Source organism: Streptomyces sp. NPDC057287, from assembly GCF_042667905.1.
GTDB lineage: Bacteria > Actinomycetota > Actinomycetes > Streptomycetales > Streptomycetaceae > Streptomyces.
Genome location: NZ_JBHUYV010000006.1, coordinates 55,527 through 111,029 on the forward strand (window position 1 = coordinate 55,527; position 55,503 = coordinate 111,029).

Here is a 55,503-nt window from a genome sequence, read left to right on the forward strand (position 1 = left end):
GCACCGTCAAGTGGTTCAACGCGGAGAAGGGGTACGGCTTCATCGCGGTCGACGGTGGTGCGGATGTTTTCGTCCACTACAGCGCGATCCAGATGGACGGGTACCGCACCCTCGAAGAGGGTCAGCGAGTTGAATTCGAGATCTCGCAGGGCCAGAAGGGGCCGCAGGCGGACATGGTCAAGCTCGCCGTCGGCTGAGCTCGGCGCGGTCGGCCAACGACACTACTCACGCACGTGAGGCCCGTACCTCCACCAGGGGTGCGGGCCTCACGTGCGTCTCCGTGACCCGGCGGTCGTACGCATGTCGGAGCGGGTGCCCGCACCTGCCCGCGAGCCTTCCGGTTGTCCACATCCCGAGGAGGACGCTTGCACTCGCAGGGGTCGAGTGCTAATCATTGGCGTTAGCACTCTCCAGGTGAGAGTGACAGAAACTTGGACCGGGCCGGTGAGGCCCGCAGGCCCAGTGGGGCAAGGAACCACTGAGCACGCTGGCCGTCCGTCGCGGGCGCCTCTCGGTCCGGAGAAATCCACCCCTGTCCGGGAGGACCACTTCACATGGCCAAGATCATCGCGTTCGACGAGGAGGCACGGCGCGGTCTCGAGCGCGGGATGAACCAGCTCGCCGACGCCGTCAAGGTCACCCTCGGCCCCAAGGGCCGTAACGTCGTCCTCGAGAAGAAGTGGGGCGCGCCCACGATCACCAACGATGGTGTTTCCATCGCCAAGGAGATCGAGCTCGAGGACCCGTACGAGAAGATCGGTGCGGAGCTGGTCAAGGAGGTCGCCAAGAAGACGGACGACGTCGCCGGCGACGGTACGACCACCGCCACCGTTCTCGCCCAGGCGCTCGTCCGCGAGGGCCTGCGCAACGTCGCCGCGGGTGCCAACCCGATGGCTCTCAAGCGTGGCATCGAGAAGGCCGTCGAGGCCGTCTCCGCCGCTCTGCTGGAGCAGGCGAAGGACGTGGAGACCAAGGAGCAGATCGCTTCGACGGCCTCCATCTCCGCTGCCGACACCGAGATCGGCGCCAAGATCGCCGAGGCGATGGACAAGGTCGGCAAGGAAGGCGTCATCACCGTCGAGGAGTCCCAGACCTTCGGTCTGGAGCTCGAGCTCACCGAGGGTATGCGCTTCGACAAGGGCTACATCTCGGCTTACTTCGCCACCGACATGGAGCGCATGGAGTCGTCCTTCGACGACCCGTACATCCTGATCGTCAACTCCAAGATCAGCAACGTGAAGGACCTCCTTCCGCTGCTCGAGAAGGTCATGCAGTCGGGCAAGCCCCTGCTGATCATCGCGGAGGACGTCGAGGGCGAGGCTCTGTCGACGCTGGTCGTCAACAAGATCCGTGGCACCTTCAAGTCCGTGGCCGTCAAGGCTCCGGGCTTCGGTGACCGCCGCAAGGCCATGCTCGGCGACATCGCCATCCTCACCGGTGGCACCGTCATCTCCGAGGAGGTCGGCCTCAAGCTGGAGAACGCCGGCGTCGACCTGCTCGGCACCGCCCGCAAGGTCGTCATCACCAAGGACGAGACGACCATCGTCGACGGTGGCGGCGACAGCGACCAGGTCCAGGGTCGCGTCAAGCAGATCCGTGCCGAGATCGAGAACAGCGACTCGGACTACGACCGCGAGAAGCTCCAGGAGCGCCTTGCGAAGCTGGCCGGCGGCGTGGCCGTCATCAAGGCCGGCGCCGCCACCGAGGTGGAGCTCAAGGAGCGCAAGCACCGCATCGAGGACGCGGTGCGCAACGCCAAGGCCGCTGTCGAGGAGGGCATCGTCGCCGGTGGTGGCGTGGCTCTGCTCCAGGCCTCGGCCGTCTTCGAGAAGCTCGACCTGACCGGTGACGAGGCCACGGGCGCCAACGCCGTGAAGCTCGCGCTGGAGGCCCCGCTCAAGCAGATCGCCGTCAACGGTGGTCTCGAGGGTGGCGTCATCGTCGAGAAGGTGCGCAACCTGCCGATCGGTCACGGCCTCAACGCCGCGACCGGCGAGTACGTCGACATGATCGCCGAGGGCATCATCGACCCGGCGAAGGTCACGCGCTCCGCCCTGCAGAACGCCGCGTCCATCGCCGCGCTCTTCCTCACCACCGAGGCCGTCATCGCCGACAAGCCGGAGAAGGCCTCTGCGGCCGCTCCGGGCGGCATGCCGGGCGGTGACATGGACTTCTGATCCTCGGATCAGCAGCTCCAGGCAGTACCCGCAGTATCCGTGCGACGCCGGCCCCCGGGATTCGTTCCCGGGGGCCGGCGTCGTGCGTGCCGCGTCCGGCTCACCCTGCGGGAGCGGCCAGGATGCAGAGCGGTTTGCCTTCGTCGGGGTCGCCCACGTAGGTCCAGAGTTTGAGCGTGCCGCCGTTCCGCAGTGCCTCGTACGAGGTGGTCTCGCCGGAGTCCTTGAACGACACCAGGACCGTGGTCCCGTCCGCACCGTCCTGATTCTCCCAGGTGCCCGATCCCGATCTGGGTTCGACGGTGCCGTCGATGATGTCGTAGTCGCTGCAGACGTGGGTGGCGGTGATCGTTCCGTCCGGCTTCAGCTCCAGGGACCCGCCCCACTTGTCCTTCCACGTCACGGCCGCCCGGGACAGGGGCAGTTCGACCGGCTCGCCCTCGGGGACCGGTGGGAAGGCGAGCCTCCCGCAGCCCGCGAGAGTGAACACGAGCGGGACGAGCACCAGCGACGACCAGCGGGAACGGGACATGCGGCACCTCTGCGCCTCGTGCGGTGCACGGGCGCGAACGGTCCGTACAGGGCAGGAGCGTAGAGCAGGGTGCGGAGCTCCGGCCGTACGGGGGTGCCCCCTCGGCCCGCCGAGGGGGAGCGGACACTGGACGCGTCCCGGCCCCGTCCTGAAGGAGCGCCACCATGACCACCGACCGCCGTACGGGACCCCCCGTCGCAGGTGGCGAGCGAGAGACCCTGCGGGCTTTCCTCGACTACCACCGGGCCACCCTCGCCATGAAGTGCGAAGGGCTCGACGACGAACAGTTGCGTCAGCAGTCGATGCCGCCCTCGACGTTGTCGCTGCTCGGCCTGGTGCGGCACATGGCGGAGGTGGAACGGGCCTGGTTCCGGCGGGTCTTCGAGGACAACGAGGCACCGATGGTCTGGTCGGACCGGATCGACTTCCAGGCCGCGTACGACGCGCGTACGTCGACCCGGTCCGAGGCGTTCGGTGCCTGGGAGGCCGAGGTGGAGCACTCGCGCCGGGTGGAGGAGCGGGCCGCGTCCCTCGACGTCACCGGGCTCCAGCCCCGCTGGGGGGACGAGGTGTCGCTGCGGATGGTCATGGTGCACGTGCTGCTCGAGTACGGCCGCCACAACGGCCACGCGGACTTCCTGCGGGAGGGCGTCGACGGGACCGTGGGCGCCTGAGCGCGGGGCCCGGTCCGCCTGCGGAACCCAGGTCCCGCAGGCGGAAGCGGCTGTTCCTCACGCGAGATCCACACGCAAAAGAGTGACGGTTTGCTGCATGTATTCGGCAGTCAGGAGAAATCTTCTCGCACGCCCCTTGTGGTGGTGATTCCGCGCGCCCTAACGTCGCCTCACCTTCCGAGAGAAACGGGCATGCGATGTCACGTCACATCACGGTCGCCGCGCTGACGGCCGCCGTTGTCGGACTGGGGGCGCTGACCGGCGCCCCTGTCGCCCAGGGCGCGGAGGGGAAACCGTCCGCGCCGGCGGTGACGCGTGCGGGCCTCGACCCCGCGCTGGTGGCGGGCCGCGGGGCCGACGTCCCCTTCGCCGAGCAGGAGGCGGAGAACGCCGCGACGAACGGCACGGTCATAGGCCCCGACCGCACCGCCTACACCCTCCCCGCCGAGGCGTCCGGCCGTAAGGCGGTGCGCCTGGTGCCCGGCGAGCACGTCGAGTTCACCCTGCCGGAGGCCGCGAACGCGATCACCGTGCGCTACAGCATCCCGGACGCGCCCGGGGGCGGCGGCATCACCGCCCCGCTCGATGTCTCCGTCAACGGTTCGAAGCGCTCGACGATGACGCTGACCTCGCAGTACTCCTGGCTGTACAACCAGTACCCGTTCACCAACGACCCCGGGGCCGATCTGCTCCAGCCGGGCTGGTGGATCACCGAGTGCGCGTGCGTCCCGAATGCGACGACGCCCGCCCCGGTGATCTCCAAGCCGTTCCGGCCGAACCACTTCTACGACGAGCAGCGCCTCCTGCTCGGCAAGAGGTACCGGGCGGGTGACACCGTCCGCCTGACCGTCCCCGCCGGGAGCCGTGCCGCGTGGACGGTCGTCGATGTGCTCGACTCGGAGCTCGTGGGCCTGCCCCACGTGGAGCTCCGGGCCGCGAACGCGCTGCTCTTCGGGGCCGATCCGTCGGGGCGCCGGGATTCCGCGGACGCGCTGGACCGGGCGATCGCCTTCGCCAAGCGCAAGAACCTGCCGGTGTACGTCCCGCCGGGCACCTACCAGGTCAACCGGCACGTCGTCGTCGACGACGTCACGATCAGGGGCGCCGGCAGCTGGTACACGAAGTTCAAGGGCCGCGAGGTCGCGCTCGGCGCCCCGGCGGCCGACGGCTCGGTCCACACGGGCGTCGGCTTCTACGGCAAGGACGCGGCCGACGGCGGCAGCCACAACGTCCATCTGTCGGGCTTCGCCATCGAGGGGGACGTCCGCGAGCGCGTCGACACCGACCAGGTGAACGGCATCGGCGGGGCCATGAGCGACTCCTCGATCGAGGGCCTGCACATCCGCCACACCAAGGTCGGCATGTGGTTCGACGGCCCGATGTCGAACCTGGGGATCAAGGGCAACGTCATCGTCGACCAGATCGCCGACGCCATCAACTTCCACGGCGGGGTCACGGATTCGGAGGTCTCGCACACCTTCGTCCGCAACTCCGGTGACGACGGCCTCGCGATGTGGTCCGAGAAGCGGGCCAACACGGGGAACACCTTCGCGCGCAACACGGTGCAGAGCCCGGTGCTCGCCAACGGCATCGCGGTCTACGGCGGTACGGACAACACCGTGTCCGGCAACCTCGTCGCCGACCCCGTGCGCGAGGGGAGCGCCCTGCACGTCGGCGCCCGCTTCGGCGCGGAGGCGTTCCGGGGGTGGCTCGACCTCACCGACAACACGACCGTCCGGGCGGGGACGTACGAACTGAACTGGAACATCGGGCTCGGAGCCATCTGGTTCTTCGCCCTGGACCGGGACATCGACGCCGACATACGGGTGACGGGGAACAACTTCCTCGACAACACCTACAACGCGATCATGCTGGTCACCGACTGGCCGGTGAAGGACACGTACAAGATCCAGGGCGTGCACTTCAAGGACATCAAGGTGGACGGGACGGGCACGTCCGTGGTGAGCGCGCGTGCGGAGGGTTCGGCGACCTTCGAGAACGTCGACGCGCGCAACGTGGGGGCCGTGGGGGTCAACAACTGCGGGTCCTTCCACTTCACCCCCGCCGGTTCGGAGTTCACCCTGGTCGATCGCGGCGGCAACGACGGCGGCGGTACGACGGGGGACTGGCTGGCGCCGTGGCTGCTGCCGAACACGATCACCTGTGACGACCGGCCGCCGGTGGTCGCGCCGCCCGCACCGGGAGCGTGGTGACGGCGCCGGACGCCCGGCATGCGTGAAGGGCCGGTACGGCGCGGGGGACGCGCCGTACCGGCCCTTCCTGTACGGGGTCACCCTCTGTGCCCGGAACCCCTCCCCGCGGTCTTTTCTCGTCAAGACTCGAATGCATGGCGACGATGCGTTACTCCCAACTCCCGTATGTGTCAGCTCTATTGACCCCGGGTTTCAAAAGTTTTACGTTCCTTGGCACCTGAGAGCGCTCTCAAAGCTCTCCACCCCCCTTGACGAGGTGCTGCCCCATGCAAGCCTCCCTCTCCAGACCCGCAGCCGCAGCGGTCCTGGCCATCGCCCTGGCCGCCGTAGGCCTGGGCCCTGCCGCGTCCCCGGCGGCAGCCGCCACCATCCCCGCGGGTTCCGGCAGCTATACCGACAGCCGCCCCGCCGGTACCTCCGGTCCCACCACCAACACCGGTGCTCCCGTCACGCCCAAGCTCACGGCGGCGGCCAAGGACAAGCCGGTCCCGACCAACGACTGGTGGTCCTCACTCGCCTACCAGCGTTACGGCGACAACCCGTACTCCACCCCGATGTACGGGCACCCGCTGACCTATCAGGCGACCTCCGGCGGACTGGAGGTCGGCTACCCGACCGCGCCCGCGATCGTCGGGGGCGGCCGCCAGTACGAGTACCCGCACAAGGCGGACCTCACCGTCGGCCTCAGCGGTCTGAACTCACCGGACACCAAGGCCGACGACTGGTCCGACTGGACGGTCACCCCCTACTGGTCGGACGGCACCCGCACCCTGCGCACGACCATCGGTCACGGCATGCCCTTCGTGTACGCCAAGGGCTCCGGCGGCGACGCCCGCATCACCACGGCCGGCACCCCCACCGTCTTCGCGGACAACGGCAACGTCCTCGGCATCACGGTCGCCGGTCACCACTACGCCCTCTTCGCTCCGACCGGCAGCGACTGGAACGTCTCCGGCACGGCGATCACCGCCGGGCTCGGCGGCAAGGACTACTTCTCGCTCGCCGTGCTGCCGTCCACGGACGCGCTCGCGACCTACCGGAAGTACGCCTTCAGCTTCGTCACCGGCTCCAAGGTGGCCTGGGAGTCCACCGGCGGCACGGTCAGGGCGACCTACAGCCTGACCACGGAGGCCAAGGAGGGCACCGAACGCGGCACGCTCCAGGCGCTGTACCGCCACCAGTGGCTGCACACCTCCGACGCGCTCACGCCGTACACGTACGTCTCCCCGCGCGGCACCATGAAGGTCCGGGAGTCCGCGTCCTTCACCACCAGCCAGAAGAACCAGGGCGTCCTGCCCGCCCTGCCCGCGTCCAGCGGGGTCGACAAGGCGCGGCTGACCGGCTATCTGAACGAGGTGGCGAACGCCTCCGACCCGTTCTCCGGGGCCGCCGACACCTACTGGACCGGCAAGGCGCTCGGCCGCCTCGCGCAGCTGGTGCCCGTCGCCGACCAGATCGGCCAGACGGCCATCCGGGACAAGCTCCTCGGCCTGATGAAGGGCCGGCTCCAGGAGTGGTTCACGGCGGGCGGCGCGTCCGAGTTCAGCTACGACAAGAGCTGGAAGACGCTCACCGGCTACCCCGCCTCCTACGGCAGTGACACCGAGCTCAACGACCACCACTTCCACTACAGCTACTACGTGTACGCGGCGGCGGTCGTCGCCCAGTACGACCAGGCGTGGGCGGCCGACTCCGCCTGGGGCACCATGGTCAAGACCCTGGTGCGGGACACCGCCAACCCCAGCCGCACGGACACCGCGTACCCCTTCCTGCGCGGGTTCGACGTGTACGCGGGCCACAGCTGGGCCTCCGGGCACCAGGGCTTCGCGGCGGGCAACAACCAGGAGTCCTCGTCGGAGTCCGTCAACCTCAGTGCGGGGCTCGTCCTGTGGGGTGCGGCGACGGGTGACACCGGGCTGCGCGACCTCGGCAGCTACCTGCTGACCACCGAGTCGGAGGCGATCACGCAGTACTGGTTCGACGCCGACCAGCAGGTCTTCCCGGGCTCCTTCGGGCACGACACGGTCGGCATGGTGTGGGGGAGCGGCGGCGCGTACTCCACCTGGTGGACCGCGAACCCGGAGGAGATCCACGGCATCAACGTCCTCCCGGTCACCGGTGGTTCCCTGCACCTGGCCCGTGAGAAGGCCGCCATCAAGCGGAACATCGCCGAGATGGAGCGGGAGAACGGCGGCCCGGCCGTCGAGTGGCGGGACCTCCTGTGGGAGTTCGAGTCGCTGGCCGATCCGGCGGCTGCCAAGGCCAAGTGGGACGCTGGCAACGGGGGTTACACCCCGGAGCAGGGTGAGTCGAAGGCGCACACGTACCACTGGGTCACCACGCTCGACAGTCTGGGCGCGCCCGACCTGACGGTCAGCGGGAACATCCCGACGTCCGCCGTCTTCGCCAAGAACGGCGTCCGCACCTACGCCGCCCACAACTACGACTCCACCGCCCGCACCGTCACCTTCTCCGACGGCAGGACGCTCTCCGTCCCGGCCCGTTCCACGGCCACCGGCACGGGCGCCGGTGGTGGCGAGGACCCCGATCCCGAGGAGCCCGGTCCGTCCACCGGCAACACCTTCCGGCTGAAGTCCGGCGGCACCCTCACGACCGCCACGGACGGCGCGGCGGGAGCGGACACGCTGGCCTCGGCGGACGGCGTCAACCGGGACGGCACGCCGTACAAGCCGACGGTCTACGAGGTCAAGAAGGTCGACGGGACACTCGCGGCGGGCGCGTCCACCGCGTTCCGCCTCAGGGTCGACGCGGGCACGAAGGTCGGGCTGGCCCCGCAGGTCAGGGTCAGTTACGACCTCACCGGTGACGGCACCTTCGACCGGACCGAGACCTACCGCTACTTCGCCACCGACCCGGTCACCGGGTGGGAGGAGTACACCCAGGCGGTGGGCACCTCGGCGGTGACCGGCAGCCTGGGCAACCTCAAGGGCGGAACGGTCCGCCTGGAGATCTGGAACGCGCTGGGCAACGGCACGTCCCAGGTGCAGACCGGCACGGACGCGGCGGTCGTGAAGATCCCGTTCGTCTAGATCCCGGTCTTCCGGGCCCTTCCGTCCGGGTCGGGCCGGATCGCGTGGTTCCCGCGATCCCGGTCCGGCCCGGACGGTTCTCACCACGGTCCCGCCGCCCCGATCTCTGTCATGACCCTGGCGGAACATGCGCTCCACCCTTCACACTGCTGATGGGAGCGCTCCCATCACGTGAGTCGCGCTGCCACCGCCTCCGTCGACGAAAGGCCTTCCCGGTGAAAGCCTCACCACCCCCCGCACGGCCCACGCGCGTCCGCCCCCGGCACGGGCGGCGCGCGTTCGGGATGTCAGCCGCCGCGTTACTCTTCGCGGCGGCCCTGGCCGCGCCCGGTACGGCGCTGGCCGACGACGCCGAACCCGGCCCCGAGCAGATCACCAACGGCGATTTCGCCGCCGGCACCGCGCCCTGGTGGTGGACGGCGAACCTGTCGCCGGCCGCCCCGGACGGCCGGCTGTGCGCGGAGGTGCCCGCCGGTACGGCCAACGCCTGGGACGCCATCGTCGGGCAGAACGACATCCCGATCGTCGCGGGCGAGAGCTACGAGCTGTCCTACACGGCCAGTTCGACCGTGCCCCTGACCGTCCAGACGCGGGTCCAGGAGGCGGACGCCCCCTACACGACGGTGCTCGCCACCGCGGACCCGGTGGGCACGGGAGCCACGCGGGTGACGCAGGCGTTCACGGCCTCGGTGGACCAGCCCGCCGCGTCGGTGCAGCTGCAGATCGGCGGCGGTGAGCGGGCGACGACCTTCTGTCTGGACGACGTGACGCTGCGCGGCGGGGCCGAACCGCCCGTCTACGTACCGGACACCGGGTCGCCCGTCCGCGTCAACCAGGTCGGGTACCTGCCCCGCGGCCCCAAGAGCGGCACGCTCGTCACCGACGCCGACGCGCCGTTGGCGTGGACGGTGAAGGCCGGGGACGGATCGACGGCCGCCACCGGCAGGACCGTCCCGAAGGGCGAGGACCCCACCTCGCGCCAGCGGGTCCACACCTTCGACTTCGGCGGCCTCACCACGGCGGGCGACGGCTACACCGTGGAGGTCGACGGCGAGGTCAGCGAGCCGTTCTCGATCCGCGGCGACCTGTACGACGGGCTGCGCTCCGACGCGCTGGCGTACTTCTACCACAACCGCAGCGGCACCCCGATCGAGGCGGACCTCGTCGGTGAGGAGTACGCGCGCCCGGCCGGGCACATCGGTGTGGCGCCCAACAAGGGCGACACGGACGTCCCCTGCCAGCCGGGTGTCTGCGACTACCGGCTGGACGTGTCGGGCGGGTGGTACGACGCGGGCGACCACGGCAAGTACGTGGTCAACGGCGGCATCTCGGTGGCCCAGCTGATGTCGACGTACGAGCGCACCCTGACCGCCCCGGACGCCGAGTCGGCAGAGCTCGGCGACGGTCAGCTGCGGGTGCCCGAGCGCGACAACGGGGTGCCGGACATCCTGGACGAGGCGCGCTGGGAGATGGACTTCCTCATCAAGATGCAGGTCCCGGCCGGCGAGCCGCTGGCGGGGATGGTGCATCACAAGATGCACGACGCCCAGTGGACCGGGCTGCCGATGAAGCCCCATCTGGACCCCGAGCAACGCGAGTTGCACCCGCCGTCGACCGCCGCCACGCTGAACCTGGCTGCCGCGGCCGCCCAGTGCGCCCGGCTCTACGCACCCTTCGACAAGGCCTTCGCGGACCACTGCCTGCGGGCCGGCGAGACCGCGTGGGCAGCGGCGAAGCAGCACCCGGACGTCCTCGCCGACCCGAACGACGGCACCGGCGGCGGCGCGTACAGCGACAACGACGTCTCGGACGAGTTCTACTGGGCCGCCGCCGAGCTGTTCACCACGACGGGCAAGGACGCCTACCTCCAGGCGGTGCTCTCCTCCGCCCTGCACGGTGACGTGGACAAGGTCTTCCCGGCGGGTGGCGGCATCTCCTGGGGCGCCACCGCAGGGCTCGGCGCGCTCACCCTGGCCACCGTGCCCTCCGGCCTGACCTCCGGCCAGCTGACCGAGGTGCGCTCCGTGGTGACCGAGGGCGCCGACCGCTATGCCGCGCAGTCCCGTGAGCAGGCGTACGGGCTGCCGTACGCGCCGAGCGGCGGGGACTACGTCTGGGGCTCCAACAGCCAGGTGCTCAACAACATGGTGGTCCTGGCCACGGCCCACGACCTGACCGGCGATGCCGCCTACCAGGACGCCGTGCTGCGGGGCGCCGACTACCTCCTCGGCCGCAACGCCCTCAACCAGTCCTACGTCACCGGCTACGGGGAGCGGGACTCCCACAACCAGCACCACCGCTTCTGGGCCCACCAGAACGATCCCGCGCTCCCCAACCCTGCGCCCGGCTCGATCGCGGGCGGGCCCAACCTCACCGCGATCGCCTCCGGCGACCCGGTGGCGGCGGCGAAGCTGAGCGGCTGCGCCCCGGCCATGTGCTACATCGACGACATCGGCTCCTGGTCGACGAACGAGATCACCGTCAACTGGAACGCGCCGCTCGCCTTCATCGCCTCCTACCTGGACGACGCGGGCGAGGGCGGGACGGCGGCACCGGCCCGCACCTGCCGGGTCGCGTACTCCTCGCACCCGTGGAACAGCGGCTCGACCGTGACGGTCCGCGTCGAGAACACCGGTTCGGAGCCGGTATCGCCGTGGTCGCTCACCTGGCTGCTCCACGGTGACCAGCGGCTGAGCCACACGTGGAGTGCGGAGTTCGACCAGGATGGCCGCACGGTCAGTGCGAAGCCGCTGTCGTGGAACCGGACCCTGGCACCGGGGAAGGCGGTCGACTTCGGCTTCAACCTCGCGGTCACGGGCCCGGCGCCCGACCCGGGGTCCTTCAAGCTGAACGGCAGGGCCTGCGCCTCGGGCTGATCCGGACGTACGTGTCGCACGAGCTCGCGCCCGGCGCCCCGCGAAGGGGTACCGGGCGCGAGCCCGTGGGTCACGCCGTACCGAAGGCCGCGTGCACGCACTTCCCGTCCGACAGTGCCTCGGTGAAGACCCGGGCGCCCAGGTCCTCGGCGATGTGCAGGCCCATGCCGCCGGTTCCGTCGCTCAGGTCCGGTGCGCGCGGAGCCGGCCGCACGCACGAGCAGTCGGTCACGGCGATGTCCAGGGCGCCTGCGGTGGTCGTCAGCGTCAGGGTGCTCGGCCCGGACGCGTGCCGGACGGCGTTCGTGACCAGTTCGGAGACGATCAGGAGGAAGTCGTCGCAGCGGTCCTGAGCGAGCGAGGGCCATGACCAGTGGAGGAATCCGGCCGTCGCACGGCGGGCGTGCGACGGCGCTTCCGGCCCGGACGGCAGGGGGATCGAGAGCTTTCCCGCCGTGAGGGGCGGCCTGGTGGGCGAGGGCGGCGGTGCGGTCATGGTGGTCATGGTGTCGTCCCGAGGAGGGCGCGGCGCCGCTGGTGGGCGCCGCAGGGTGGGGGGCCCGGGATCACCGGGTCTGCCGTCCGGGGTTCCGATGGTGGGAACGGCCTTGCACAAGGGATTCGGAGACACCGGGCGGAAGGTTTGGGGTGAATCACAAGAAATCGGAGAGGTGTGCACGGCGTTGTCGGGTCAGGCCGTCAGCGGGACCGCGCCGAGAGGGACGGTGGTGGGCTGCGGGGAGCCCCCGTCGGGTTCCACGGACAGGGCGACCGCCGTGGCGTTGTCCAGCGTCCCTTCCAGCAGTGTCACCCGGCGCCCCGGGTCCCCGCTGAGCAGTCCGGCCGGCACGGGCGTCCCGTCCTCCATGAACCACGCCGCGTACGTCCGCCCGGCGGGGAGTGCGGGAAGGCCGGAGACGGCGAGCGTCGCCGAGCCCTCGCTCCGGGAGAAGGTGACGGACGCCGTGGCGCCGTCACTGAGCACCTGGGTCTGGAGACGGACGTCGGACGCGGTGAGCACCTTCGTCACGTTCTTCTGCTCCGCCTCGGTCTGACGGGCCTGTGCCTCCACCTCGTGGGCCCGCGCCTCCACCCGGTCGGCGTGGTCCTTGGCGTCCGAGGCCTCCTGGTGCTGCCATCCGGCGAGGCCCAGGCAGACGAGAGCGGCGGCCACCGAAGCGGCGAGGGCCAGGATCAGGGACCGGGCGGGTCCGCGCCGCGTGGGTGCCTTCGCGGTCGCGTGCGGACCGGACTCCCGGGCGTGCGGAGGGGGTTCCTGGGCATGCGGACGGGGTTCCTGCGGTGTGTCGGCCACCTTGCGCAGGACCTGGTCCCGCAGGGACTCCGGCGGGTGCTCGGCCGTCATCTGTCCCAGGAGCGCCGTGGTGGCCCGCAGCTCGGCCACTTCCTCCTGGCACTGTCCGCACTCCGCGAGGTGCGCCTCGAAGGCCCGGCGCTCCTCCTCGGGCAGGGCGTGCAGGACGTAGGCGCCCGAGGACTCGTGCGGGTCCGTGGCGCTCACGCTTTCGCTCCCAGGCAGCGGCGGAGCCGGATGAGGCCGTCCCGAAGGCGCGTCTTGACGGTCCCCAGCGGCAGGGACAGGGAGTGGGCGATCTCCTTGTAGGTGTGTCCCCCGTAGTAGGCGAGGACGACGGCCTCGCGCTGGATGTCGGTGAGCCCGCGCACGCAGCTGCGCACCCGCTGCCACTCCATGTGGGTCTCCACCTGCTCGGTCACGTCGTCGAAGGGGGTGTCCTCGCTGAGTCTGGCCGCCCTCTGCTCGCGGTCCTGGCTCGCCTGCGCCGCCCGCACCCGGTCGACGGCGCGACGGTGGGCCAGGGTCATGATCCACGTCATCGCGCTGCCGCGGTCGGGCCTGAACCGCCCGGACGTGCGCCACACCTCCAGCAGAACCTCCTGGGTGACCTCCTCCGACTGGGCGGAGTCCCGCAGGATCCGGCGCACCAGCCCCATGACGGGGCCCGCCGTCACGTCGTAGACCCCGGCGAAGGCTTCCCGGTCGCCCTCGGCGGCCGAGACCATGAGCTGATCCAAGTCAGGAGCGGTGGCCACCCGCCGAATATAGGCACCGGACCACGGGCCGGGCCTCTTGTGCGCACCCGAACAGTCAGTACCGGCGGGTAGGGGGTGTTCAGGCGGTGGGAGTCATCCGCCGCGCCCGGGCGGTTCGCTCGGTCCGGGGGACGAGGCCCGCCCTGACCTGCGCGATCCGGTCCCGCACCCCGTCGGTGGGTACGGCGCCGGGCGGTCCCCCGGGCGCGGGGGCGGCTTCGCCCCGGCAGGTCGCGCACAGTCCGTCCGTCAGCGCTTCGGGGCTGCCCGGCGCGCGGCACTCGCCGCATTCCAGGGCGAGCAGCACCGCCCGCCGCTCCGGTGCGGGCCGGTGGGGCGGCAGCTTGTCGGCCAGCCGCCTGCGGACGAGCGAGGGCGCGTGGTGGACCGGCACCGGCAGCCCCTGCGTGAGGGCGTGCAGCAGCTCCGCCTCCGTGGCGCCCCGCTCGAACCACTCGCTCGCCTGCGGTTCCAGGGCGGCGCACTCCGCCGCCGAGAGGCTCAGCGCCGGTGCCGTGCGGCCCAGGGCGGCCAGCAGGACGAACGCCCGCGAACGGGTGGGCGGCTGCGGGGTCTCGCGCGGGGCGTCGCCCCGGATGAACGCCGCCCACCAGTCGTCGTCGCGCGCGGTCCGGGAGAAGAACGTCCGCGTCACCCAGAGCATGACCTCGTCGGTGGCGACACACTCGCTGCCCCGGCGCAGGTGTCCGGCTGCCTGGAGCCTGTTGAGCGCGGTGCGCAGGGCGCACTGCCCGTACGGGAGGACCCTGGCGAGGGTCTTCACGGAGATGTCGGAGCCGTCGGGGAGCCGGTCGACGTACGACGCGATGGCGGCCTCACGGGGCGGCAGATGCGAGAAGTCGCACTCATGGCGGGGGCGTTGGTCCGGCGCGGAGCGCTTGCCGTAACCGGGGTTCGCCATGGGGTGCGGGGCTGCCTGCGAGGCGTAGGGGGCAGCATTAAGCTGAGTGACAGCCATTTAGTTCGCCTGTTTCGATCTGAGTGGTCAGACCCCTGTCCGGTGTTCCTGCACCGACGGGGGTCGTTCTGTGCCAGTCCGCACGCTAGAGCGTCGCCACGATGCGTGGCAAGTCGGTCACGAAAAGTGAACTCTTCGAGGTGAGGGCGGCCATGGGGAGGGTGGGTGGGCGGGAAAAGGTCCTCCTCCCATTCCTCTGAAAGAGCGCTCGGACTCCAGGACTTGAGCCCCGGGTGCTGCTGCCGATGAGCCCTCCGCCGTGCTCGGGGGGTGCTCAGTGGGTGCGGACCGGGTGTGGCGCCCGCGTGCCGACGGCTCCCAGTTTGTCGGGGTTGGCGACGTTGTGGATGGCGGAGATCCGTCCCTCGGCGTCGAAGTCGAAGGTGACCGTGGCGAGCACGCGGTCCGGCGCGCTGAGCACCATGCCCGGCCCGCCGTTGATCTCGGTCATCTCGGCGCGCATGTCGGCCGGTTCGACGCCCTGGTAGGGGACCGTCCCCATGGCCGCGAACCACGAGGCCACCGTGGTGGCGCCCACGACCGGACGCAGGGCTTGGCGGACCTTGCCGCCGCCGTCGGTCCACAGGGTGACGTCCGGCGACAGCAGCTCCATCAGGGAGTTCATGTCGCCGCCCGCCGCTGCCGTGAAGAACCGTTCCGTCGCCTCGCGTCGGTGCGTACGGTCCGCCGTGAAGCGTGGCCGCCGGGCACGTACGTGCTCGCGGGCGCGGTGCGCGGCCTGCCGCACGGCCGCCTCGGACCGTTCCACGGCCTCCGCGATCTCGGCGTGGCTGAAACCGAAGGCCTCCTTCAGTACGAACACGGCGCGCTCCAGCGGGCTCAGCGTCTCCAGCACCACCAGAAGCGCCATCGACACGGACTCCGCCTCCAGGGCGGTCTCGGCGGCGTCCCCGCCGGTGAGGATGGGCTCGGGGAGCCACGGCCCCACATAGACCTCACGCTGGTGGCGGGTCGACCGGAGGCGGTCCATCGCCAGGTTCGACACGATCCGCACCAGGTACGCCTTGGGGTCGGTCACCTGTGAGCGGTCGGCAGCGGACCATTTGATCCAGGCGTCCTGCACCGCGTCCTCCGCATCGACGGCGGTGCCGAGGAGGCGGTAGGCCACGGAGAAGAGCAGGCTGCGGTATTGCTGGAACACCTGCTGGTCGGCGTCCGTCCCGGTCATCGTGCCGCCCGGAGCCGGGTGAAGCGTCCGCCGCGGGGCCAGAACGCTCCTGAGGCGGGCATCTTCTTCATGCGGCCGTAGGTCGGCCAGGGGGAGGCGGTCACGGCTTCCTTATACCGGGCCGCCGCACGGCCTGTCAGGCAGATCCGCCGGGGGCTGTCGTCGGGCCGGGTGAACTGCACGACCGCATCGTTCCTGCCCAGGCTCACCGGCGTGTGGTAGTAGCCGAACCGGAACGGCTTGGGCCGCTTGCCCCGCAGCGTGCGGACGATCGACACCGCGGCGTGCACCCCGGTCGGCATCCCGCTCTGGCAGGTGCCGTGCAGGACGCCGTAGCCCTGACGGACGGCTGCCGCGTCGCCCACGGCGTACACGTCGGGGTGCGACTCCGACCGCAGCGTGGCGTCGGTGAGGACGCGGCCGCGCTCGTCCGCCCGCAGGCCGGCCTCGGCCGCCAGTGGTGACACCCGGGTCCCGCCCGTCCACAGGACGACCTCGGCGGCGATGCTCTCCCCGCCCGCCAGCTCGACGGAGCCGGGCAGCACCTTCGCGACCTCCTCGCCGCTGCGCACCCGCACGCCCAGCCGGTCGAGCGCGGACCGCAGGTGGGTCCGGGCCCTGGGGTTCATCGACGCGCCGGGTTCCTGACGCCCCACCAGTACGACGTCCAGGTGCGGGTGCCGTTCGGCGATCTCGGCGGCCGACTCGACGCCCGTCAGTCCGCTGCCCGCGACGACCACCGTGCCGCTCCCGAGCCGGGCCAGCCGGTCGGCCATCGACCGCGCCTCCTCAGGGCCGTTCAGGGCGTACGCGTAGTCCTCGACGCCCGGCACCGCCGCCGTGTCGGCCACGCTGCCCAGCCCGTACACCAGCGTGTCGTAGTGCAGGACCCGCTCGTCGTCGATCCGCACGGCCTTCGCGGCCGCGTCCACCGCCGTCACCCAGCCGCGCACGAACCGGGCGCCCGTGCCCTCCAGCACTTCGGGGATGCTCAGCTCGGCGAGCTCCTGACCCGTCGCCGTCATGTGCAGCCGAAGCCGCTCGGTGAAGCTGTCCTGGGCGTTCACGAGGGTGACGGTCAGCCCTTCCTGCCGCCCGGCCCTGGCCGCCAGCTGGACGGCCGCCGCCATGCCCGCGTACCCGGCGCCCAGGACGACGACGTGGTGGGTGGACGTCCGGTCGGTCTCACGTGTGTTCATCGCTTCCGCCTTCTTCCGCTTCCTGATGACACCCACGAGACGGAAGTTCTCCGGCGATCTGTGACACGGCCAAAAGTGACCTGCGTCACAGATGCGGCTGGGTGGGGATCCGGTCGAGTCCCAGGGGCGCGGGAGGCGGCAGCGGGGCGGTCGCCCCGGCGTGGAAGGACTGGAGGAGGTAGGCGACCAGGCGCCGGGACGCGGCGGGAGCGTCGTCGCCCGCCCCGGCGGTGGCGCCGCAGTTGGCCAGCATCAGCAGCGTGATGTCCCGCACGTCGAAGTCCGCCCGCAGCCGCCCGCTCTCCTTGGCCCTCCGGACCAGCAGGGCCAGGCCCTCCTCCGCACGGGCGCGCTCCTCGGTGAATTCGGCGTGCTCGGGGAACTGGGAGAGGAACGCCTGTGTGAAGCCCCGCTCGCTCGCCTGCATCAGGGCGACCTTCTCGACGACGGAGCAGAAGCCGTGCCACGGGTCCGGGTCCGCGAGGCCTTCGTCGAGGACGGCGACGCAGTGGGCGAGCTGCTCGGCGAACGCCTCGGACACCAGTGCGGCGCGCGTCGGGAAGCGCCGGTAGAGCGTGGCGACCCCGACCCTCGCGCGCCGGGCGATCGCCGCCATGGGGACGTCGATGCCCTGCGCGGCGAACGCCTCCCGGGCGGCTTCGAGAATCCGCTCCCTGTTCTCGCGCGCGTCGGCCCGCAGGCCGTCACGGGACGGTTTGTGAGACGTCTGATCAGGCATGTTTCTCACTTCGAGCCAAGTGGAGGGGTGCATCCGTTTACCCGCCTAGCCTGGCAGACATGAACGACATGCGCGCGGCCCTCTACGACCGCTACGGCCCTCCCGAGGTGCTCTACGTGGGCAGGGTCCCGGTCCCGTCCCTCCGGCCCGGACAGGTGCTGGTCCGTGTCCACGCGGCGAGCGTCAACGGCGGTGAGCTGTACGGGCGGGCCGGCCGCGTCCGGCTGGTGACCGGCCGGAAGTTCCCGCTCCGCACAGGGCTCGACTTCGCCGGCGAGGTCGCCGAGGTGGACCCAGCGATCACCGGGCTCAAGCCGGGCGACCGGGTGTGGGGCGTCCTGCCCCGGACCTTCGGGAGCGCGGCCGAATACGTGGCGGTCCGCCCCCGGAACCTCTCGTACGCCCCCGAGAACATCGGCCTCGTCGAAGCCGCCTCCCTGCCGGTCGGCACGACGGCCCTCACCGCCCTGAAGGCCAAGGCGGACCTCAAGGCGGGCGAGCGCCTGCTCGTGCGCGGCGCCAGTGGGGGAGTCGGCAGCATCGCGGTTCAGCTCGGCAAGGCCCTGGGCGCTCATGTCACGGCCCTCGCCGGCACGAAGAACCTCGACTTCGTGCGGGAGTTGGGCGCCGACGAAGCCCACAGCTACGCCACCACCGGCCCGTCCGACCTCGGCCGCTTCGATGTCGTCCTGGACACCGTCGGCACCGAGCACCGGGCCTTCCGGAAGCTCCTGGCACCCGGCGGACGCATGGTCTCCATCTCCTTCGACATCGACCACATCGCCGCGAGCCTCGGCTACCTGCTGGCCTCGACGGTCCACGGCCGGGGGCGCGTCCGGTTCTTCAGCGGCAATCCACAGCACGATCTTCTCGCCGAGCTGGCCCGGTACGTGGAGAGCGGGGCGATCCGCCCGGTGGTGGACACGGTCCACCCCCTGGCCGACATCGCCGCCGCGCACCGGGCGCTGGAGGCGGGCGGGGTGCGTGGCAAGCACGTGATCCAGGTGGTGTGAGCCGGGAGCCCCGCTTGTTCAGACCGCGCCGGACATGACAGGGCCGAGGCCGCGCGGCAGGTGACGCACGGCCGTTGCCACCGCATCCTCGGCCGTGGTCGTCTCGGCAAGGACCTCGCCCATGTACTGGGCGCTGACGGTGTAGCGGTCCTCCCGGTATGCCGCAGCCAGGCAGACCGCAACGTCGCCGGCCAGCCGGGGGCGGGTGGTCGTCGCGAAACGCAGCGTCCAGTGGCTCGTGTACGGGTAGACGGCCCGCAGAGCCGGCTCGGCATACGCCGCCTCGACGAGGGCGACGTACGAGGGCCAGTCCGCCTCCCTCGCCTCTGTGCGCAGCTGCTGCCACTCGGACTCCGTCAGTTCCACCGGATCGTGATCGGGTACGTCGTGACGGCCGGTCAGGTGCACGAAGGGCGCGGCCCGCTGAATCTCGGCCGGCTCCGCCCCGCCGTGCCAGGCCTGCGCGGCTCGGACGACCTGGACGAGATCCTGCGTGTCCCCGTCGACGAGCGCCAGGCCCTGGAACGACTCGCACCCCCGGATCGACCAGCGCCGCTCGGCCCCCCAGGCCGTGATGTCCAACGGCGTCCTGTGTGGGACCGGGCTGGCGACCGAGGCACGGCGCACCGGGTCGTGTTCCGAGACCGTGAACAGGACGGAGAGGCCCTCCTCGGCCGCGACGGCCCGGAGAGCCGCGCCGAGGCTGCCTGCGGCCGCGATATCGGAGTACGAGGGTGCTGGATCAGCGGGTATCGCCATAGGACGCGATTCTGCCGCAGTCGCGGTTCTGCGGGCGGTGTTCGCTGTACGAGCGCGGTCAGGCCCTCGCCGTCCGAGCCGAGCGCGCCGCTCACGCGGTGTCTGCCGGGCGGGCAGCGTCGACCCGACGCGGGCCCGGTCCACCCGGCCGTGGTGTGCCTTCGCGTTCCAGTGGGCGCTGGATCAGGGACTCGACGTAGGCGGACATGCCTCGCTTGCCGGTGCGCGCCTTGAGCGCGGCAACGGTGCCCTCATGGAGCGAGACGGACACCGGACGGACCGGGCCTTCGCCGGGTGTCCGGGATTTGGCCATGGCTACGAGTGCTTGAGGTCCGCGATGAAGGCCGCCCAGGCACCGGTCCGGAACATGAGCGCCGGGCCGTCGGTGACCTTGGAGTCGCGGACGGGGACGACTTCGGGGAGGTTGTCGGCGACTTCAAGGCAGTCGCCTCCGCTTGCGCCGCTGTACGAGGACTTGCGCCAGGTGGCGACCTCCAGGCAGTTGCCGCCGTCGCCGCCGCTGTAGGAGGACTTGTGCCAGGTTGCCGTGGACAGGTCGTAATCAGGGGTGCTGATCTTCATGGGCTTCATCCTCCGCCACGGAGTGAATCAGGGCCAGGGACGAGTCGGGCGACAGAGCACCGGCCGCCAGCAGATCGTAAGTCAGCTCGTATCGCGCGACGCTCGCAGGATCGTCCTGCAACCGCCCCATCCCCAGACCGTCCACGTAGGCGAGGGGTGGTGCGTCAGGGAACGACATGAGCTTCAGGCTGCCGTCCAAGGCGGCATGCGCCCCCGCCGAGAACGGCAGCACCTGCGCGATGATTCGGTGCTGTCGGACCAGCCCGGTCACATGCCGGAGTGCCTCCGCCATGACTCCGGGCCCGCCGACCCGTCGGCGGAGGACCGCTTCGTCCAGCACGACCCACAACAGAGGCGTCGTTGGATCGGTCAGCAGTTGTGCCCGCTCCAACCGCGCTGCCACCAACTCGTCGATCACGTCCTCGGTGGCCGTCGGCTGGTACGCCCGGAACACCGCCCGCGCGTACGCCTCGGTCTGGAGCAGGCCAGGGATGAGCAGGGGCGCGTACTCCCGGATCGTCGTCGCCAGACGCTCCGCCTCCGCCGCCTCCGCGAAGTGGTCCGGGTACTTGGACTTCTTCAGGGCCGCGCAGTTCCGTACGAAGAACCCGTCCGTGCCCAGCACTTCGTCCAGCTTCTGGGCCTGGTCGAGCTGCATACGCCTCGTGCCGGCCTCCAGTTGGCCGATGAAGGAGCCGCTGACGAACAGCGGTGCCCCCAGGTCCTCCTGCGACAGGCCTGCGGCCTCCCTCCGATGCCGGAGTTCCGCGCCGAGGAGGGCACGGGGTGAGGAGGAAGGGTCGAGCTTCTTCGGTCCGGGCAAGGCGACTCCCAGTGGACATGTGTGGGTGTTGGAACTGCGCCTCTTCCACGGTAGCGACGAATTGGCCACGCTGAGTAGGCATAGCCACTACTCAGCGTGGAAATGGGGAAGATCATGATGACGGCTACGGAACGGCGCAATGAGGCAGCGGGCAGAGTGCGGGCTGCGGAGGACGCGGTGGCGCGGCTGCGGGTCGGGCTCGCAGGGGTCGGCGTGAAGCTGCCGTCGCTGCGGGTCGACCTGGCGTCGTGCGCGAGGAACGAGCCCATGCCGCTCGTCGACCTGGGCCGGTGCTCGGTCGAGACCGTGCTGCGGCTGAGCGCGCTGCTCGAAGCGAAGTCCGCTCATGACTGTTGAAGGACTGGAGCCGTGCACGCCGAAGCCCGGGACGTTCGCCGTGGACGGCCGGGACGGCCGGGTGGGCCGGGTGATGGGCCACGTCGGGCCGTACGTGCAACTGCGTCCGCCGGGCGGTGGCCCGGAGTGGGACTGTCCGCCGGACGCGATCCTGCCTGCCGCACCGGGGCTCGTGCTCCGGGCGCGGGTGACGGAGATCAACCGTGAGGGTCGGCTGCCGTGAGGGCGTCGTCCCGGGGCTGTGCGAGCCGCTGTCGGAGTATCGCGAGGGCGGTGTGCGCCGGTGGAAGGGCCAGGGCGCCGGTGAGCAGCAGGGCGACGGCGATCGGGACGAGGAGCCCGGCGACGTACGCGGCGTAGGTGTTGTCCGGGCCCCAGTCCAGGAAGAGGGAGACCGTGCCGGAGCGCAGGGGCCGTGCGGCGAGGTGGAGCAGGACGTACAGGGCCACCGTGAGCCCGCCCAGAGGGAGCGCGAAGGCCACGGTCCGGAACCAGGCGGAGGCCCGGCCCCAGGTCAGCAACCAGGAGCGGCGCAGCGCGGCCAGGGGCGGGAGGCCTTCTGAGGCGGCCACGGCCGGGGCCAGGGTCCAGCCGAGCCGGAGCACCAGGGCGCCCGCCACGCCCAGCAGGGGCGGGCCGTAGCGCAGCACCTCGAACAGGTTGGGGTACTCCCACTTCGGGACGATCGCGGTGTGCTCCCTGAACGTGGTGGTCGTGAAGTACTCCTCCACCAGGACCCCGAGCACCACCGGAGCCCACACGCACACGCCACGCAGCACGTACACGCCCAGGACCGCACGGAAGCGGCCGAGTCCCGCGCCGGTGGCACGGGCGGCCGCGGTCTGGATGGCGGCGCATCCCAGATGCAGCAGGAGGATCAGGACCGGCAGGCAGGCGAGCAGGATGAGCCACATGGTGTTCACGCGGCTGCCGTCGGGGGCGTAGGAGTCCTCGTCGATACGGGCCTGCTCCGCACCCAGGCGTATCCCGGTGAACTCGGGCCAGGCGGCGAGGAAGCCCACGACGGTCAGCAACAGGCCGCCCAGGGAGATCAGGCCCGCGACAAGGGCCGCCCGGCCGTACAGGCGGCGACCGTCATGGCGTACGACGGCGAGCACGGTGCGGACGATGCCGCGTTGCGGTCCCTGCGCCGTCTCCGCCCGCCGCTCCCCGCCCGGGGCGGCCCCATCTGAGCTGCCACCACCCGCCTGGCCGTTCGTCATGTCCACCGCCTCTCCGTCCAAGGGGCGCTGCTCCGCCATCGAAGATCAACGTCATGGAAGAGGGATGCGGGAGAACGGGTGGTTGGTTCCTCGCCCAGGACGAGCGTGAGGGACACCTGCGGCGAGGTCGCTGCGAGCGTCACACGTTCGTGGGACGCTGATGAGAGCGGCGGACCGCCGCGAACACGTCGATCTGCGCTCCTGCGTACGGCCACAGAAGGAGGGACCTGCGATGACCGCTGCGATGGTCGAAAGTGATCAGGGCTCCGAGGGCCGCCCGTGGGAGTACCTGCTGCGGACGTGGCAGGAACTGGACGTGCCCGAGGGGTGGCGCGCAGAGATCGACGAAGGGCAGATCGTCTTGGTACCGCCGCCCCATGCTCACCACAACGGCATCGCCGAAGTGGTGCAGCGCGTCCTCTACAGGGGCCTCCGCGACGAGTTGGGGATCTACCAGACGCTCGGTGTGCACGTCGTGCCCCTGGACAAGCTGTACGTCCCGGATCTCGTCGTGATGCCCACAGAGCTGATCGCGTCCGCCGACCCGGAGTCCAGCGACCCGCTGGACGCGGCGGAGGCCCTGCTGATCGTCGAGATCACCTCGAAGGGCAACGCCCGGGAGGACAGGACGAAGAAGTACCGCGCCTACGCGCGGGCCGGGGTCCCCATGTACCTGCTGTTGGACAGGTTCGACACCCGGGGGGCGATGGCGACGCTGTTCACCGAGCCCAACGAGGACGGGACGTACAAGCACAGCGAGGTTGTGCCCTTCGGGAAGCCGCTCCCGCTGCCCGACCCCTTCGACGTCACCCTGCTCACGGCCGACTTCCCGGTGTGAACAGCGGGGCCGGCTCCGTGATGGGAGCCGGCCCCGCCTCTGATCAGGGTGCGCTGTGCGCCGGGGTCACATGATGCGGTAGCTGTCGTAGTAGCCGCCGACCTGGGCGTGATAGCCCGGGTCACCCGCATGCTTGTGCTTGTCGAACTCCGGGGAGTCCTTGATCTGGTCCTTGGTCAGGTCGACGAATATCTTCTTGTGCTCGGTGTCGATGCCCTTGACCGTGCCGGCCGGCAGGAGCACGTCCTTGCCGAAGATCCAGACTCCGGTGTCGACGACCAGGTAGGCGGAGCCCACCTCGTCGGAGTGCTTGTCGACCTTGCCGATGCTGCCGTCCGTCGCCTCGACCGAGAATCCGGTCAGGTCGGCGCCCGCGGTGTGACCGCTCGTGGGCTTATAGCCCCACAGGTTGTCGCTCATTACTGGCTCCTTCCTCGACGGTTCGTTCGACGCGGCCAATCCCCTCGTGATGAGGGTGAGTGCCGCTCAGTTATTCGACTGCCCGGGTATTTCCGGTCCATGCCCGGAGCATTCCGGGAACGCGCGGAGAAACGCGGGTGGCGCAGGACCCGAAGGTCCTGCGCCACCCGCGTCCGTGCTGGTTCAGGCCGTCTACCAGCGGTACCAACGGCCACGCTTACCGCCGGTGTTCGACCGGGCGAAGAATCCGACCAGCCAGATCACCAGGACGATAACGGCGATCCACCACAGTGCCTTGAGTGCGAAACCGGCACCGAAAAGGATCAGGGCGAGCAGAAGAACAAGAAGCAGGGGAACCATTGTTATCAACCTCCGAGACATCTGGTGCCCATCAATCAATGGCCTACACACACGTGTTCGTGAGGAAAAAATCTCGCGTGCTTCGTGTGCGTTCGTGGCGGTCCGGCACCCCGCTCGCCCGTCCGGCCGTGTCCACGGGCTCGGTGGTTCGGCGTCCTGGCCACGCATGACGACGGCAGCCCCGCACGGTGCGTGCGGGGCTGCCGTCGTCGGAGGGCGTCAGGTCAGACGCCCGCCGGTTCCTTCGCCGGGGCGTCGCCGGAGCCCGAGTCCGAGCCCGGGCCGGACGCCGTGGCCGGGCCGGTGGCGGCGACCGTGGAGGGTGCCTGCTCCTGGGAGACGTTGAACTCCGCCAGCAGCGCCTTGCTGAAGCCGAAGAAGTACGTGGCGACGAAGCCCGCGACGTAGCCGACGAGCAGACCGCCCGCGTAGATCGCGATCGTGGAGCCGAGGCCGTGGTTGCCGTCGAGCAGCGGGAACAGGGCCCAGCCGGACGGGCCGATGGCCGTCGAGCCGACGGAGTCGCCGAGCTGGTTGAACAGGCCCACGAAGCCGCCGCCGAACGCGCCGCCCACACAGGCCGTGATGAACGGGCGGCCCAGCGGGAGCGAGACGCCGTAGATCAGGGGCTCGCCGACGCCCAGGAGGCCCGCGGGCATGGCGGACCTGATGGTCTTGCGGATCGACTCGTTGCGGGGGAGGCGGAGGTAGACCGCGGCCGCGGCGCCGACCTGGCCCGCTCCGGCCATCGCGAGGATCGGGAGCAGGACCGTGAAGCCCTGCTGCTCGATCAGGGTCGTGTGGATCGGGATCAGGGCCTGGTGCAGGCCCAGCATCACCAGGGGCAGGAAGAAGCCGCCGAGCAGGAAGCCCGCGCCCGCGCCGCCCGTGGACAGCAGCCAGTCGGCGAACGTACCGATGGCGGAGGAGACCTCACCGGCCACGTACATCAGCCCGAAGATCGTGACGAGGCCCGAGATCAGGACGGTCAGCGTCGGGGTGACCAGGACGTCCAGCGCCTCCGGCACCCAGCGGCGGCACCACTTCTCGACGTACACCGCGAGGACCGCCGCACCGAGGGCGCCGAGGACGCCGCCCTGTCCGGGGGCGAGGGTCTGGCCGAAGGCGTCGATGTTCGCGACGCCCGGGAAGACGATGATCGCCGCGACCGCACCGCCGAGGATCGGCGTGCCGCCGAACTCCTTCGCCGTGTTGTAGCCGACGAAGACCGCGATCAGGGCCATGAAACCGGAGGCCATCGCCGCCAGCGCGGGGGTGACCGAGGGCAGCCAGCCGAGGTTCACCAGCAGGCCGTTGAGGCCGGCGATGATGCCGCAGCCGATCAGGGCGGGGATCAGGGGGACGAAGATGTTCGCGATCTTGCGCAGGAACAGCTTGAACGGGGTGGCGTTCTTCGCCTTCTGCTGTGCCTTGAGGGCGGCGCCCTTGTCGGCGAGCTCCTCGGCGGTGGGGACGGGCGCGGGCGTGCCGGACGCCTTGCCCTCCTCGACCAGCCGCTCGAACTCCGGGGTGACCCGGGCGACGGTGCCCGGGCCGAGGACGATCTGGTAGGTGTCGTCCTCGACCACGCCCATGACGGCGGGGACCGCCTTGAGGGCCTCGTCGTCGACGAGGGAACGGTCGTGCAGGCCCAGCCGGAGCCGGGTCATGCAGTGGACGATCGAGCTGACGTTCGCAGCGCCACCGACGAGCGGCAGGATCGCGGCGGCAGTGGCGCGGTTCTTGTCTTCAGTAGCCATGGTGCGTGGTGCCTTGCTGTGCGGGGAGTGGAGCGTCAGGTGGTTCGGACGGCCGCGAGGGCGGCGCGGAGGTGGCCTCGGGAATCGGCCAGGAGCGTGGCGGCGGTGGGTCCGTCGACCTCGCCGAGGATGGTGAGGATGGCGTCCTTCACCTCGCCGCCGGTGGCGGCGAGTGCCGCCTCGATCTCCTGGTCGGAGGCGCCGGTGGCGAGGGAGACGATCCGGCGGGAGCGGGCGCGCAGCTTCTCGTTGGAAGCGCGTACGTCGACCATGAGGTTCCCGTACGTCTTGCCGAGCCGGATCATCGTGATCGTCGAGAGCATGTTGAGGACGAGCTTCTGCGCCGTGCCCGCCTTGAGGCGGGTGGAGCCGGTGAGCAGCTCGGGGCCGACGACGATCTCCAGGCCGTGTTCGGCCGCCGCCGCCAGCGCGGAGTCGGCGTTGCAGGAGAGGCCGAGGGTGAGCGCGCCCTTCGCACGGGCGTGCTCGACGGCTCCGATCGCGTACGGGGTGCGGCCGGAGGCCGAGATCCCGACGACGGTGTCGTCGGCGGTGAGGCCCAGCCCGTCCAGATCGGCGGCGGCCAGCTCCTTGCTGTCCTCGGCGCCCTCCACCGCCTTGACCATGGCGGAGGGGCCGCCCGCGATCAGGCCGATGACCTCGGACGGGTCGGTGTTGAAGGTGGGCGGGCACTCGCTGGCGTCGAGCACACCCAGGCGGCCCGCCGTTCCGGCGCCCGCGTAGATCAGCCGGCCGCCGCGCGCCATGCGTTCGGCGGTGGCGTCGATCGCGGCCGCGATCTGCGGGAGCTTCTCCGCCACGGCGGCGGGGACGGTGGTGTCCTCGCCGTTCATGATGCGGGCGATCTCCTGCGTCGGCAGCTGGTCGATCTCGGCGAGCTCCGGCCGGAACGCCTCGGTGGTGAGGGTGGCCAGCTGGGCGCGCAGTTCGCCGTAGCCGCCGGGGGTGGCGGCGTCGGCGTCGGTGGTGGAGGTCATGGACAGCGGCTCTGCTTTCTCGTTCTCGTACGGTTCTGCGGGTGCGGGTGCGGGTGCGGGTGCGGGTGCGGCCGGGTCAGCGGCTGCGCGGGGTGTGGCGGTGGGCGAGCGCCTCGTAGGACGCGGACAGCGCGGGCGCGGCCGTCTCGTACGTCCGCTGGGCGACGCCTATGAAGAGACAGTCGACGACGAGGAGCTGACTCGTGCGGCTCGACATGGCGGCCGGCCGCAGCTCGCTCTCCCGGGCGGTGGACGTGGTCAGCACGTGGTCGGCGTACTGCGAGACCGGTCCGTCGGGACGGCCGGTGATCGCGATCGTCGTCGCGCCGCGGTCGAAGGCGACCCGGAGCGGCTCGATGACGTCACCCGTGGATCCGGAGTGCGTGATCGCGATGGCCACGTCGCCGGAGCGGAGCTGCACCGCGTTGGTCACGGCGAGGTGCGGGTCCATGTGGGCGTGCGCTATCAGGCCGATCCGGAGCAGCTTCTGGGCGAGGTCCTGCCCTACGAGCGAGGACGCGCCGACGCCGTAGACGTCGATGCGGCGCGCGGTCGCGGCTGCGGCCACGGCGGCCCCGAGCTGCACCGTGTCGAGACCGGCGGCGGTGTCGGCGAGGGTCTGCTGCTCGTCGTAGGCGAGCTTCGTGACGACGTCCGCGATGGGGTCGTCGACCGCGATGTCGGCGGTGACGGCGGGAGCACGGCCCGACTGCTGGTGCGCGGCGAGGCCGGCCAGCGCGAGCCGGAGGTCCCGGTAGCCCGGGTAGCCGAGGAGGCGGGCGGTGCGGACGACCGTCGCCTCGCTGGTGCCGGTGAGCTCGGCGAGACCGGTGACGGTGAGGGCCGCACATCCGGCAGGGTCCCCCGCGACCGCTTCCGCGACCCGCTGCATGGAGCGGGTCATGGACGGAGCGAGGGTCCGCACCTTGGCCGCGAGCGCCGCCGGGGCGGGCGGCGAGTCCCGGTTGAAACTTTCCTTCACATCATTGGTCACAGTTGAAAGATATTTTCAGGGCAGGGGTCCGTCAACCCCTCTTTGGTCCCTACCTCTGAAGGATCAAGGTCGGCCGCGCCGGCGGTGGGGGGACAATGGGGCCATGGAGTTGAACACCCTGGAACAGGAGCTGCACACCGCGCGTGCGCTGGTGATGGCCGACCTCGTCGCGGGCGATGTGGCGGAGGCCGGGATCGTCTCGATGGTCGAGGACGCGATAGTCCACCGGCGGTGGTGGGTCGAACAGTGGCCCGAGGGTGTGGCCTTCGTCACGGGGCTCGTGGCACAGGACGTCCAGGACGCTCTCCTGGAGCAGCACGGGCGCTGGCCGCTGTGTCCGGTGTGCACGGAGGAGGGGCCGCACGCCCTGGACGTCGAGCCGGAGCTCGGGCCCGATCCGCACTGGGTCTGCACCAAGGCGACCGTGTCCGTCGCGCGGGTGGGAGGGCTCGCCGAGGTGCTCGGCCGGTGACCGTCTACATCGACCCGCCGACCTGGCCGGGGCACGGGCGCATGTGGTCGCACCTGGTCAGTGACGTGTCGTTCGAGGAGCTGCACGCCTTCGCCGCGACGATCGGCTGCCCGCCCCGCGCCTTCGAGCGCGACCACTACGACGTGCCCGAGGCGCGTTACGCGGACGCGGTGCGCGCCGGTGCGCGCGAGGTCGGGTCGAAGGAGATCGTGCGCCGGATCACTGACGCGGGACTGAGGCGGCCGAAGGGGCGGCCGGCTCCGGGCTGACGTGCGCCGGGGCGCCTTGCTCAATGACGTGCGCCGGGGCGCCCGCGATCCGCCGGGACGGCGCACCGTCGCGCAGCCGCAGCGAGACCACCACGGCGGCCAGGCCGAGGACCAGCATCGCGGCGCCCGCCCAGGCGGTGGCCCGGAAGCCGAAGTCCGCGTCGATCACCGCACCGCCCAGCCACGGGCCGGTGGTGTTGCCCAGGTTGAAGGCGGCCGTGGTCGTCGCCCCCGCCAGGGTCGGGGCCAGACCCGCGACGTTGAACATCCGGGCGTTGAGCGCCGGAGCCGTGTAGAACGCGGAGAGCCCGAGCAGGAACGCCAGGACGACGACGGCGACCGGGTTGGAGGCGAACAGGGCCAGCGCCACGAGGAAGACCGTGGAGGCGCTGATGCCGCTCAGCAGCACCCCGAAGAGGTGCGCGTCCGCGACCCGGCCGCCGATCGTCGTACCGATCAGCGCACCGGCACCGAAGAGCGCGAGCACCCACGGCACCCAGCCGGAGCTCAGGCCGGCCACGTCCGTCAGCAGCGGCGCGAGGTAGCTGAAGGCGCAGAACACACCACCGGCGGCGAGGGCCGTGATGATGATCGACAGCCAGACCTGGCGGTCCCTGTAGATCGCGATCTCGCGCTTGAGCTGCGGCTTCTCCTCCGGCAGCGGAATGCGCGGGATGCGGGTGACGACGCCGACCAGAGCGACGGCGGACGCGGCGCCCACCGCCCAGAACGCCGAACGCCAGCCGAAGCTCTCCCCGAGGAACGCGCCGAGCGGCACGCCCAGCACGTTGGCGATCGACAGCCCGCCGATCATCACGGCCATGGCCCTGGCCCGCGCGTTCACCGGCACCATCGCGATGGCGACCGCGGCGCCCACCGCCCAGAAACCGGCGCAGGCCAGGGCGCTCATCACCCGCGAGACGAACAGCACCTCGTACGTCGGCGCCAGGGCGCCCGCGATCTGTCCCAGCCCGAAGACCGAGATGAGCGCGATCAGGGTGGTGCGGCGCGGCAGCCGGAGCGTGGCGACGGCCAGCAGCGGGGCGCCTATCACCATGCCGATCGCGAAGGCGGATATGAGGAGTCCGGCCTTCGGTATGGACACGTCCATGTCGTCGGCGATGGGCGGCAGCAGCCCGGACAGCATGAACTCACTGGTGCCGAGGGCGAAGACCGAGAGGCCGAGGATGTAGACGGCCATCGGCATACGGGGACGGCTGGAAGCAGAGTCGGGCATGACAGTGCCCAACAGTGCTTTCGTCCCTGTCATTCCCCTGTCTCAGTGGGTGAGCAGCTCCAGTTCCGTGGTCAGGTTCTGCCGTGCCCTTGATTCCCACTCCGCCGCACCGTGGGGCGTGCGGAACAGCCGGGGCAGTTCGAGCAGCTGCCGCAGCACGGCGGCCCGGCCCTCGGTGAAGGCGTCGTCGGGGACGAAGCCGTACTCCTCGCGCACCTGGGCCGCGTACGCGGCGTACTCCTTGGGAGCGGCCGCGAGGATCGCGAGGTCGGCGTCGCACAGCACCTCGCCGTTGGTGTCGCCGGGCGCCGGGTCGTGCGTGACGGTGAGCCTGACCAGGCGGGCGACCTCGGCCGTCGCCGCGTCGGGGAGGCCCGCCTCCGGCAGGGCGAGCTCGGCCAGGGCGGCGCTGCGCTCCTCGTTCTCGGAGCGGTCGGGGCGGTAGACCGCGTCGTGGAACCAGACGGCGAGCCGCACCAGATCCGGGTCGGCCGCGTGGCCGGCCAGGGTGTCGACGCGGTCCAGGACCTGGGTCAGGTGCGTCGTGGTGTGGTAACGCCGCTGGGGTTCGGCCCAGCGGTCCAGGAGGTTCTCGGCGTAGGGGTCCGGATCGGGCCCGTGGCCCGTACCGCCGCGTGCGGCGAGCAGGGCCTCGCGCCAGCGGCCGTGGAGAGCGCCGCCACTGGAAGGGGATTCGGAGGGGCCGGTCTCGGAGGTGCCGCTGTCGCTCATACGCCGAGGGTAGGACGTGCGCCCCGCGCGCACGGTCCGCGCCCCGGCCCGGGGCGCGGACCCGCCGCTCAGTGGCCGGGCGCCGTGTCCAGGGCCAGGGCGGCGTACGTCGCCAGCCAGTGGTCCGAGGAGAAGTCCCCGGAGGACACCGTCGGCAGGCCGCGCGCGAGATGGGCCTCGGCCGAGGCGAGGAGCGCCGCGCGGGCCGGGCCGTCCGGGAGCGCGCCGGCGATCGTACGGAGGGCGGCCGCCCGGCTCAGGGTGAGACCGAGGAGGTGGCCGATCTGCGGGTCGGCGTGGTCGGAGACCACCGGCGGTTCGAGCAGGGTGGAGTCGGGCGTGGCGGAGACCAGGTCCGGCAGGAACGCGGCGATCCAGGTGCGGAACTCCGCCACCGGCAGCACCCGGCGCATCGCGTCCGCCTCGGCCAGGGCGGGGGAGAGGAAGTCCTGGCCGGAGGGTTCCCAGTGGGCGGGGGCGTCGTGGTCGTCGGCGAACCAGGTCCGCAGCCGGTCCGTCGCCGCGTCGAGGACCGGCGCCGGCAGCCCGGCCGCCCCGCCCGCGTCGAGGATCAGGCCCAGACCGAACGCGCTGTTGTTGTGGACGCCGTGCCGGACCGGGTACGTCGCCTTGGGCAGCCAGGAGCCGAGCAGGTCGCCGACCGCCGCCACACCGGGGGCCAGGGCGTCGGCCCAGCGGTCGCCGTCGGGCGTTCCGAGGGCCCGGCACTCCCCGGCGAGCGCGATCAGCCAGGCCCAGCCGTAGGGGCGCTCGAAGTGCGGCCGGCCGCGCAGGTAGGAGGCCTCGACGGTGATGTTCCCGTGGGTCAGGTGGGTGTCGAGCACCTCGCGGATGCGGGTGGTGAGGGTGGCCGGAAGATCGCCGGTGGCGGAGAAGCGGCGCATGAGGCGGACGAGCAGCCAGTGCATGTGCACCGTGGAGTGCCAGTCGTAGCCCCCGTAGAACGCGGGGTGCAGCGTGCGGGGAGCCACGAGCTCCTCGGGCCCGGCGTAGAGGTGGGCGGGCGCGTTGGGGTATTCGCGTACGACGTTGGCGAGGGCCAGTTCCGCGAAGGGGACGGCGTACGCGGCAGGGAGCGCGGGGGACATCGGGGGGACTCCAGGGGGGTGGGCGAGCGGCTCGGGTCGGGGCCGGATCGGGGCGGAGGTGTCTCGGGCCGGGAGGCGGGGTGTCCCGGGTCAGAAGGCGAAGAGGGCCATGAGCGCGACGTTGCAGACGAGCAGGGCCGCTGCCGTGGGGAGCTGGGCCTTGATCGGGCCGTACTGGTCCTTGAGTTCGAGGAGCGCCGCCGGGACCAGGTTGAAGTTGGCGGCCATCGGCGTGACGAGCGTGCCGCAGAAGCCGCACAGCATGCCGATCGCGAGGACGGCGGGCGCGTTGCCGTGCATCTGCTCGATGAGCACGGGCCAGCCGATCGCGGCGGTCATCACCGGGAAGGCGGCGAAGGCGTTGCCCATGACGATGGTGAACAGCGCCATGCCGCAGCAGTAGACGGCCACGGCCACGAACCTCTGGCCCTCCGGCAGCACCGCCTCACTGATTCTCCCGACCTGCTCGCCGACGCCGGCGGTCTGGAAGATCGAGCCGAGGACGGAGAGCAGCTGAGGCAGGATCAGCGCCCAGCCCATCGATTCGAGCATGTTGCGGCCGGAGTGCAGTGGTACGGAGACCTTCCGCTCGCGCAGGAGCACCATTCCCACGGCGAGCGCGGCGACAGCGCCGACGCCCAGGCCGAGAATGGTCTCGTACCCCGGCTCCAGGACCGGTTCGCCACCGATCTTCCAGTTCTTCACCAGCGTCGCGCAGATCATCGCGACGACGGGGATGGTGAGGGCCGGAAGGAAGAGCTTGTTGCCGAGGCGTGCGGCCGAGGCCGCCCGCTTCTCGCGGGGCGGGGTGTGCGACTCACCCTTGCCGGTGAGACCGAAGCCACCCAGGACGATCAGGACCAGGACGGCGACGCCCAGCGGTTCGGCGGGGAGGGACGTGTCGACGACTCCGGTGGAGTAGAAGAACGCGGCGCCCAGCAGACCCCAGAAGGCGGCGGAGCCGAAGCGCTTCGGGTTGGTGCGGTCCATGGCCATCTGCGCGGCCATGACGAGGAACACCGCGCCGACCAGCCAGAAGAAGTACTCGGACTTGATCACTTGGCGTCCTCCGTACGGATCCCGGCGTGCGCCGCCAGCTCGTTCTCGGCGGCGGTCACGGCGAGTTCGCGCTCCAGCTGCCGGTCCAGGTTGAGCAGGCGGGCCCCGTGGATCAGGAAGGCGCAGATCGCGGAGGGGATCGCCCACAGGGCCAGGTGCAGCGGTTCGAGGTGCTGGTCGTACGTCGAGTTCACGAAGCCGGTGATCAGCAGGATCGATCCGATGGCGATGAAGCAGTCCTCGCCGAAGAACACGCCGATGGTGTCGGCGCCGGACGCGTGCGAGCGGACCTTCTCGCGCAGCTTCTGCGGCAGCGGACGGCCCGCCCTGGCCTCGGCCGCCGCCTCCGCCATCGGGGCGATCAGCGGACGCACGCTCTGCGCGGGACCTCCGATGCTGGTGAGGCCGACGGAGGCGGTGAGCTGCCGGATCAGCAGGTAGAGCGTCAGGAAGCGGCCGGTGGTCAGCTTGCCCAGCTTGCCGATGAGCGTGCGGGCCTGTTCCTGGAGGCCGTAGCGCTCCAGGAGCCCGATGACGGGCAGCGTGATGACGAAGACGGTCACCGAACGGGCGGAGGCGAAGCTGCTGCCGAACGTGGCCAGCACCTCCTGCGGCGAGAGCTTGCCGAGCAGCCCCGTGATGATGCCGGCGGCACCCACCACGAGCAGGGGATTGCGGCGGGTGGCGAATCCGAGGATCACCACGAGCACGCCGAGGAGAACGATCACGCGTCGGCCTTCTTCCGCGCAGGGACGTGGCGGTGCACGGTCCTGATCAGACGGGGGTATTAACGCGAGACCCTAGGGTCTTGTTCAACAATTTAACAAGGGTGTGAGCTACATCGATCGGAATCCGCAGTTCCGCAGGGCGTGACAATAGGCGACTTGTCCTGGTCTCTGAATTTCTATGGGGAAATGCGGGCCCGTCAGGAGTCGGGACACCGCGTGTGGATCATGGAACGATCCTGGCTACCGCTCGGTGAGCCGTTGCGCGTACGCCTCCGCCAGCTGGCGTCGGGAATCCTCCAGGTAGAAGGCGAGCATCCGCTCGGCGCCCGGCGCGTCCCCCTTGGCCAGCCTGTCCGTGATCTCGCGGTTCCGCGTGAGGTAGGGCTCGTGGAAGCGGCGGGGGTCCGCCATCACGTGGAAGGCCAGCCGCAGTTCGGCGAGGACGTTGCGCATCAGCTCGTCGGTGCGGGGGCTGTTGGCGAGGCCGGCCAGCGCCTGGTGGAAGCGGATGTTGGCGGTGGAGCAGCCCGGCCAGTCGTCGTGGAGAGCGGCCTGCTCGCCCGTCGACACCGCCGCCTCGACCGCCGTCAGGTCGAACGGCGGATCGCCCAGGGCCCGCAGGGCCGCGCACTCGACGAGGAGCCGCACCCGGTAGATGTCCACCAGGTCGTCCACGGCCAGGATGCGGACGAAGACGCCCCGGTTGAGCCGGTGCTCCAGGAGGCGTTCGTGCGACAGCAGGCGGAACGCCTCGCGCAGTGTGTTGCGGGATACGGCCAGGGCGCCGCTGATGCTCTCCTCGGACAGGCGGCTGCCCGGCGGGAAGTAGCCCTCGGTGATCCGGTCCCGCAGGACGGCCGCGACCCGCTCGGCCGTACCGGACCGCTCCAGGGAGGCGCTGTGCGTCGCCAGTTCCGAGAGATCCGGGGTGCCGCCGGGCCTTCCGCCGTTCGTCGTCCCCGCCATGCCCCGTCCCCTGCCTGTCGTGCCTGTCCGTGCTCAGTGCTCAGTGCTCAGTGCTCAGTGAACCGTACGAGCGCCCCGGTCCGCAGGCGGGCTCTTGTCAGATCGTTGAACAATCGCTAGCGTGCGCCCGTGACGGATCTGACGAGTGTGACGCGCCCGGCGCGGCCGATGGACCTCAACGCGGACCTGGGCGAAGGGTTCGGACGGTGGACCCTCACCGAGGACGACGCGCTGCTGAACTGTGTCACCAGTGCCAACGTGGCCTGCGGCTTCCACGCGGGCGACGCCTCCGTGATGCGGCGGGTCTGCGACACGGCGGCGGAGCGGGGCGTACGCATCGGGGCGCAGGTCTCCTACCGCGACCTGGCCGGCTTCGGGCGGCGCGCCATGGACGTACCGGCGGACGAGCTGACCGCCGAGATCGCGTACCAGATCGGCGCCCTGCGGGTCTTCGCCGAGGCGGCCGGCTCCACGGTCTCGTACGTGAAACCGCACGGCGCGCTCTACAACCGCGTGGTGCGGGACGAGGAGCAGGCCGCCGCCGTCGTCGCGGGCGTGCTGCTCGCGGGCGGGCGTCCGGCGGTCCTCGGACTGCCCGGCTCGCGACTGCTCGCCCACGCGGAGGCGGCGGGGCTGACCGCCGTCGAGGAGGCCTTCGCCGACCGCGCGTACACCCCGCAGGGCACGCTCGTACCACGGGGCGAGGCCGGTGCCGTGGTGCACGACCCGGACGAGGTCGTACGCCGCAGCGTCGGCATGGCCGTCGACGGGGCCGTGCGCGCTGTCGACGGCAGCCGGATCGCCGTCGCCGCCCGGTCGCTCTGCGTCCACGGCGACACGCCCGGCGCCGCCGCGCTCGCCCGTCGGGTGCGGACGGCGCTGGAGGAAGCCGGCGTCCGCGTACAGGCGTTCGCGTGAGCGGCGTCCGGATCCTGACCGCGGGACCCCGCGCCCTGCTCGTGGAACTCGCCTCCGGCGAGGACGCGGAGGCCTTCCACGCGGAGCTGCTCCGCCGCCGGGCCGCCGGTGAGCTCCCCGCCGTACGCGAGATCGTCCCCGGCGCCCGGACGGTCCTGCTCGACGGGGTGGAGGACCCGGCGCTCGCGGGGCGGCTGCGGGCCTGGACGGTGCCGCCGCTGCGCAGGGGGGCGGGCGAGGCCGTCGAGATACCCGTCGTCTACGACGGCCCGGACCTCGCCGATGTGGCCGAGGCGTGGGGTGTCGCCGTCGACGAGGTGCCCCGCATCCACGCCCGTACGGAATTCCGGGTGGCCTTCTGCGGATTCGCGCCCGGCTTCGGCTATCTGACGGGTCTGCCCGCGCATCTCCACGTGCCACGCCGGGCCACGCCCCGGACCCGGGTGCCGGCCGGGGCGCTGGCCCTCGCCGGGCCGTACACCGGGGTCTATCCGCGCCCGTCGCCCGGCGGCTGGCAGCTCATCGGCCGGATGCCCGAGCCGGGCGCCCTCTGGGACCCGGGACGCGAACCCGCGGCGCTGCTCGGCCCCGGCGCCCGCGTGCGCTTCGTGCCGCCGGAGGTGGCCGGATGAGCCCGGGACTCGAAGTGGTCCGGGCGGGCGCCCTGACCACGGTGCAGGACGAGGGCCGCACCGGCTGGGCCCACCTCGGCGTACCCAGGGCCGGGGCGCTGGACGGCCCCGCCCGGCGGCTCGCCAACCGGCTCGTCGGCAACGCGCCGGACGCGGCGGTGCTGGAGACCACCGTCACCGGCTGCGCGGTCCGGGTGACCGGCACGCGGCCGGTGCTCGCCGTCGTCGGCGGGGCGGGATGCCGGGTCACGGTGGACGGCCGCCCGGTCGCCTGGGGCGCGCCCGTCCGGGTGCCCGGCGGCGCGGTGCTGGAGGCCGGCCCGGCAGTGCACGGGGTGCGCGGCTACCTGGCGTTCGCGGGGGGCCTGGTGCCGGAGCCGGTGCTCGGCAGCCGGTCCGCCGACCTGCTCTCGGGGCTCGGTCCGCCGGTCCTGCGTGACGGCGACGTCCTGCCGCTGGGCCGGCCGGGCGGCGCCCCGTGCGCCGATCCCGTGCCCTGGCCGGGCGCTCCGGCCGAGCTGGTGCTGCCCCTGCGCCGGGGGCCGCGCGACGACTGGTTCACGGATGCGGCCCTGCGCACGCTCACCAGCGCCGCTTACCGGGTCTCGGAGCGGAGCAACCGCATCGGGCTGCGCACGGAGGGCCCCGCGCTGCTGCGCTCCCAGGACGGCGAACTGCCCAGCGAGGGAATGGTGCTGGGCGCCGTCCAGGTCCCGCCGGACGGGCTCCCCGTGGTCTTCCTCAACGACCATCCGACAACGGGGGGTTACCCGGTGGTCGGCGTGGTCGCCGAAGCGGCGCTGGCGGGGGCGGCGCAGGCCGTCCCGGGCACGCCGGTGCGCTTCGTGTGGGCGTGACGGGAACCCGGACGCGGGCATCGGCCAACAGGAGGTGACCGAGCCCGCCACTGCGAGGGAGGGCGCCGGCGCGCCGAGGCCCGGCGGCTGCGGGCGCTGTCGACGAGATCGGTCAACGGCCCTGAAGCGGCTCCGGGCCGGGGAGAGCGCACGTTACCGAAGCGTAACTTACCGGTGAGTTACTTCGGGTAACCCCTCGGTGCTAGCTTGCGCTCACCTTCATCGGAGCAGAGCGAGGAGTGAGCCGTGACCCCGCGCAAGACCACCCGTTCGAGCTCGACCGTGAACGCCCCCCACCTCCTGGAACCCCGTCGGCCGGGACGCCGTGCGGGGCGCCTGCCGGCCGTGGCCGTGGCCGTCGCCGCCTGCCTGGGCGCGGCGGCCGTGCCGGCCTCCGCCTCACCCGCCGCCGGGCCGGAGCCGGTGGTCTCCCGGGGTGTGACCATCCCCGGCTTCTACAACCCGCCGGCGCAGCTGCCCGCCGCCGACGGGTCCCTCGTCCGTACGGAGCCACTGCCTCTCGGGGTGAGTCTCCCCGGCCTCGACGGGCGCCCGATGCCCGGCACCGCGACCCGGCTGATGTACAAGTCCACCGACGCGGGCGGCGGGCCCGTCGCCGTCACCGGCGCGTACATCGAGCCGTCCGCGGCGTGGAAGGGCGGCGGCGCCCGCCCCCTGGTGGCGCTGGCCTCGGGGACCATGGGGCAGGGCGACCAGTGCGCCCCGTCGCTGTCGCTCCAGCACCCGCTGACCATCGGCGAGGGCACGGTGTCCATCGGGTACGACAACATCGCGGTCTACCGCTTCCTCGCCGCCGGTGCGGCCGTCGTCGTCACCGACTACGCCGGACTCGGCACGACCGACCGGCTCCACACCTACGTCAACCGCGTCGACGAGGGCCACGCCCTCCTGGACGCGGCCCGCGCCGCGCGCTCCGTCGCGGGCGCCTCGGTCACCCCCGCCTCGAAGGTGGGCCTCTACGGCTACAGCCAGGGCGGCGGTGCCAGCGCGTCGGCGGCCGAACTGCAGTCCTCGTACGCCCCCGACGTCAATCTCGCGGGCACCTACGCCGGTGCCCCGCCTGCCGACCTCACCGAGGTCATGAAGGGAATCGACGGCAGCGCCCTGGCGGGTGCGCTGGGCTGGTCGATCAACGGCTTCGCCCAGTCCGACCCGTCCCTGAAGGCGGTCGTGGACGCCAACACCAACGACGTCGGCAAGGCCACGCTCAAGGACACCTCCACGATGTGCGTGGGCGACGCGATCCTCGGATACGGCTTCACGAACAGCAGGAAGTGGACCGCCAGCGGCAAGCCGATCGCGGACATCATCGCGGCCGAACCGAAGCTGCAGGCGATCCTCGCCCAGCAGCGCATCGGCAACCTGAAGCCGACAGCTCCGGTCCGCCTGGCCACCGGCGTGCAGGACGACATCGTCGGGCACAAGCAGGCCAGGCAGCTCGCGGTGGACTGGTGCCGCAAGGGGGGCGACGTGACGTACGAGGCGATCCATCTGCCCGACCTCGGCGACAAGCTCCTCACCAACCACCTGGTCCCGCTCCTCACCGACCAGGGCAGTGCCATCTCCTGGCTGACCGACCGGCTCTCCGGGAGGAGGACCGCTTCCAACTGCTGGTCCATGCCGTTCCAGCCCTGACACCCCCCACCCCGTGACCCCCGAGGCCGCGGCGCGTCCGTTCCGCGGATGCCGCCGCGGTCTCGCGTATCTTCACGCATGCGTTCATATGGGGAGCTGCGCCCGGGGTGGCTGACCCGTAGTCTGGTTATTGGACTAGACCTGTAGCCCGTAGCCGCTCCGAAGGAATGGAACACCATGAGCAACCGTGCAGTCCTGGAGGTGATCGCTCTCGACGCGGACGACGCGGTCGCGGCGCAGGAGGGCGGTGCGGACCGCCTCGAACTGGTCACCGACATGGCGGCCGACGGCCTGACGCCCCCGCTCGCGGTCTTCGAGGAGATCCGGGCCGCCGTCGACATCCCGCTGAGGGTCATGCTCAGGGTCGCCGACGGATTCGCGGCCGGTGACATCGGTGTCCTCGTGGACAAGGCCCGCGCGCTGCGCGCCGCCGGCGCCGACGAATTCGTGCTCGGCTTCCTCGACGAGGGCGGGCACGCCGACCTGGTGGCCGTCGAGCGGCTCGTCGCCGAGCTGAACGGCTGCCCGTGGACCTTCCACCGCGCCATCGACCGCGCGGCCGACCGCGACGTACTGCGCAAGCACCTCGCCGACCTGCCGGGACTGGACACCTACCTCACGGCAGGCTCGCCGGGCGGCGTCGACGACGGCATGGAGACGCTGCTCGCCGAAGCGGCTCGCTCGGACCTGCCCGGCTACGAACCGCAGATCATGGTGGGCGGCGGGCTGCGCCTGGAGCACCTGCCGCGCCTGTGCGACGCGGGCATCGAGGCCTTCCACATCGGAGGGGCCGCCCGGCCGCGCGGCTGGGACGGTCCGGTGGACGCCGAAGCGGTACGGGAGTGGCGCACGGCGCTCGACGGCTGACGCGGCCGACGCGTCACCCGTTCCCCCACTCCGGGGTGCCGCGGCGCCGGGACCGGCTTTGAATGCTGAGTGTCCCAGGTGCCCGGCCCAGCCCCGGAGTCCGCATGTCGCATCCGCAGCCCGCCCGCGAACCCGGCACCGCTTCGCGTCGCAAGGGGGCCCTGCACGCGACCGGTGCCTGGTGCGCGCGCCATTTCGTGATCGTCATCGTGCTGTGGCTGGCCGCGCTCGCCGTGCTCCAGGTCCTGCACCACACCTGGGGCGGTGACTACTCGGACGACTTCGCGATCTCCGGGACCCAGTCGCAGGACGGCCTCGACGTGCTCGAGGCGCACGCCCCCTCGGCCGGCGGCTACACCAGCCAGGTGGTCGTGCACGACGCGGACGCGTCGCTCACCGGGCTGAGCAGCCAGATCTCCACGGTCGTCGGCAACCTCCAGAAGCTGCCCGACGTGCTGTCCGTCCAGAACCCGCTGACGGCGCCGAGCAGCACGAGCGGCCCGGACGTGGGGCCCCTCTCCGGCGACGGGAAGACCGCGTACATCACCGTCCGGTTCAGCGTGCAGCCCTCCACCCTGGGCTCGGGCTACCTCGACGGGGTGGACTCGGCTGTGAAGCCGCTGCGGTCGGCGGGTGCCGACGTGGAGTACGGCGGCTCGCTGGGTGAGCTGGCCCGGCCCGCTGCGAACGACCGCGTCAGCGAGGCCATCGGCTTCGGGGTCGCCGTGGTGGTGCTGCTGATCGGCTTCGGCAGTCTCGTGGCGGCCCTGCTGCCGCTGGTCACCGCGCTCATCTGCGTCGTCTGCGGGCTCGCCCTTCTCGGGCTGCTGGCCGCCGCCACGACGTTCGCCACGGTGTCGCCGACGCTGGCCACGATGATCGGGCTCGGCGTCGGCATCGACTACGCCCTCTTCCTGGTCACCCGGCACCGTCAGAACGTCATGGACGGCAAGGACCCGGTCGCCGCCGCCGGCGCGGCCACCGCCACCAGCGGACGGGCCGTGCTGCTGTCCGGGTGCACCGTGATCATCGCCCTCTGCGGACTGTGGGTCTCCGGGATCGACTTCATCGGCAAGCTCGGTCTGGCGGCGGCCGTCACCGTCGTCACGGCGGTGCTCGGGGCGCTGACCCTGGTGCCGGCCGTGCTCGGGCTGATGGGGCGGCAGATCGACCGGATCCACGTCCGGAAGCCGATCGCCGAGGTGGAGACCGGCGGGGAGCCCCGTACGTCGGCGGGGGCCGGGACGGGGCGTCGTTCCGGAGCGGGTGCAGGTGCGGGTGCAGGTGCGGGCGCGGGGGCCGGTGCGGGCGCCGGTGGTCAGGACCGGGCGACGCAGGGCACGTGGCACCGGTACGCGCAGCGGGTGGAGCGCCGGCCGTGGTGGTTCCTGGCCACCGGGGTGGTCGTCCTGGCCGTCCTCGCCTTCCCGGTCTTCTTCATCCAGCTCGGGCACATCGGGGACGGCGCCGACCCCAAGTCCTTCACCGACCGGCGCGCCTACGACCTCATGTCCTCGGCCTTCGGGCCGGGTTCGAACGGCCCGCTGACGCTCGTGATCGACCAGAGCAAGGTCCCGCAGAGCGACCGGTCCGCGCTGGAGAGCCAGGCGGAGCAGGCCCTGGCCAAGGTGCCGGACGCGGCCGTCATCACCCCGCTCACCCCCACCTCGGACGGCGACGTCCTCACGGCCACCGCCTACTCCGTCGCCGCGCCGCAGGACGAGCGGACCACGGAACTGGCGAACCGCCTCGGGGACGACGTCCTGCCCGACGCGGTCTCCGGCAGCGCCGCGGACACCTACGTGACGGGCACGACGGCCGCCCAGATCGACTTCCTGGACATCGTCTCCAGCAGGCTGCCCCTGATCATCGCGGTGGTGGTCGCACTCGCCTTCCTCGTGATCCTGGCCGTGTTCCGCGGGCTGCTCGTCGCGCTCAAGGCGGCCGTGCTCAACGTGCTGTCGATCGCCGCCTCGTACGGGGTCGTGGTCGCCGTCTTCCAGTGGGGCTGGGGCGGACCCGCGCTGGGGGTGTCGGGCGACGTGCCGATCGAGAGCTACGTGCCGATGATGATGTTCGCCATCGTCTTCGGCCTCAGCATGGACTACGAGATCTTCCTGCTGTCCCGGATCCATGAGGCGTGGGTGGCCACCAGGGACCCCAGGGCGAGCGTCGCGCACGCCCTGGAGATCACCGCGCGGGTCATCACCTGCGCCGCCCTGATCATGGTCGCCGTCTTCGCCGCCTTCATCATCAGCGACAACATCGTCGTCAAGATGCTGGGTCTCGGGCTCGCCGCCAGCGTCCTCATCGACGCCACCGTCGTACGGCTGCTGCTGGTGCCCGCCGTGATGACCCTGCTCGGCCGCGCCGCATGGTGGACGCCGGGATGGCTCGACCGGATCCTGCCGCACCTCGACGCGGAAGGGCCCGAGGACAGGGGAGTGGCCCCGGGCCGGTGATCACCGGCCCGGGGCCGCAGGAGGTTCCTCGCGATCAGCTGCTCCGCCCGGCCCGCCGACGGTGGCGCCGGCCCTGGGCCACCGCTCCCGCGGCGAACAACAGGGCGGCCCCCGTCAGGGAGACCGCCGTGGCAGCGGGCAGGTAACCGGCCGACGAGTCTTCGGTGGAGGCCACCAGGCCGGCCTCACCGACCGCGGCCGCGTGTCCGGCGTGCTCCGCATGGGCCGGTGCGGTCAGGGTCCCGGACTGCTCCGCGACCGCCGCCGGCTTCCGGCTGTCGTCCGTTCCGGTGACCTCGCCGTTCCCGCCGTCGAAGACGACGTCGGAGCAGGAGTAGAAGTTCTCCTGGCTGTCCGAGCGGATCCAGTGGATGAAGAGCATGTGCTTGCCGGTCCTGCCCTGCGGGAGCTGGAGGTTCCAGTAGTAGTTGCCTCCGTCCGAACCCGCACCGCCCGCCTGCGGAGGGTTGTCCACGGTCTGGGTGAGCGTCAGGTCGTCCCATGCCAGGGGCTGGTCCGGCGTCCAGCCGGCCTTGGTGATGTAGACGTTGAACTTGCCCGGGTGGGCCGCCCAGTTGCTGTACTTCACCTGGGTGGTGGAGCCGGCGGTGAGGTGCGTCGTCGGCCAGTCGCTGCGGGCCGCGTTGTACGCGGAGAAGTTGTACGGACCCTTGTGGCCGCCGCTGCAGAGCTCGCCGTCGGGGATGTACCCCGAGGTCCGCCCGCCACCGTTGGAGTCGAGGACGCCGAACCAGTTGTAGAGCGGTGTGGTGCCTGTCTGCGCGACCGCGGCGGCACAGGCCGGGTTGGACGGGGTCTGGTTCCCGCTCGCGATCATGTCCTTGTAGCACAGGTAGCTGCGTGAGCCCGGCTCCATGGCGACACCGTGGGCGGACGCGGGCGTGGGCAGACCGGCCAGGGTGAGGGCCAGCAGGCCCGCTCCCAGGAGGCTCAGCGTGCGAGGGGCGTGTGTCCGGGCCTTTAATCGGACGATGTTCCGCATGGTCATGAGGTTGATCTCCTTCGGGATTCTCCGAGTGGGGCAGATGACCCTGGTGACCCGCTCGCGTGCGTGGCGCCGCCGGTGGTCGCCGGTTCGGCCGTCCCGGAACCGGTGGCGTCCCTGTCCTCGGGGCGTGCGGGTGGGGGGAGAGGTGCGGGGAAGGGTGCGGGGAGTGATGCGTGGGAGCGCTCCCAAAAACGTAGCGCGCGGCGGATGGTCTGTAAACGCTTTCCACGTCGACGGGCACAACTTCCCCTTGGGGCACGGGACTCACCGCCGGTGGCGTCGACGGGAACCGATCGCCGCTCCCGTTCGTCACTAAGAGTAAGCAGACGAGCGGGGAGTGGAGCCATGTCGGTCACGCTGGGCGAAGAGATCATGCTGCTGTCACTGGACGACGAGTCCGGGGCGGCCAAGGACCGGGAGGCCGCCGGCTGGGCGGTCGCGGGCGGGATCGTGCTGGAGCTCGTCCTGGCGGGGCGGCTCACCGTGGGCGGGGGACGGCTGGTGGTGGCCGACCGGACGCCCACAGGCGTCGGCCTCCTCGACGAGCGGCTCGGACTGATCGACGCCTGGGCCGCGAAGAAGAGCAGCGCGCCCAAGGTGACGGACTGGCTCACGAGGGACCACGGCAAGGCGGTCGGGGCCACGATCGACAGCCTGCGCGCCCGGGGGCTCGTGAGCGAGGAGCAGCACAAGGTGCTGGGCCTCTTCCCGGTGCGGCGCTACCCCGAGGCGGACGGCGTCCCCGAGCGTGAGCTGCGCGAACGCCTGGCGTCGGTGGTGCTGCGCGGCGCGGACCCGGACGAGCGCACGGCCGGTCTCATAGCCCTGATCCACGCCGCGAAGCTGCACCGACTCGCGTTTCCCGAGGCGCGGGCCCGTGAGGTGACGCCGCGGATGGAGAAGATCGCGGACGGCCAGTGGGCGGGCGATGACGTCCGCACGGCGATCCGCACCATGCAGGCGGCGATGGTGGCCGTCACCGTCGTGACCACGGTGACGGTGATCTGACGGGACCCGGGCGTTCGGGTGTCCGCCCCGGCCCGGGCACCCGGACGGCCACCCCCGCCGCCCCCGGCTACCCCAGCAGTTCCGGCAGCGGCGCCGCGTGCAGGACCACGAGGCCCGAGACGGCGCGGGTCAGGGCGACGTACAGGCGGCGCAGGCCCGTGCGTTCGTCGGGTTCGCCGTCGACCACGGCCGCGGGTTCGTCGAGCACGACGTAGTCGTACTCCAGACCCTTCGCGAGGGAGGCCGGGACCAGGGTCAGCCGGGATTCGGCCGTCGTCTCCTCACCGGGGGAGAGGATGCTGTGGCCCGCGTCCGCGAGGGCGGCCGACAGGGCCGGAATGCGGGCGTCCGCGGCGATCAGGCCGATCGAGCCCTCCTGGCGCAGCGACTCCTCGCACGCCGCGACCACCGCTGCGTCCAGCCCGTCCGCCGCCACCTCGCGTACCGCCAGGGAGCCGGGTGTCTCACGCACCGACTCCACGGGGGCGAGTCCTGGCGAGATCGAGGGGAGCAGCCGGGAGGCGTACGCGATCACCTCGCGCGGCACGCGGAAGCCCGCCGTCAGCTCCTCCACGACCGCGTCCGCCTTGCCCAGGTGGAACAACGCCTGCTCCCAGCTCCGCGTCGACCACGGGGTCGTCCCCTGGGCGAGGTCGCCGAGCACGGTCGCCGAACCGGTCGAGCAGCGCCGGCCCACCGCGCGGTACTGCATCGGGGACAGGTCCTGGGCCTCGTCGATGACGACATGGCCCAGTGAGTGGGTGCGGGCCACCAGGTCGGCCGCCTCGTCGATCAGGACCGCGTCCGCCGCCGTCCACTTCGCCGACTTCACGCTGCGCGCGGGCCTGGCCATCAGGATCTGCTTCTGCTCGTCGCCGGTGAGGACCCCCTCCGCGTGCGCGGCCAGGAAGTCCGCGTCCGTGAGGAGCCGCAGCACCAGCTTCGACGGCTCCACCGCCGGCCAGACCGCCTTCACCGCGGCCTTCACCGCCGGATTGCGCGCCACAGCGTTCTGCACCCGGTCGTCGGGGGCCTCGCCCGCCTCCTCCATCCGGACGAGGACCGCGTGCGCGATGCGCTGCGGGAGCGCCTCGTGGGCCGCCCCGTACCGCATGTCACGGGCCAGCAACTCGCCGACCATCTCCTCGACTTCGTGAGCCGGGACCCGCCAGCGGCGGGAGCCGCGCACCACCACGACCGGCTCGGCAGGGGGCGTCACGTGCGAGCGGACAGCCCGCCGCAGGACCTCCGCCATCCGGGCGTCGCCCTTGACCACCGCGGCGGCCGACTCGTCGGTGCCGCTCACCTCGACGCGCGCCGACACCAGGTCCTCGACGGTGGCCTGCTGCACCTCCAGCTCACCGAGCGCGGGCAGGACCTGCTCGATGTAGTGGAGGAACGACCGGTTCGGGCCGATGACGAGGGTGCCGGTGCGGGCGAGGCGGTCGCGGTGCGCGTACAGGAGGTAGGCGACACGGTGCAGGCCGACGGCCGTCTTCCCGGTGCCGGGGCCTCCCTGGACGCAGACCGTGCCGCCCAGGCCGCTGCGGACGATCTCGTCCTGCTCCGGCTGGATCGTCGCGACGATGTCACGCATCGGCCCCACGCGGGGCCGCTCGATCTCCGCCTGGAGGAGCTTGCTGGTCTGTTCGGTCTCCGCCGGGTCGGTGAGGTGCTCGTCCTCGTACGCGGTCAGCTCGCCACCGGTGTAGCCGAAGCGGCGGCGCCGGTCGACGTCCAGCGGGTTGTTCCTGGAGGCCTGGTAGAAGGGCTGCGAGACCGGTGCGCGCCAGTCGATGACCATCGGATCGCCGTGGGCGTCGTGGACATGGCGGCGCCCGATGTAGAAACGCTCTCCCTCCGTGCCCTCCGCCTTCTCGGCGCCGACCACGTGCAGGTAGTCGAGGCGGCCGAAGAACAGCGGGGTGTGGGAGAGGTCGGCGAGCGCCTTGATGCGGTCGTCGATCTGGGCCTGCAGCACGGCGGCGTTGACCCAGTTCGCGGTGACATCGCGGATGTCGAGCGCCTGCACGTCCTCGCGCATGGCGCGCAGCGCGGCACGGGACGCGGCGAGATGCGTCCGCTCCCTGACCAGTGGATTGCTTGACTCTTCGTGCGCGGGCACGGTGTTGCCTCCGGCTTTTCGACGCAGGACGGCGGACAGGGCTCACCGCCCGGTCCGCTCGGGGACGTTCACACGCAGATGCGCACGCGTGGGCGCGTGCGGCAGTGTCGGCCGGTTTCCGTCCGGTCGGCGGCGCTCCCCCGGCTGCCGGCCGCTCGAAGGGCGGGCCGGTACCACGGTGCGGGAGGCGGGCAGACCGGCGATTGTAGCGATCGCCGATCCCCGGGGCGAACTAATTGGCGCGGCGCCGTGTCCGTCCCGTAGGGGACGGCGTGCGACCTCCGGCCTACCCGTGCCCGCCCACGCTTCGGCCCGCAGGCCGATGCCGGGGCGCGGGCAGCCGGAGCACCATGGAATACATGAGCAGCGTTCATCTGAATCCGGACAGGACCGGCCCCGCGCACGGCGCGACCGCGGCGACCGGTCACCCACGAAGCCACCGCATGGGAAACGCGGTGCGCGCCGTTTCCGTGTTCGCGCGCACCGCGTTCGGTGTGGCCGTGCTCGGCGAGTACGCGGAGGAGGCGGGTGTCGTCCGCCGCCACCGCTGAACCCGGCAGCCCTTGCCCGAAGCCCTTCCTCAGCTCTCCGTCAGCAGCTCGTCCGCGTCGACGATCCGGTAGGCGTACCCCTGCTCGGCCAGGAACCGCTGGCGGTGTGCCGCGAAGTCCTGGTCGATCGTGTCGCGGGCGACCACCGAGTAGAAGCGGGCCTCGTGCCCGTCGGCCTTCGGCCGCAGCACCCGGCCGAGCCGCTGTGCCTCCTCCTGGCGCGATCCGAACGTCCCCGACACCTGGATGGCGACCGTCGCCTCCGGCAGGTCGATCGAGAAGTTCGCGACCTTCGACACGACCAGCACGTTGATCTCGCCCTGCCGGAACGCCTCGAACAGCTTCTCGCGCTGAGCGTTGCTCGTCTCGCCCTTGATCACCGGGGCGTCCAGGTGCTCGCCGAGCTCGTCCAGCTGGTCGATGTACTGCCCGATGACCAGGGTCTGCTCGCCCCGGTGCTTGCGCACGAGCGCCTCGGTGACCTTCCGCTTCGTCGCGGTCGTCGCGCAGAACCGGTACTTCTCCTCGGCCTCGGCCGTCGCGTAGGCGAGGCGCTCCGAGTCCGTGAGGTTCACACGGACCTCGACGCAGTCGGCGGGCGCGATGTAGCCCTGCGCCTCGATCTCCTTCCACGGGGCGTCGAACCGCTTGGGCCCGATGAGCGAGAAGACGTCCGACTCGCGGCCGTCCTCACGCACCAGCGTCGCCGTGAGCCCGAGGCGCCGGCGGGCCTGGAGGTCGGCGGTGAACTTGAAGACGGGCGCGGGCAGCAGGTGCACCTCGTCGTAGATCACGAGACCCCAGTCGCGGGAGTCGAAGAGCTCCAGGTGCGGGTAGATCCCCTTACGGCGGGTGGTCAGCACCTGGTACGTGGCGATGGTGACCGGCCGGATCTCCTTGCGCGTACCGCTGTACTCGCCGATCTCCTCCTCGGTCAGCGAGGTCCGCTTCACCAGCTCGTGCTTCCACTGCCGTGCGGAGACGGTGTTGGTGACCAGGATCAGCGTGGTCGCCTTGGCCTCGGCCATCGCACCGGCCCCGACCAGCGTCTTGCCCGCGCCGCAGGGGAGCACCACGACGCCGGAGCCGCCGTGCCAGAAGCCGTCGACGGCCTGCCTCTGGTACGGGCGCAGCGCCCAGCCGTCCTGGTCGAGCTCGATCGGGTGCGCCTCGCCGTCGACGTAGCCCGCGAGGTCCTCGGCGGGCCAGCCCAGCTTGAGCAGTGTCTGCTTGATCTGCCCGCGCTCGGACGGGTGCACGGCCACGGTGTCCGGGTCGAGGCGCGCCCCGACCAGCGGCTGGACCTTCTTCGAGCGGAGGATCTCCTCCAGCACCGGCCGGTCGTTGGAGGTCAGCACCAGTCCGTGGACGGGGTGCTTGGACAGGGTGAGGCGGCCGTACCGCGCCATCGTCTCGGCGATGTCGACGAGGAGCGCGTGCGGCACGGGGTAGCGCGAGTACTCCACGAGCGCGTCGACGACCTGCTCGGCGTCGTGCCCCGCGGCGCGGGCGTTCCACAGGCCGAGCGGGGTCACGCGGTAGGTGTGGATGTGCTCGGGGGCACGCTCCAGCTCGGCGAAGGGCGCGATGACACGACGGCAGGCCTCGGCCTGTTCGTGGTCGACTTCGAGGAGCAGCGTCTTGTCGCTCTGGACGATGAGGGGTCCGGTCACGCGCGTCGGCCCTTTCCGGCGTGGGGTGGCCGCCCGGGTGCGAACGGCCAAACGTCCAGTGTGCCGCATCGGCCGCGAACGGGCGGCGCGCGTGCGTGCCGGAGTGGGCGCCGAGGCTCCGCCCGGCGGGGCGAGGGGCGCGTCCGGGTCCGCCCGGCGGCCCTGCCGCGCCCGCGGGGGCCGGGCCCGTAGCGTGGAGGGATGGACGGAGCCGAAGCGGCGGAACCCGTGCCCGGACCCGGTGACCCGGGATTCCCGGCGCACCACGCGCCGCGGTGCGCCGGGCTGGGCGAGCTGGACGCGCTCGTCGCGCGGTGCCGGGCCTGTCCCCGGCTGGTGGCCTGGCGCGAGGAGGTCGCCGAGGTCAGGCGCGCGGCCTTCGAGGACGAGGACTACTGGGCGCGGCCCGTCCCCGGTTTCGGTCCCCCGGACGCCGCGGTGGCGGTCGTCGGGCTCGCGCCCGCCGCGCACGGGGGCAACAGGACCGGCCGGATGTTCACCGGCGACGCCGCCGGCGACTTCCTCTTCGAGGCGCTGCACACCGTGGGCCTGGCCTCGCAGCCCACATCGGTGCACGCCGGGGACGGGCTCGCCCTGCGCGGCGTACGGCTCACCTCACCCGTGCACTGCGCGCCCCCGGCGAACAAGCCCACCCCGGAGGAACGCGACACCTGCCGCTCCTGGCTGGCCGCCGAGCTGGACCTGCTGAGCCCGGGACTGCGCGCGGTGGTGGTCCTCGGCGGGTTCGGCTGGCAGGCGCTGCTCCCGGTGCTCGCCGAGGCGGGGTGGCGGGTGCCGCGCCCGCGCCCCGCCTTCGGCCACGGCGCGCACGTCGTCCTGCCCGCCACGGAGCGCAGGCGGGAACTGCACCTGCTGGGCAGCTACCACCCGAGTCAGCGCAACACGTTCACCGGCCGGCTCACCATGCCCATGCTCGTCGAGGTGCTGCGCGAGGCGGCCGCCGCCGGCGGGCTTCCGGCCGCCTGAGCCGCCTGATCCGCCTGAGCCGCCTGATCCGTCAGGGCGTCTGCTCGTCGGCGAGCTCCGCGACGCCCGTGATGCGGTGCAGCGGATACGTCCGGACCTCGTCCGCCGTGTGGTCGTACGCCGTCACGAAGCCGCCCTCGACCTTGACCGGTGCGATGACCCGCTGGCTGGCGGCGCCGTCGGCGTTGACGTAGCCGATCCAGACCGCGGAGCCGGTCATCGCGGCAGCCTGCACCGTGGCCAGGGTCTCGGCGGGGGTCGTGCGGGGGAGGGAGCCCGCCGCCGCCGTGTCCGGGGCGTCCTTGTGGACGGCTCGTGCAGCCGTGTCGCCGGCCCTGACGGCCCGGACGGCGGCGCCGAGCAGGGTGGCGTCCGGGACCGGCGGGCCCTCGGGGACGGGCGTGGGCGGCGTACGCGGCGGGGTGCGGCGGGCACCGGCGCGGGTGATCAGGACGTCGCCCTCGGCGGATTCGGCGGCCGGGGCGTACCCCATCTCGCGCAGCCCTTCGAGGAGGGACCCGGGGTCGGCCTGCGTGGCCAGGACGGTCGGGGCGAGCCGGCGCAGCCGCAGGGCGGCCGAGCGCTTGTCGGCCAGGATCTCGTTGAGCACGGCCTCGTCGTCGCAGCGTACGTACGCGGAGGCGGCGCCGATCCGCAGGTGGCCGTGGCGGCGCGCCACGTCGTCGATGAGGTAGCTCAGCGGCTGCGGCACCGGCGTACGGCTGTGGGTGGCCAGGAAGGCGTGCAGGTCGGTCGCGGCCTGTCCGGCGTCGAGCGCGCGGCGTACGGAGCCGGGGGTGAAGCGGTAGACCGTCGCACCGCCCTTGGACTCGACGTCGGCGAGCACCGACAGCATCTCGGCGAGCGGGCGTTCCAGCGGTCCGGGTGCGACGGCGGTCAGGTCGGCCTGGAGCAGGACGTGGTCGAGGGGCTCCGGGATCAGGGGGGCGAGGAGGGCGGCCGCGTCGTCGGGGCCCCGGTCGAGCAGGGCGCGGGCCTGGGAGGACAGGGCCCCGCGGCCGGTGATGCCGATCATCTCCGCGTCGTTGACCGTCCACAGGGCGATCCGGGAGCGCAGGTCGGAGACGTCGCCCTGCGCCGCCGGTCCGCTCGTCCCCGTCGTGCGCAGCGGGCGTTCCCAGCGGAGCCGGGCGAGCAGGGTCTGCGGGTCGGGCGCGGTGCCCGGCGGGAGCGAGGCGAACAGGGCGAGGACCCGGTGGCGCACCTCGGGCGCGGCCGAGCGGTCCAGGTCGGGGCCGAGCGCGGACAGCGCCCGGCCCTTGGCGTCCTGGCCGCCGATGAGGCCCGCGGTGCGGGTGGCGGCGAGCCAGGCGGTGGCGAGGTGGGTCCAGCGGTCCTGGGCGGGGAGGTCCCGCCACTCGTCGGACGCCGGGGTCGGCGCGTACCGCTCGTCGGTCTCGCCGTCGGAGGCCAGCAGGCCCGCCGCGTAGGCGAGTTCGATCCAGAAGGCGGCGACGGGCTCGGACACGTCGAGCGCGCCGGCGGCCCGCTTCAGCTCGCGGACGCTCAGGCCGCCCGCACGGAGGATGGCCGGGCCGCCGTTGTTCCACAGCTTCAGAAGCTCCTCGACGGTGGACAGGGCCATGAAGCCCTGCCCCGCCGCGGCTCTGTCCACAGCCTGGGGATCACGCTCGGCCGCGGACACGACCGGCGGCGGCACCGGCTCGGGCACGCGATGGGCGCGGCCGGCCCGCAGATGCAGCGCCGCCTCACGCGGCAGGACGACGGTGCGCGTCGACACGGGCAGCAGCAGTCCGCGGTCGCGCAGCCATTGCACGGGCGGGGTGGGATTGGGGGTGACCTCCCCGTAGGGCGGGCCCCAGACCAGCCGGTCGAGCACGGACAGCGCCTCGACCGGGGCGGTGTCCAGCAGCTCCGCCATCCTGGTCCGGTCGGTGAAGAGCCCGGCCAGCGCGGTGACGGCTGACACCGGGTCATGCGTGGCGGGCAGCCCGGCGGCGGTGAGGATCTCCTGAAGCCTGCCCGGCGACATCCCGGCCGTGGCCTCGGCGACGGTCGGGCCGAGGCCCGTGGGGGACGGGTGCTGGGGCGACGGGGCGAGCAGCTCGCGTGCGGTGCGCACGAGGTGCAGCCGGGTGTCCTCGCCCCAGACCAGGGCCTGTTCGCGCAGGGTCGCCAGGGCGCCGGGCAGGGCCGCGGTGATCGCCGCGCCCGCGTCGTCGCGCCCGTCGCCGTCGTCCTGCCCGTCGCCGGTGAGGAGGGCGAGCAGCGTGTCGTAGGGGGCGGGGTCCGGCGCGACCGCCAGCGCCTCCGCGGTCTGCAGGGCGAAGCGGTCGAGGTGTTCCAGCGCACGGACGACGGAGGCCCGGGTGCCGGCCCGCGTCGCCAGCTGCGTGATGTCGTTCGGCACGGGGCTGAGCAGGTCGGGGCGGGCGCGCAGCAGCCCTGCCAGCGATTCGTCGCCCCGGGCGCGCAGGGCTTCGGCGAGCGTGCGCGGTGGTGTGGTCGTCCCCATCCGTCCCACGGTAGCCCCTGGAACGCTACCGTCGGGGCAGGGCGGGTGGAGGGAGAACCATCGCGTGGGGATCGAGAGCGACCAGCTTGTCTACGACTACCTCAGCCGGGTCGGTGACCTGGCGCAGCGGCAACAGCTGTCCTCGGGCGCCCGGATGAGGCTCGTCGCGACACTGCGGGGCGAGATCGACCGGCAGCGCGGCACGGACGGATCCGACTCTCCGGCGGTGGTCCGGCGCATCCTCGGCCGTCTCGGGGCGCCGGGTGAACTCGTCGCCGCCGCGGCGGAGTCGGGCGGCGGAGAGGTGTCGCTGCCCTCGCCCCGACCGGATGCGGCCACGGGTGCCGACAGCTCGCGTGCGGTGCCCCGGGCGCGCCGGGGTCTGCTCCGGAAAGACGCGTCGCGCAAGGGCGCGTCGCCGGAGGCCGAGGCGGCCGGACGCGCGGATCCGGCTCCCGGGGAGCCTGCCGCGTACTGGCCCTCGGCGTCCGCGCCGCACATGGCGGGGCTGGGCCAGGAGCCGCCGGAGGGCGAGCCCGAGTGGTGGCGGATCGAGCCCGCGCCCTTCGGCGAGGCCGCGCGGGGCGGGCCGGGGACGGTGGGTGCCGGTACTGCCGTGCCCGGCTTCGTGGGCGGGCTGGAGAGCCCGGAGCTGTTCGGCATGCCGAGCGCGCCGAGGACTCCGGCACCGCGCGCGCCGGCCGAGGCGGAGGGAGCCGCGCCGAAGGCGGACGAGAAGGAGGCCCCGGCACCGCCGCCGGGGCCCCGGATGCGGCTCCGGCTGCGGCGTCCCAGGAAGGCCGTCGCCGTGGACGCCGAGGCCGGCGCGCGGCCGCGGTTCTCCAGTCCGCTGCTGCTGCTGGCCGCGGCGCTGCTCGTGGCCGGTGCCGTGCTCGGGTCGTGGCTGGCACTCGCGGGCGGCTGGCTGCTGGCGTACAGCTCGCGCAGGTTCTCGCGGGCGGAGGCGAAGTGGGTCGCGCTGGGGCTGCCGGGCGTGGTCGTCGCCGGTGCCTTCGTCTGGCTGTGGGGCCGCATGGAAGGCCGCTGGGGCGAGCCGCTCGCCGAGGGTGCGATGGGGGACGCCATGACGGACGTGTGGCCGGTGGTGGTGCGGGTCGCGGCGGTGGTGTCGGCGCTGTATCTGGTGTGGCGCTCCCGCAGGCTGACGGGCTGACGGGTGTCGCGCGCAGGATGTGCGGAAGATGAGTGTACGACCGTACGCCTCAAGGTGTACGGTCGTACGCATGCCGATGCCGATGGACTACTTCGCCGACGATCCGCGCACCAACCTGGAGCGCATGCTCGCGGGTGACCTCTACATCGCCGACGATCCGGAGATCGCCCGGCGGCAGCAGCGGGCGATGCGCCTCGCGGCCCGCTTCCAGGCCGCGTACACCGAGGACGCCGACGAGGCCAGGGCGGTCCTGGCCGAGCTGCTGGAGTCCGTGGGCGAGGGTGTCGACCTGCGCCCGCCGCTCTACGTCGACTACGGCAGCAACATCTCCATCGGCGCCCGCACCTTCGTCAACTACCACCTCACCGCGCTGGACGTCGCGCGCATCACCATCGGCGAGGACTGCCAGATCGGCCCCAACGTCCAGCTCCTCACCCCCACCCACCCCGTCGAGCCGGGACCCCGCCGGGACAAGCTGGAAGCAGCGCTCCCCATCACCATCGGTGACAACGTCTGGCTCGGCGGCGGAGTCATCGTGTGCCCCGGGGTGACCATCGGTGACAACTCGGTGATCGGCGCCGGCGCCGTGGTCACCAAGGACATCCCCGCCGACGTCGTCGCGGTGGGCAACCCCGCCCGCGTCGTCCGCAGCGTCTGACCGGCCCGCCCATGGCAACCGGACGTACGGATCCGCAGCGGCGCGAGCGGATCCTCGCCGCCACGCTCGACCACATCGCCGACGAGGGCGTCGCCGGTGTCTCGCACCGCAAGATCGCCGCCCGCGCCGACGTGCCGCTCGGCTCGATGACCTATCACTTCAGTGGCATCGACGAACTGCTGCGCGAGGCCTTCACCCGCTTCGCCGACCAGTTCGTGGCCGTGTTCGAGCACCACCTGGGCCGGGCCGGCACGCCCGAGGAGGCGCGTGAAGCGGTCATCGACCTCATCCACGTGCTCTCCGAGGGGCCGCGCCGCGAGCTCGTCCTCACGCAGGAGCTCTACACCCTGGCCGCCCGGCGTGACGAGTACCGCGAGCTCACCCACGCGTGGATGAACCGCAGCCGCCGTCTGCTGGAGCAGCACTTCGACCCGGACACCGCCCGTCAGCTCGACGCGCTGATCGAAGGGCTGGCCCTCCACCGGGCGCTGGACACCGAGCCGCAGGGCCGCGAGCTGACCCGGCTGGCGGTGCTGCGGATGACCTCCGGCGGCTAGGCCGGACGCCGCCGACGCCGGATCGCGCACACGCGCACATCCCCGAACCACCTGTGGGGTGCGGACCTGACCCCGCACCCCACAGGTTTCCTCCCCGGTCCCTCCGCGGGGCACGGCGAACCGGCCCGGCAAGGGCGACAGAAGATGTCCGGTTTCCGGGCAACCATGGTGTCCCCGCCGCCCGCACGGGCGGCGGCGCGTCACGTCGCCGCGTCTCGTCACGTCTCGGCGCACGGATCGATCCGGGAGGACACGCATGGAAGCGGCACTGGACGGAAAGGTCGCGCTCGTCGCGGGGGCGACACGAGGAGCCGGCAGAGGGATCGCGGTCGAGCTGGGCGCCGCCGGGGCCACCGTCTACGTCACCGGGCGCAGTACCCGCGCACAGCGGTCGGAGTACGACCGCCCCGAGACCATCGAGGACACCGCGGACCTGGTGACCGCGGCGGGGGGCCACGGCATCGCGGTCCCCACCGACCACCTGGTCCCCTCGCAGGTCCGCGCCCTGGTGGACCGCGTCGCGGCCGAACAGGGCCGGCTGGACGTCCTGGTCAACGACATCTGGGGCGGTGAACACCTCTTCGCCTGGGACACCCCCGTGTGGGAGCACGACCTGGACAAGGGGCTGCGGCTGCTGCGGCTCGCCGTGGAGACCCATGCGATCACCAGCCACCACGCCCTCCCCCTCCTGCTGCGCGGCCGGGGCGGGCTGGTGGTCGAGATGACCGACGGCACCGCCGAGTACAACCGGGACACCTACCGGAACTCCTTCTTCTACGACCTCGCCAAGACCGCCGTCCTCCGCATGGGCTTCTCCCTGGGCCACGAACTGGGCCCGCGCGGTGCGACGGCGGTGGCGCTGACCCCGGGCTGGATGCGCTCGGAGATGATGCTCGACCACTTCGAGGTGACCGAGGAGACCTGGCGTGACGCCCTCGACCGGGTGCCGCACTTCTGCATCTCCGAGACGCCGTCGTACACCGGGAGGGCCGTCGTGGCGCTGGCCGCCGATCCCGGGGTGAGCCGGTGGAACGGGCAGTCGCTGTCCAGCGGCGGGCTGGCGCGGGAGTACGGGTTCACCGACCTCGACGGCAGCCGGCCGGACGCCTGGCGCTACCTCACCGAGGTCCAGGGCCCCGGCCGCCCCGCCGACGCGGCCGGCTACCGCTGAGCCGCTCCCGCAGGCGCCCGGCGGCGGACCCCCGTGCCGCGACGCGCGAGGTCCTGCTCCGTCAGGTCCGGGCCGTGCGCATCCCCACCTCCTGGGCGCTCACCGGCGCCTGGATCCTGTACACGTCACCGACCCGCAGGCGTCCCGGCGTGCTGTATTCGCCGTGGACGGCGACGTAGGAGACGGCCGTCCGCGAACCGGGCTGCCAGAACGTGCGGTAGTACGGCGCGTTCGCCGAGTTCTCCGGGATCTCCACCAGCGGGACGCCACGCCGGTGGAGAAGGCGCTGGAGCTTCTCGAA

Annotated in this window: 53 protein-coding genes (2 of these 53 running past the window's edge); 25 read left to right on the forward strand and 28 right to left on the reverse strand. The window is 72.0% G+C overall.

Annotated features, from left to right (window positions below; genetic code table 11):
• Together ACFUNE_RS13130 and groL are read left to right on the forward strand one after the other, a co-directional pair.
• Positions 1-197: the 3' portion of a cold-shock protein gene (locus tag ACFUNE_RS13130; RefSeq protein WP_003967346.1), read on the forward strand. It extends 10 nt beyond the left edge of the window; 197 of the gene's 207 nt are visible here — the last part of the coding sequence; its start codon lies off the left edge, out of view; the stop codon is at positions 195-197.
• Positions 198-554: 357 nt separating this feature from the next.
• Positions 555-2,177: a chaperonin GroEL gene (gene groL / locus ACFUNE_RS13135; protein WP_329039707.1), complete on the forward strand. Its 1,623-nt coding sequence runs from the start codon at positions 555-557 to the stop codon at positions 2,175-2,177.
• A gap of 100 nt (positions 2,178-2,277) precedes the next feature.
• Here the strand turns inward: groL and ACFUNE_RS13140 are convergent, their stop codons facing one another.
• On the reverse strand, positions 2,278-2,709 hold the full coding sequence (locus ACFUNE_RS13140) for a hypothetical protein (protein WP_383565820.1): 432 nt from the start codon (positions 2,707-2,709) through the stop codon (positions 2,278-2,280).
• 164 nt (positions 2,710-2,873) lie between these two features.
• Here ACFUNE_RS13140 and ACFUNE_RS13145 point away from each other — a divergent pair, with 164 nt between their 5' ends.
• The 4 genes from ACFUNE_RS13145 to ACFUNE_RS13160 all read left to right on the forward strand — a co-directional run bounded on the left by ACFUNE_RS13145 (position 2,874) and on the right by ACFUNE_RS13160 (position 11,522).
• The gene (locus ACFUNE_RS13145) at positions 2,874-3,383 is read left to right on the forward strand and encodes a DinB family protein (RefSeq protein ID WP_383565822.1); all 510 of its coding nucleotides are present in this window, start codon (positions 2,874-2,876) and stop codon (positions 3,381-3,383) included.
• A 197-nt stretch (positions 3,384-3,580) separates the two neighbouring features.
• A complete protein-coding gene (locus tag ACFUNE_RS13150; protein ID WP_383565824.1) occupies positions 3,581-5,596 on the forward strand; it encodes a glycosyl hydrolase family 28-related protein in 2,016 nt (671 codons plus the stop codon).
• Positions 5,597-5,862: 266 nt separating this feature from the next.
• Positions 5,863-8,646 carry a glycosyl hydrolase gene (locus tag ACFUNE_RS13155; protein WP_383565826.1) on the forward strand — a complete coding sequence of 928 codons (2,784 nt, stop codon included), beginning with the start codon at positions 5,863-5,865 and terminating at the stop codon, positions 8,644-8,646.
• A 284-nt stretch (positions 8,647-8,930) separates the two neighbouring features.
• On the forward strand, positions 8,931-11,522 hold the full coding sequence (locus tag ACFUNE_RS13160; protein ID WP_383565828.1) for a glycoside hydrolase family 9 protein: 2,592 nt from the start codon (positions 8,931-8,933) through the stop codon (positions 11,520-11,522).
• A gap of 70 nt (positions 11,523-11,592) precedes the next feature.
• On the opposite strand, the gene ACFUNE_RS13165 is transcribed toward ACFUNE_RS13160, so the two are convergent.
• The 7 genes from ACFUNE_RS13165 to ACFUNE_RS13195 form a co-directional block, all read right to left on the reverse strand.
• Positions 11,593-12,018, reverse strand: a complete 426-nt coding sequence (locus ACFUNE_RS13165; RefSeq protein ID WP_383565830.1) for an ATP-binding protein — start codon at positions 12,016-12,018, stop codon at positions 11,593-11,595.
• A 195-nt stretch (positions 12,019-12,213) separates the two neighbouring features.
• A complete protein-coding gene (locus ACFUNE_RS13170) occupies positions 12,214-13,044 on the reverse strand; it encodes an anti-sigma factor domain-containing protein (RefSeq protein WP_383565832.1) in 831 nt (276 codons plus the stop codon).
• Positions 13,041-13,595: an ECF RNA polymerase sigma factor SigK gene (gene sigK / locus ACFUNE_RS13175; protein WP_383565834.1), complete on the reverse strand. Its 555-nt coding sequence runs from the start codon at positions 13,593-13,595 to the stop codon at positions 13,041-13,043. The genes ACFUNE_RS13170 and sigK overlap by 4 nt, the downstream gene beginning before the upstream one ends.
• A gap of 79 nt (positions 13,596-13,674) precedes the next feature.
• Positions 13,675-14,574: a hypothetical protein gene (locus tag ACFUNE_RS13180; RefSeq protein ID WP_383565836.1), complete on the reverse strand. Its 900-nt coding sequence runs from the start codon at positions 14,572-14,574 to the stop codon at positions 13,675-13,677.
• A gap of 274 nt (positions 14,575-14,848) precedes the next feature.
• The gene (locus tag ACFUNE_RS13185) at positions 14,849-15,763 is read right to left on the reverse strand and encodes an RNA polymerase sigma-70 factor (protein WP_383565838.1); all 915 of its coding nucleotides are present in this window, start codon (positions 15,761-15,763) and stop codon (positions 14,849-14,851) included.
• Positions 15,760-16,962 (reverse strand): NAD(P)/FAD-dependent oxidoreductase, encoded by a 1,203-nt coding sequence (locus tag ACFUNE_RS13190; protein ID WP_383565840.1) that lies wholly within the window; start codon positions 16,960-16,962, stop codon positions 15,760-15,762. Before ACFUNE_RS13190 ends, ACFUNE_RS13185 begins: the two co-directional genes overlap by 4 nt.
• 85 nt (positions 16,963-17,047) lie before the next feature.
• Entirely contained in the window at positions 17,048-17,701 is a 654-nt protein-coding gene (locus ACFUNE_RS13195) for a TetR/AcrR family transcriptional regulator (protein WP_383565842.1), read from the reverse strand.
• A 59-nt stretch (positions 17,702-17,760) separates the two neighbouring features.
• Here ACFUNE_RS13195 and ACFUNE_RS13200 point away from each other — a divergent pair, with 59 nt between their 5' ends.
• Positions 17,761-18,714, forward strand: coding sequence for an NAD(P)-dependent alcohol dehydrogenase (locus ACFUNE_RS13200; protein WP_383565844.1), 954 nt, complete (start codon positions 17,761-17,763; stop codon positions 18,712-18,714).
• 18 nt (positions 18,715-18,732) lie between these two features.
• Here ACFUNE_RS13200 and ACFUNE_RS13205 read toward each other — a convergent pair whose 3' ends face one another.
• The 3 genes from ACFUNE_RS13205 to ACFUNE_RS13215 form a co-directional block, all read right to left on the reverse strand.
• A complete protein-coding gene (locus ACFUNE_RS13205; RefSeq protein ID WP_383565846.1) occupies positions 18,733-19,473 on the reverse strand; it encodes a DUF6193 family natural product biosynthesis protein in 741 nt (246 codons plus the stop codon).
• 315 nt (positions 19,474-19,788) lie between these two features.
• On the reverse strand, positions 19,789-20,055 hold the full coding sequence (locus ACFUNE_RS13210) for a DUF397 domain-containing protein (RefSeq protein WP_383565848.1): 267 nt from the start codon (positions 20,053-20,055) through the stop codon (positions 19,789-19,791).
• Positions 20,036-20,878: a Scr1 family TA system antitoxin-like transcriptional regulator gene (locus tag ACFUNE_RS13215; protein ID WP_383565850.1), complete on the reverse strand. Its 843-nt coding sequence runs from the start codon at positions 20,876-20,878 to the stop codon at positions 20,036-20,038. Before ACFUNE_RS13215 ends, ACFUNE_RS13210 begins: the two co-directional genes overlap by 20 nt.
• Before the next feature lie 102 nt (positions 20,879-20,980).
• On the opposite strand from ACFUNE_RS13215, the gene ACFUNE_RS13220 reads away from it, so the two are divergent.
• Together ACFUNE_RS13220 and ACFUNE_RS13225 are read left to right on the forward strand one after the other, a co-directional pair.
• On the forward strand, positions 20,981-21,235 hold the full coding sequence (locus ACFUNE_RS13220; RefSeq protein WP_383565852.1) for a hypothetical protein: 255 nt from the start codon (positions 20,981-20,983) through the stop codon (positions 21,233-21,235).
• Positions 21,225-21,458 (forward strand): hypothetical protein, encoded by a 234-nt coding sequence (locus ACFUNE_RS13225; protein WP_383565854.1) that lies wholly within the window; start codon positions 21,225-21,227, stop codon positions 21,456-21,458. The genes ACFUNE_RS13220 and ACFUNE_RS13225 overlap by 11 nt, the downstream gene beginning before the upstream one ends.
• Here the strand turns inward: ACFUNE_RS13225 and ACFUNE_RS13230 are convergent.
• A complete protein-coding gene (locus tag ACFUNE_RS13230; RefSeq protein ID WP_383565856.1) occupies positions 21,433-22,458 on the reverse strand; it encodes a hypothetical protein in 1,026 nt (341 codons plus the stop codon). The two genes, ACFUNE_RS13225 and ACFUNE_RS13230, sit on opposite strands and share 26 nt — an antisense overlap.
• A 232-nt stretch (positions 22,459-22,690) precedes the next feature.
• On the opposite strand from ACFUNE_RS13230, the gene ACFUNE_RS13235 reads away from it, so the two are divergent.
• Positions 22,691-23,296, forward strand: a complete 606-nt coding sequence (locus tag ACFUNE_RS13235; protein ID WP_383565858.1) for a Uma2 family endonuclease — start codon at positions 22,691-22,693, stop codon at positions 23,294-23,296.
• A gap of 66 nt (positions 23,297-23,362) precedes the next feature.
• Here ACFUNE_RS13235 and ACFUNE_RS13240 read toward each other — a convergent pair whose 3' ends face one another.
• From ACFUNE_RS13240 to ACFUNE_RS13260, 5 genes are all read right to left on the reverse strand, one after another.
• Complete coding sequence (locus ACFUNE_RS13240) at positions 23,363-23,716, reverse strand: PRC-barrel domain containing protein (RefSeq protein WP_383565860.1); 354 nt, start codon at positions 23,714-23,716, stop codon at positions 23,363-23,365.
• A 192-nt stretch (positions 23,717-23,908) separates the two neighbouring features.
• The gene (locus tag ACFUNE_RS13245; protein ID WP_383565862.1) at positions 23,909-24,076 is read right to left on the reverse strand and encodes a DUF5670 family protein; all 168 of its coding nucleotides are present in this window, start codon (positions 24,074-24,076) and stop codon (positions 23,909-23,911) included.
• Positions 24,077-24,300: 224 nt separating this feature from the next.
• Complete coding sequence (locus tag ACFUNE_RS13250) at positions 24,301-25,836, reverse strand: PTS transporter subunit EIIC (RefSeq protein WP_383565864.1); 1,536 nt, start codon at positions 25,834-25,836, stop codon at positions 24,301-24,303.
• Between the two features lie 35 nt (positions 25,837-25,871).
• Positions 25,872-26,834 carry an N-acetylmuramic acid 6-phosphate etherase gene (gene murQ / locus ACFUNE_RS13255; RefSeq protein ID WP_383565866.1) on the reverse strand — a complete coding sequence of 321 codons (963 nt, stop codon included), beginning with the start codon at positions 26,832-26,834 and terminating at the stop codon, positions 25,872-25,874.
• A gap of 76 nt (positions 26,835-26,910) precedes the next feature.
• A complete protein-coding gene (locus tag ACFUNE_RS13260; RefSeq protein WP_383565868.1) occupies positions 26,911-27,828 on the reverse strand; it encodes a MurR/RpiR family transcriptional regulator in 918 nt (305 codons plus the stop codon).
• Positions 27,829-27,931: 103 nt separating this feature from the next.
• On the opposite strand from ACFUNE_RS13260, the gene ACFUNE_RS13265 reads away from it, so the two are divergent.
• Together ACFUNE_RS13265 and ACFUNE_RS13270 are read left to right on the forward strand one after the other, a co-directional pair.
• Complete coding sequence (locus tag ACFUNE_RS13265; protein WP_383565870.1) at positions 27,932-28,300, forward strand: hypothetical protein; 369 nt, start codon at positions 27,932-27,934, stop codon at positions 28,298-28,300.
• Positions 28,297-28,569, forward strand: coding sequence for a DUF4031 domain-containing protein (locus tag ACFUNE_RS13270; RefSeq protein WP_365887362.1), 273 nt, complete (start codon positions 28,297-28,299; stop codon positions 28,567-28,569). The genes ACFUNE_RS13265 and ACFUNE_RS13270 overlap by 4 nt, the downstream gene beginning before the upstream one ends.
• Here the strand turns inward: ACFUNE_RS13270 and ACFUNE_RS13275 are convergent.
• The 6 genes from ACFUNE_RS13275 to ACFUNE_RS13300 all read right to left on the reverse strand — a co-directional run bounded on the left by ACFUNE_RS13275 (position 28,520) and on the right by ACFUNE_RS13300 (position 34,400).
• Positions 28,520-29,776, reverse strand: coding sequence for a Cmx/CmrA family chloramphenicol efflux MFS transporter (locus ACFUNE_RS13275; protein WP_383566717.1), 1,257 nt, complete (start codon positions 29,774-29,776; stop codon positions 28,520-28,522). The two genes, ACFUNE_RS13270 and ACFUNE_RS13275, sit on opposite strands and share 50 nt — an antisense overlap.
• Before the next feature lie 72 nt (positions 29,777-29,848).
• Entirely contained in the window at positions 29,849-30,538 is a 690-nt protein-coding gene (locus ACFUNE_RS13280) for a hypothetical protein (RefSeq protein WP_383565872.1), read from the reverse strand.
• 68 nt (positions 30,539-30,606) lie between these two features.
• Positions 30,607-31,647 (reverse strand): DUF2891 domain-containing protein, encoded by a 1,041-nt coding sequence (locus tag ACFUNE_RS13285; protein ID WP_383565874.1) that lies wholly within the window; start codon positions 31,645-31,647, stop codon positions 30,607-30,609.
• A 90-nt stretch (positions 31,648-31,737) separates the two neighbouring features.
• Positions 31,738-32,706: a DUF979 domain-containing protein gene (locus ACFUNE_RS13290; RefSeq protein ID WP_383565876.1), complete on the reverse strand. Its 969-nt coding sequence runs from the start codon at positions 32,704-32,706 to the stop codon at positions 31,738-31,740.
• Entirely contained in the window at positions 32,703-33,434 is a 732-nt protein-coding gene (locus tag ACFUNE_RS13295; RefSeq protein WP_383565878.1) for a DUF969 domain-containing protein, read from the reverse strand. The genes ACFUNE_RS13290 and ACFUNE_RS13295 overlap by 4 nt, the downstream gene beginning before the upstream one ends.
• Before the next feature lie 240 nt (positions 33,435-33,674).
• Complete coding sequence (locus tag ACFUNE_RS13300; RefSeq protein WP_383565880.1) at positions 33,675-34,400, reverse strand: GntR family transcriptional regulator; 726 nt, start codon at positions 34,398-34,400, stop codon at positions 33,675-33,677.
• A gap of 168 nt (positions 34,401-34,568) precedes the next feature.
• On the opposite strand from ACFUNE_RS13300, the gene ACFUNE_RS13305 reads away from it, so the two are divergent.
• The 6 genes from ACFUNE_RS13305 (at position 34,569) to ACFUNE_RS13330 (ending at position 41,792) form a co-directional block, all read left to right on the forward strand.
• Positions 34,569-35,318, forward strand: coding sequence for a LamB/YcsF family protein (locus ACFUNE_RS13305; RefSeq protein WP_383566720.1), 750 nt, complete (start codon positions 34,569-34,571; stop codon positions 35,316-35,318).
• On the forward strand, positions 35,315-35,950 hold the full coding sequence (locus ACFUNE_RS13310; protein WP_383565882.1) for an allophanate hydrolase subunit 1: 636 nt from the start codon (positions 35,315-35,317) through the stop codon (positions 35,948-35,950). Before ACFUNE_RS13305 ends, ACFUNE_RS13310 begins: the two co-directional genes overlap by 4 nt.
• Positions 35,947-36,807, forward strand: a complete 861-nt coding sequence (locus tag ACFUNE_RS13315; RefSeq protein ID WP_383565884.1) for a biotin-dependent carboxyltransferase family protein — start codon at positions 35,947-35,949, stop codon at positions 36,805-36,807. The genes ACFUNE_RS13310 and ACFUNE_RS13315 overlap by 4 nt, the downstream gene beginning before the upstream one ends.
• 246 nt (positions 36,808-37,053) lie before the next feature.
• Positions 37,054-38,463, forward strand: coding sequence for a lipase family protein (locus ACFUNE_RS13320; RefSeq protein WP_383565886.1), 1,410 nt, complete (start codon positions 37,054-37,056; stop codon positions 38,461-38,463).
• A 177-nt stretch (positions 38,464-38,640) separates the two neighbouring features.
• Entirely contained in the window at positions 38,641-39,330 is a 690-nt protein-coding gene (locus ACFUNE_RS13325) for a copper homeostasis protein CutC (protein WP_383565888.1), read from the forward strand.
• A gap of 104 nt (positions 39,331-39,434) precedes the next feature.
• Positions 39,435-41,792, forward strand: a complete 2,358-nt coding sequence (locus tag ACFUNE_RS13330) for an MMPL family transporter (RefSeq protein WP_383565890.1) — start codon at positions 39,435-39,437, stop codon at positions 41,790-41,792.
• A 34-nt stretch (positions 41,793-41,826) separates the two neighbouring features.
• Here ACFUNE_RS13330 and ACFUNE_RS13335 read toward each other — a convergent pair whose 3' ends face one another.
• The gene (locus ACFUNE_RS13335) at positions 41,827-42,801 is read right to left on the reverse strand and encodes a lytic polysaccharide monooxygenase (RefSeq protein ID WP_383565892.1); all 975 of its coding nucleotides are present in this window, start codon (positions 42,799-42,801) and stop codon (positions 41,827-41,829) included.
• Positions 42,802-43,146: 345 nt separating this feature from the next.
• On the opposite strand from ACFUNE_RS13335, the gene ACFUNE_RS13340 reads away from it, so the two are divergent.
• Entirely contained in the window at positions 43,147-43,809 is a 663-nt protein-coding gene (locus ACFUNE_RS13340) for a GPP34 family phosphoprotein (protein WP_383565894.1), read from the forward strand.
• Between the two features lie 67 nt (positions 43,810-43,876).
• Here the strand turns inward: ACFUNE_RS13340 and ACFUNE_RS13345 are convergent, their stop codons facing one another.
• A complete protein-coding gene (locus tag ACFUNE_RS13345; RefSeq protein WP_383565896.1) occupies positions 43,877-45,934 on the reverse strand; it encodes a HelD family protein in 2,058 nt (685 codons plus the stop codon).
• 359 nt (positions 45,935-46,293) lie between these two features.
• On the opposite strand from ACFUNE_RS13345, the gene ACFUNE_RS13350 reads away from it, so the two are divergent.
• A complete protein-coding gene (locus ACFUNE_RS13350; RefSeq protein WP_383565898.1) occupies positions 46,294-46,485 on the forward strand; it encodes a hypothetical protein in 192 nt (63 codons plus the stop codon).
• A gap of 29 nt (positions 46,486-46,514) precedes the next feature.
• Here the strand turns inward: ACFUNE_RS13350 and ACFUNE_RS13355 are convergent, their stop codons facing one another.
• Positions 46,515-48,158 (reverse strand): DNA repair helicase XPB, encoded by a 1,644-nt coding sequence (locus ACFUNE_RS13355; RefSeq protein WP_383565900.1) that lies wholly within the window; start codon positions 48,156-48,158, stop codon positions 46,515-46,517.
• A 201-nt stretch (positions 48,159-48,359) separates the two neighbouring features.
• Here ACFUNE_RS13355 and ACFUNE_RS13360 point away from each other — a divergent pair, with 201 nt between their 5' ends.
• Entirely contained in the window at positions 48,360-49,145 is a 786-nt protein-coding gene (locus ACFUNE_RS13360) for a uracil-DNA glycosylase (RefSeq protein WP_383565902.1), read from the forward strand.
• A 31-nt stretch (positions 49,146-49,176) separates the two neighbouring features.
• Here ACFUNE_RS13360 and ACFUNE_RS13365 read toward each other — a convergent pair whose 3' ends face one another.
• Positions 49,177-51,642, reverse strand: a complete 2,466-nt coding sequence (locus ACFUNE_RS13365) for a helicase C-terminal domain-containing protein (RefSeq protein WP_383565904.1) — start codon at positions 51,640-51,642, stop codon at positions 49,177-49,179.
• A gap of 64 nt (positions 51,643-51,706) precedes the next feature.
• Here ACFUNE_RS13365 and ACFUNE_RS13370 point away from each other — a divergent pair, with 64 nt between their 5' ends.
• The 4 genes from ACFUNE_RS13370 (at position 51,707) to ACFUNE_RS13385 (ending at position 55,202) form a co-directional block, all read left to right on the forward strand.
• Entirely contained in the window at positions 51,707-52,816 is a 1,110-nt protein-coding gene (locus tag ACFUNE_RS13370; protein ID WP_383565906.1) for a hypothetical protein, read from the forward strand.
• A gap of 76 nt (positions 52,817-52,892) precedes the next feature.
• Positions 52,893-53,474, forward strand: a complete 582-nt coding sequence (locus ACFUNE_RS13375; protein ID WP_383566723.1) for a sugar O-acetyltransferase — start codon at positions 52,893-52,895, stop codon at positions 53,472-53,474.
• A gap of 11 nt (positions 53,475-53,485) precedes the next feature.
• A complete protein-coding gene (locus tag ACFUNE_RS13380) occupies positions 53,486-54,031 on the forward strand; it encodes a TetR/AcrR family transcriptional regulator (RefSeq protein WP_383565908.1) in 546 nt (181 codons plus the stop codon).
• Positions 54,032-54,287: 256 nt separating this feature from the next.
• Positions 54,288-55,202 (forward strand): SDR family oxidoreductase, encoded by a 915-nt coding sequence (locus ACFUNE_RS13385; protein ID WP_383565911.1) that lies wholly within the window; start codon positions 54,288-54,290, stop codon positions 55,200-55,202.
• A 61-nt stretch (positions 55,203-55,263) separates the two neighbouring features.
• Here ACFUNE_RS13385 and ACFUNE_RS13390 read toward each other — a convergent pair whose 3' ends face one another.
• Positions 55,264-55,503 carry the 3' end of a hypothetical protein gene (locus ACFUNE_RS13390; RefSeq protein ID WP_383565913.1) on the reverse strand. It continues 312 nt past the right edge of the window, so the window shows 240 of its 552 coding nt (coding positions 313-552); the start codon falls outside the window, past its right edge; it ends in the stop codon at positions 55,264-55,266.

Bases quoted from the DNA above. Each gene is read 5' to 3' on its own strand.
- ACFUNE_RS13335 (WP_383565892.1), bottom strand. From the start codon at position 42,801: ATGACCATGCGGAACATCGTCCGATTAAAGGCCCGGACACACGCCCCT.
- ACFUNE_RS13145 (WP_383565822.1), top strand. From the start codon at position 2,874: ATGACCACCGACCGCCGTACGGGACCCCCCGTCGCAGGTGGCGAGCGA.
- ACFUNE_RS13180 (WP_383565836.1), bottom strand. From the start codon at position 14,574: ATGGCTGTCACTCAGCTTAATGCTGCCCCCTACGCCTCGCAGGCAGCC.
- ACFUNE_RS13360 (WP_383565902.1), top strand. From the start codon at position 48,360: ATGGACGGAGCCGAAGCGGCGGAACCCGTGCCCGGACCCGGTGACCCG.
- ACFUNE_RS13250 (WP_383565864.1), bottom strand. From the start codon at position 25,836: ATGGCTACTGAAGACAAGAACCGCGCCACTGCCGCCGCGATCCTGCCG.
- ACFUNE_RS13210 (WP_383565848.1), bottom strand. From the start codon at position 20,055: ATGAAGATCAGCACCCCTGATTACGACCTGTCCACGGCAACCTGGCAC.
- ACFUNE_RS13315 (WP_383565884.1), top strand. From the start codon at position 35,947: ATGAGCCCGGGACTCGAAGTGGTCCGGGCGGGCGCCCTGACCACGGTG.
- ACFUNE_RS13160 (WP_383565828.1), top strand. From the start codon at position 8,931: ATGTCAGCCGCCGCGTTACTCTTCGCGGCGGCCCTGGCCGCGCCCGGT.
- ACFUNE_RS13300 (WP_383565880.1), bottom strand. From the start codon at position 34,400: ATGGCGGGGACGACGAACGGCGGAAGGCCCGGCGGCACCCCGGATCTC.
- murQ (WP_383565866.1), bottom strand. From the start codon at position 26,834: ATGACCTCCACCACCGACGCCGACGCCGCCACCCCCGGCGGCTACGGC.
- ACFUNE_RS13225 (WP_383565854.1), top strand. From the start codon at position 21,225: ATGACTGTTGAAGGACTGGAGCCGTGCACGCCGAAGCCCGGGACGTTC.
- ACFUNE_RS13275 (WP_383566717.1), bottom strand. From the start codon at position 29,776: ATGCCGATGGCCGTCTACATCCTCGGCCTCTCGGTCTTCGCCCTCGGC.
- ACFUNE_RS13385 (WP_383565911.1), top strand. From the start codon at position 54,288: ATGGAAGCGGCACTGGACGGAAAGGTCGCGCTCGTCGCGGGGGCGACA.
- ACFUNE_RS13280 (WP_383565872.1), bottom strand. From the start codon at position 30,538: ATGAGCGACAGCGGCACCTCCGAGACCGGCCCCTCCGAATCCCCTTCC.
- ACFUNE_RS13140 (WP_383565820.1), bottom strand. From the start codon at position 2,709: ATGTCCCGTTCCCGCTGGTCGTCGCTGGTGCTCGTCCCGCTCGTGTTC.
- ACFUNE_RS13365 (WP_383565904.1), bottom strand. From the start codon at position 51,642: ATGGGGACGACCACACCACCGCGCACGCTCGCCGAAGCCCTGCGCGCC.
- ACFUNE_RS13235 (WP_383565858.1), top strand. From the start codon at position 22,691: ATGACCGCTGCGATGGTCGAAAGTGATCAGGGCTCCGAGGGCCGCCCG.
- ACFUNE_RS13190 (WP_383565840.1), bottom strand. From the start codon at position 16,962: ATGAACACACGTGAGACCGACCGGACGTCCACCCACCACGTCGTCGTC.
- ACFUNE_RS13305 (WP_383566720.1), top strand. From the start codon at position 34,569: ATGGACCTCAACGCGGACCTGGGCGAAGGGTTCGGACGGTGGACCCTC.
- ACFUNE_RS13340 (WP_383565894.1), top strand. From the start codon at position 43,147: ATGTCGGTCACGCTGGGCGAAGAGATCATGCTGCTGTCACTGGACGAC.
- ACFUNE_RS13325 (WP_383565888.1), top strand. From the start codon at position 38,641: ATGAGCAACCGTGCAGTCCTGGAGGTGATCGCTCTCGACGCGGACGAC.
- ACFUNE_RS13150 (WP_383565824.1), top strand. From the start codon at position 3,581: ATGTCACGTCACATCACGGTCGCCGCGCTGACGGCCGCCGTTGTCGGA.
- ACFUNE_RS13330 (WP_383565890.1), top strand. From the start codon at position 39,435: ATGTCGCATCCGCAGCCCGCCCGCGAACCCGGCACCGCTTCGCGTCGC.
- ACFUNE_RS13350 (WP_383565898.1), top strand. From the start codon at position 46,294: ATGAGCAGCGTTCATCTGAATCCGGACAGGACCGGCCCCGCGCACGGC.
- ACFUNE_RS13185 (WP_383565838.1), bottom strand. From the start codon at position 15,763: ATGACCGGGACGGACGCCGACCAGCAGGTGTTCCAGCAATACCGCAGC.
- ACFUNE_RS13240 (WP_383565860.1), bottom strand. From the start codon at position 23,716: ATGAGCGACAACCTGTGGGGCTATAAGCCCACGAGCGGTCACACCGCG.
- ACFUNE_RS13195 (WP_383565842.1), bottom strand. From the start codon at position 17,701: ATGCCTGATCAGACGTCTCACAAACCGTCCCGTGACGGCCTGCGGGCC.
- ACFUNE_RS13380 (WP_383565908.1), top strand. From the start codon at position 53,486: ATGGCAACCGGACGTACGGATCCGCAGCGGCGCGAGCGGATCCTCGCC.
- ACFUNE_RS13205 (WP_383565846.1), bottom strand. From the start codon at position 19,473: ATGGCGATACCCGCTGATCCAGCACCCTCGTACTCCGATATCGCGGCC.
- ACFUNE_RS13155 (WP_383565826.1), top strand. From the start codon at position 5,863: ATGCAAGCCTCCCTCTCCAGACCCGCAGCCGCAGCGGTCCTGGCCATC.
- ACFUNE_RS13285 (WP_383565874.1), bottom strand. From the start codon at position 31,647: ATGTCCCCCGCGCTCCCTGCCGCGTACGCCGTCCCCTTCGCGGAACTG.
- ACFUNE_RS13230 (WP_383565856.1), bottom strand. From the start codon at position 22,458: ATGACGAACGGCCAGGCGGGTGGTGGCAGCTCAGATGGGGCCGCCCCG.
- ACFUNE_RS13375 (WP_383566723.1), top strand. From the start codon at position 52,893: ATGCCGATGGACTACTTCGCCGACGATCCGCGCACCAACCTGGAGCGC.
- ACFUNE_RS13245 (WP_383565862.1), bottom strand. From the start codon at position 24,076: ATGGTTCCCCTGCTTCTTGTTCTTCTGCTCGCCCTGATCCTTTTCGGT.
- groL (WP_329039707.1), top strand. From the start codon at position 555: ATGGCCAAGATCATCGCGTTCGACGAGGAGGCACGGCGCGGTCTCGAG.
- ACFUNE_RS13165 (WP_383565830.1), bottom strand. From the start codon at position 12,018: ATGACCGCACCGCCGCCCTCGCCCACCAGGCCGCCCCTCACGGCGGGA.
- ACFUNE_RS13220 (WP_383565852.1), top strand. From the start codon at position 20,981: ATGGGGAAGATCATGATGACGGCTACGGAACGGCGCAATGAGGCAGCG.
- ACFUNE_RS13200 (WP_383565844.1), top strand. From the start codon at position 17,761: ATGAACGACATGCGCGCGGCCCTCTACGACCGCTACGGCCCTCCCGAG.
- ACFUNE_RS13265 (WP_383565870.1), top strand. From the start codon at position 27,932: ATGGAGTTGAACACCCTGGAACAGGAGCTGCACACCGCGCGTGCGCTG.